The organism is Vibrio sp. YYF0003, assembly GCF_036350715.1.
GTDB lineage: Bacteria > Pseudomonadota > Gammaproteobacteria > Enterobacterales > Vibrionaceae > Vibrio > Vibrio natriegens.
Genome location: NZ_JAZDWA010000002.1, coordinates 287890 through 345560, shown reverse-complemented (window position 1 = coordinate 345560; position 57671 = coordinate 287890). Strand labels below are relative to the sequence as shown.

The window sequence follows — 57671 nt, the reverse complement described above, 5'->3', positions numbered from 1 at the left end:
GTTCGTGTTCCTGCGAGTTATTGCGGCCTTTTCGGCTTACGCCCAACATTGGGTCAGTTGTCATTAGAAAGCAGTTTCACACTGGCTGAAAGCTTCGATACCGCAGGTGTGTTCAGCCGAGACTTATCAACGCTGGAAAACGTGTATGCATGTCTTGGCCCTGAAACTCAGCCTCAAACTGTCGCGAAAACCCTGATTTTGGATCAAAGCTTGTCAAAAACTCTGGGAAATGAACGCCTAGAGGAACTAAAACAGTGGGCTGACAGTGCAAATATTCAGCTTGAATACAACAATGCTCTGCAAGACGCAGGCTATTACCTTGGCGAATTAAGCGCATTATTCCGAACCATCCAAGGTTACGAAATTATTGACCGCCACAGCGCGTGGCTTGATGAGTGGCAACATACGCTGGCACCAGCAATACAAGAACGAGTTGTATGGGCGCGTACCATTTCGGCTCAAGATTATCGTGAAGGGAAAGAACAACAAGCGAAGTTTACCAGCTGGCTAGCTAAGCAACTTGCGGACAAGGATACGTTGTGGGTATTACCGACCACCCCAGGAAAATCACCTAAGCTCACGACTCCAGATGCAGACTTAGCGGAATATCGCTCTGATCTTATGGGGCTAACCAGTCTCGCGGGTTTAAGTGGATTCCCTCAACTTCATATCCCAATGAATAACGTAACAAATGGACCTTGTGGTGTGTCGTTACTTGGGTCAGCTAACAGCGAATACGATCTGATTGCGACAGCGTCGTCTTTAATCAAAGGAGAGTCTTAATGGTGTTTCAAACCGCATTTACCGCCCCGCATCACAAAGCAACGGAAGTGGGAAAACAAATCTTAGAAAAAGGCGGAACGGCTGCTGAAGCGATGGTCGCGGCTGCGTCTATGATTGCGGTGCAATACCCTCATATGAACAGCATTGGCGGTGACGGATTTTGGCTAATCAGTAGGCCGGGAGAAGCACCAGTTGCCATAGATGCATGCGGAGCCGCGGCATTATCCATCGATCCTGACCACTACCGTGCATTGGGCACCGAACTGCCTGAAAAAGGTGGCGAAGCGTCTATTACCATGGCTGGCACAGTCGCCGGTTGGCAAAAAGCGCTGGAAATCGACGGTGGTAAACTGCCTTTAAGCACTCTGTTACAACCTTCTATTGACGCTGCAAGAAACGGCATTGAAGTTACACAAAGTCTTGTCGATGCGAGTGTAAAAACCTTTGAGCGCTTAAAAGATGAAGCCGAATTCAGCCGTTTGTTCCTTGATAACGGTGAAACGTTAAAACTTGGTGCAACAGTGGTCAACCCGGCGCTGGCAAAAACACTGGAAAGATTGGCCGAGGTAGGGTTGGATGACTTTTACCGAGGTGAGATTGCAGAATTGGCAGCAAAAGAGCTTCAAGAGGCGGGAAGTCCGCTAACGATTGAAGATTTTCATCAGCATCAGGCATTGGTTACGACCCCGTTAAACGTTGAGACCTCAAAAGGCCAGCTTTATAACCTGGGTGCGCCGACGCAGGGATTGGCATCGTTATTAATTTTAGCGATATACGATCGCTTAGCATCGCAAGCAAACTCAGAGCTAGATCATATTCATTTACTCGTCGAAGCGACGAAGCAAGCATTTATTATCCGCGACAAAGTCGTTACCGATGAGCGCTATTTAAGCAAGCCACTGCAGGAATACTTAGATGCAAGTGTGGTGGCAGAGTGCGCACAGCGTATCTCATTAACCCAAGCTAAGCCATGGCCTTATCAGGCAAAACCGGGCGACACCATCTGGATGGGCGCAACCGACCAATACGGCACAATGGTGAGTTTTATTCAGAGTGTTTACTGGGAGTTTGGCTCAGGTGTTGTACTTCCTTCAACCGGAATTATGTGGAACGTCAGAGGCAAAAGCTTCTCGCTAGATAGCGAACATCACAATGCTTTAGTACCTGGCAAAAAGCCGTTCCACACACTGAACCCAGCTTATGCTGAGCTTAAAGATGGCCGACGCATCGTGTACGGAACGATGGGCGGAGAAGGGCAACCGCAAACTCAGGCTTGTTTATTCAGCCGACACATTTATCAAAACATGTCTCTGCAACAAGCCGTGTCGATGCCTCGATGGCTGTTGGGCAGAACATGGGGTGATGCGACAAACAATTTACGACTTGAAGAAGACTTGTACAGCGAATACGGGCAAACATTAACGCAGATGGGCCACCAAGTGACTCAGGTTGAAAACTTGAGTGAGCTGATGGGACACGCGGGAGCAATAACCCTAGATCAGCAAGGACAGGCAGACGCAACGAGTGACCCTCGCAGCGATGGCGATATATTTTTAGGAGAGAGATAATGACAACTCAAACGCTATTTGAAACTTTGAACCCACCACAACGTTTGTTGATGGGTCCTGGCCCAATTAATGCCTATCCACGTGTGCACCAAGCCATTTCACAGGCTTTAATCGGTCAATATGATCCGGTTATGACGGGCTACATGACGCAAGTTCAGTCGCTGTATCGCGGTGTATTCGAAACACAAAATCAGCAAACCATGCTGGTTGACGGTACGGCTCGTTCAGGTATCGAAGCAGTACTTGTCTCAGTGATTAAGCCAGGCGATAAAGTACTTATCCCAATTATTGGTCGTTTTGGCCACCTGTTGAGTGAAATCGCGAATCGCGTTGGCGCAACAGTTAAAACCATTGATGTTGAATGGGGCGAAGTGTGTCCACCTGAACTGGTTGAAAAGGCAATCAAAGAGTTTCAGCCAAAACTACTGGCAACGGTACAAGGTGACACTTCAACAACCATGAATCAACCACTGGCAGAGTTCGGTGAAATCTGTAAACGTCATGGTGTGCTGTTCTACTGTGATGCAACCGCATCGATTGCTGGGAATGAACTTAAAGTCGATGAGTGGAATCTAGATGCGGTTTCAGCTGGCCTACAAAAATGTCTTGGCGGCCCTTCTGGTAGTTCTCCAATTACGCTGAGCGATCAATGTGCCGAACTGATCAATCGTCGTAAACACGTCGAAGCAGGTATTCGTGCTGATCACCACACGGCGGGTGAAGAAGAGATCATTCGTTCGAACTACTTCGATTTGTCGATGATCATGGATTACTGGGGACCAGAGCGTCTTAACCACCACACCGAAGCAACCAGTATGCTTTACGCAGCACGTGAATGCGCACGTATCTACCTTGAAGAAGGCGCGGATAACGTGATTGCTCGCCACAAACAAGCGGGTGATGCGATGGCATGCGGCCTAAGAGCAATGGGCTTAGAGCTGTTTGGCAACCAGAAGTACAAAATGAACAACGTTGTGGGTGTCTACATTCCTAAAGAAGTGGATGGCAATAAAGTACGTCAGGAGCTGCTTAATAGCTTTGGTATTGAGATTGGCACGTCATTTGGTCCATTGGACGGCAAAATCTGGCGCATCGGCACTATGGGCTACAACGCACGTCAAGAAGCGGTATTAACCACGCTTGCAGCGCTGGAAGCCATCCTTATCCGTAATAAAGCCAAAATCATTCCGGGACAAGCAGTCATTGCTGCGATGGAAAAATATGTTTAATGCCATTAAGAGGGTGAATCAAGGATGAGTAAATTGGATGCCCAACGCATTATGGAACGTGCTGACCACTTGGCTACGTTTACCTCGATGCAAGATGGATTAAAACGTACCTACTTATCGCCGGAACATAAGCAGGCGCACCATCAACTCGGCGAATGGATGCAACAAGCCGGTCTTGAAACGTGGCAGGACAGTGTTGGGAACCAATGGGGTAGGAAGGTATCTTCCAACCCTACCATGCCAACGCTAATTATCGGCTCTCACAGTGATACGGTTGCGGATGCGGGTAAATATGACGGAAACCTGGGGATACTAGTTGGTATTTCCTCGTTGGAGCAGCTCAAGGATGTTGAGTTGCCATTTCATGTCGATGTTGTCGCGTTTGCCGATGAAGAGGGCACCCGCTTCAACAGCACATTGATTGGTTCGAGCGCAGTTGCGGGTGTATTTGACCAAAACTGGCTGTCCCTGAAAGACAACGATGGCGTGACAATGTCACAGGCTATGGTCGAATTTGGCCTGTCTCCGGAAGAGGTAGGGAAAGATAGCCGTTCGTCAGATGACGTGATGGCTTATCTGGAAGTGCACATTGAACAAGGCCCCGTGCTTGAAGCTCAAAATCAGCCAGTTGGTGTTGTGACGGGTATTGCCGGCGCAAAACGTTTTCAGTTTCAGGTGAAAGGCTTAGCTGGACACGCAGGTACAGTTCCGATGGGCATGCGCATGGATGCGTTGTGCGCTGTAGCTGAGATGATTTCGACGATAGAAAACTATGCGACCGAACAGAGCAAAACTGAAAACAAAGTTGTAGCGACAGTCGGTAAGTGTGATGTTTCTCCAGGTTCAGTCAACGTTATTCCCGGTGAGGTTAACTTTACTGTGGATATCCGCAGCTTGAATCAGGAGCAACTGGAGCGCTCGTGTGACGACTTGCTAACGGCACTTAACGCGATTGCAAAGCGTCGTGAAGTCAGTTTCTCCAATCGATTGCTCTATCAGGCGAGCGCGGTACCTTGTAATGACGCTTTGCAAAGTCAGTGGGGCGAGATTGTTTCTCGAGTAACCGAATCTGAACCGGTATTCCTACCAAGTGGCGCTGGGCATGATGCGCTTGCGATGATCCATCTAACTGAAGTTGCAATGCTATTTGTTCGCTGTGATAAAGGCATTAGTCATAATCCGTTGGAAAGTGTTCAAGAGGATGACGTGGCAGTTGCTTTGCAGTGTTTAACACAAATGATTCTAGCCCAGCAGGAGCGCAAAACGGATGGAAACTAAACAACCACTGACGCATTCCGTTGTGCTGGGAATCGCAGGAAACTCGCCGGGTTATCTGGCACAGACCGGAGAGATCTCTGCGTTCAGCGAGCAACAAAAAAAGGAACATCAGGAAGCACAGCGCCCACGAGCGCTGTTTCCTATGTTTGTTCGTGAGCTTAGCGACTCTTATCTCGGGCAGATGCCTTTCAGCTCATCTAAATTGGTGCTGCCTGAAGAGCAAGATGCCAAGGTTCAGATGGAGCCTGAGGTTGCGATTAAATGCAGCGTTACCTATACAGAGCAAGGCAAGATTGCCGCGCTTACTCCTTTTGCGCTGACGTTAATCAATGATGCAACCTACCGCAATAAAACGGTATCTAAGCTAGCTGAGAAGAAAAACTGGGGCGCATTTAGTAAGGGTATTGCCGAACTTGATCTTCCTGTCGACTCATTTTCTGAGCAGACACCGCTTGATCATCTCAGATTGTGCGGTTTTCATAGCCGGAATGGGCAATGGCACTTGTGTAGCCAAGACGTGTCGGTAACAGAATACAATGTCTTCTATCAATCGTTAACCGACTGGTTAGTAGAGACAATTAACCACCAAGCCGATGACGGTGCTATGCATAATACGCACAGCTTGTTCATTGAGGCGAATCAACCAAGTGAAATTACTATTGCGATTGGCGCACCGTGTTACACATCTTATGGAGAACACCATCAGTTGCTTGATGGTGACCGGGTATTTGTTTGTGTATACGATGACAGAGAGCACCAGTTAAGTGATATTGAGGCCATGATAGACTGTCCACAAGAACAGTGGGTAACCGCTTCGAGTATGATGTGGTTAGAGCAAACGGTTTATAAAATAAAATAATTAGCAAGGTAACAAAGAACGATGAAAACACAACGAGATCTTGCCAGTGCATTCTTCCGCATAGGCTTGTTTGGATTTGGTGGCGGCCCCACGATGATCCCTTTGGTTCATAAAGAAGTGGTCGACAACTATAAATGGATGAGTGACGACGAGTTTGCCAACGTACTTGCAATCGGCAACACGCTACCTGGCCCAATTGCGACTAAAATGGCGGGTTATATTGGCTATAAAGTAGGTGGGAAGATCGGATGTATCAATGCAGTGATCATGACAATTATTCCGCTGATTATCGTCATGATTGCGGGATTAGGCTTATTGAATGAATACCGTGATAAGCCTTGGGTTGCCGGTATGGCTCAAGGGGTATTGCCAGTAGTTTCCTGGATGATGGCCAAGCTTACCTATGACTTCTTACTGAAGGGCTACAAATCACTTGGCGCAATTGCGACGGGTATTGGTATTGCGCTTTCTATTTTGTTTATCGTGGTATTGGGTGTACACCCGGGTCTGGTTGTCGCAGCAGTACTTCTTGCCGTATTGGTGAAACCTGACCCAAAGCCTAGTACGGCTGAGCAAAGTCTAAAACCAGAAAATAAAAAGGGATAAGCATGCAACTTTATATCGATATCTTCTTAGCATTTTTTATTCCTAACATCGTCGGTTATGGCGGTGGTCCTGCAATCATTCCTCTAATCGAGGCACAAGTTGTTGGCCAGTATGGTTGGATGAATGCCAGCCAGTTCGCCGAAGTACTAGCATTAGGCAACGCGCTACCAAGTCCGATTGCGACGAAAATGGCGGGTTACATCGGTTATGAAGTCGGTGGAACGCTTGGTGCGTTTATCGCCGTGTTCGCGACGGTTGCGCCTACCATCATCATCATGGTGCTTGCGATGAGTGTGCTGTACAAATACCGTAACTCGCCAAAAGTAAAAGCGTTAGGCGCGTGGGTTCTACCAATCATTTTCACGTTGATGCTATTGCTGAGCTACAAACTGATCATGTCTGGTGGCGAAGCGGGTTGGGGACATTTTGCCTTCCTATTTGTCGTCGCGGGTCTGTGTCTGGAAAAATTCAAAGTGCACCCAACTTATGTAATTTGCGCAAGTTTAGCCTACGGCGCATTCTTGCTGTAGTTTCCACTTTTTTAAACAGACGGTGTAAGTCTTTAACTGGGCCGATACAAAATGTATCGGCCTCTTTTTTTAAGCTTTAGCCCTGGAGTTTTTCGCGTTGTTATTATTTTTAACGCATCCTTAATTCTTATCTTCATAACTCACTTCATCAGCAATCAGACCAGCTTTTTCACGACTTCTACTCCTTTCTAACAAAATCGATACCTCCCTTTGCTTTACAACTTTTCACAACTATCTGTCGCCTCACTGTTACAGAGGTGTAACTTTGCCGTTTAAAAAATCGAGATTTGCATCACTAAATATTGGCGAAATCTGCTCAATTTAGCTGTGCTCACAGCCCAATTTATCGAGGTGTAATTATATAAAAACAAGTTAAAACAACTATGTGCACTATGTGCACCTAAAGTTGAGTTGCGGTTGTGGATATAACCGCTCTGGATGTACGTTTCAGTAACAAAATAAAAACATTTATACAGCCTGACTCCTTCAGAACGCGAATGAGTAGGCCTTTCCCTAGCGATCTACGTGATCAAATAGGGTTCCCATAACTTGAACGTACCTGGAGAATTCAAAGTGACAGTATCCACTTCCCCGAAAACGGTCTCGACTGCCCATTATGATTCAGAAGTCATGATTATTGGGGCTGGTCCAGTCGGTTTAATGATTGCAAACTATCTCGGCGCCCAAGGCATTAACGTCACTGTGATTGAACAACTGCCGACGCTAATCGATTACCCTCGCGCTATTGGTATTGATGACGAGAGTTTAAGAACGTTTCAGGCTGTAGGGTTAGCTTCAGAAGTTGTGCCTTACACAACGCCATATCATGCCATGCGCTTCCTAACCCCTAAAGGCCGTTGTTTCGCAGATATTCAACCGAATACTAACGAGTTTGGTTGGTCGAGAAGAAACGCTTTTATTCAGCCAAAGGCCGATCGAGCGCTATATGATGGATTAGACCGCTTCTCGAATGTCAAAGTGCTGTTCTCACGTGAACTGGTTAACTTTGGCCAAGATAACGAACAAACCTGGGCTAACTTCACTAACGAAAAGGGTGAAGAAGAGCGAATTTCAGCAAAATACATGATTGCGTGTGATGGCGGCAATAGCTTTGTCCGTCGTAATTTGAACATCTCGTTTGATGGTGAAACCGCACCAAATCAATGGATCGTCATGGATCTGGAAAACGATCCAATTGGTACCCCTAACATTTACTTATGTTGCGACGCTGAACGCCCATATGTATCAGCGGCTCTACCACAAGGTATTCGTCGATTTGAGTTTATGGTCATGCCGGGTGAAACCGAAGAGGAACTCAGCAAGCCAGAAAATATGGATCGTCTGTTGAGTAAAGTGCTGCCATCAACGGAAAACATCAAATTTATCCGTCAGCGTGTTTATACCCACAATGCCCGTCTTGCTGGTAAGTTCCGCGAAGGTCGAATCCTGCTTGCAGGCGATGCGGCGCATATTATGCCAGTTTGGCAAGGACAGGGTTACAACTCAGGTATGCGTGATGCGAATAATCTGGCGTGGAAACTCTCTTTAGTGGTTAAAGGGCTGGCGGATCCAAGCCTGTTAGACACGTATCAACAAGAACGTCGTGACCATGCGAAAGCGATGATCGATCTGTCTGTTTTAGCCGGTAAGGTACTGGCACCACCTAAAAAATGGCAAGCAACGTTGCGTGACGGCGTATCTTGGCTGTTGAACTATGTACCTCCTGTTAAGCGTTACTTTGTTGAAATGCGCTTTAAACCAATGCCTAAGTATCATCAAGGCGTTCTTGTTGAACCTAAGCCTGCACTCAAAGACTCTCCGGTGGGCAAACTGTTTATTCAGCCTATGGTGCGAGTGGGTAATGAGATCAGCAAGCTTGATGATGTTATCGGTCAAAACTTCGCAATAATCGCATGGGGCACCGATCCTATGCAGGGGTTGAGTGAAGCAGAAATTCAGCATTGGCAGCAACTCGGTACCAAGTTTATTCAAGTGGTTCCGTCAGTACAGCTTAAGTCACAGATTCAGACGCATCCAGATGTGCTGTGTGTTGGTGATGAAACCCACGCACTAAAAGATTGGTTTGGTCGTTACCCAGCATCAGTAGCCATTATCCGACCTGACCGATTCGTTGCAAGTATCGCTATTCCACAGTCGATCAACACCATTTGCCAACAAGTACGTAAGGCACTGAGCGCCACAACTAAGCACGGCGACGCGGCTCCTAAACTTGATACCAATGACAAGAAGGTAGCTTGATATGAGTAAAGCCTATTTGCACTGCTTGTCGCATACACCATTAGTCGGTCATTTTGATCCCCCTCAGGAGGTTATCAATGAAGTTAACCGCGTTATCGCTGGCGCCAAACAGCGCATTGATGAATTTGACCCAGAGTTGGTGATCCTGTTTTCACCTGATCATTACAACGGATTTTTCTACGATGTTATGCCGTCGTTTTGTATCGGAATGGCCGCTCATGCGATTGGTGATTTTGGCACTTTAGCTGGCCCGTTAAACGTCCCTCAAGAGCTTGCTGAAGGGTGCGCACAATACGTGCTGGCTAAAGGGGTGGACGCAGCGGTTTCTTACAACATGCAAGTAGACCACGGTTTTGCTCAACCTCTCGAGTTTCTGTTAGGCAGTCTGGATCGCGTTCCGGTTATCCCGGTGTTTATCAACGGTGTTGCGCCCCCAATGCCCGGTTTTCAGCGAGCTCGCTTACTGGGTGAAGCCATCGGTGAATACGCCAAGAGCGTAAACAAGCGCGTGTTATTTCTGGCTTCCGGCGGTTTATCACACCAGCCGCCAGTACCTGAGCTAGCCACTGCCAACGAGCATATCGCAGACCGATTAAAAGGCAGCGGTCGATGCCTTCCTGAAGATGAACGTATCGCTCGCACCCAAAGAGTGATCAACGCTGCGGTTGAATTTACCTATGACCAAAACACGTTACATCCACTAAATCCGGAATGGGATCGCGCCTTTATGCACGATCTGGCCAACGGGCAAATAAGCAAGCTGGATGCAATGAACAATCAGGACCTGTCAGATATTGCCGGAAAGTCCACTCATGAAGTGAAAACCTGGGTGGCGGCATGCGCGGCGCTATCTGCTTACGGACCTTACAAAACTGAAGGTTGCTATTACCGCGAGATACCAGAGTGGATCGCCGGATTTGGATCTATGAGTGCAACCACGACAAAGAACACAAAAACTAAAGCTGTAAACGAGGAGTATAGGAATGTCTAAACTAATTTTTACTGAACAAGAGACAAGCAAATTTGTTCAAATTGAGGAAGGAGACCTCAACCTCAAACTGCATTACAACGATTGCGGTGAAGGGAGTGAAGTCGTAGTGATGCTACACGGTTCAGGACCGGGTGCTACGGGCTGGGCTAACTTTAACCGTAATATTGAGCCTTTAGTCAATGCTGGTTATCGCGTCATCCTTCTTGACTGTCCGGGTTGGGGAAAGAGTGACTCAATAGTCTCTACTCAATCTCGTTCCGACCTAAACGCAACCGCATTAAAAGGTGTGTTAGACGCGTTGGATATTGAGCGAGCGCATTTAATCGGCAACTCCATGGGTGGGCACTCGGCTGTCGCATTCACTCTTTCCTACCCAGAACGCGTAGGTAAATTGATTCTGATGGGTGGCGGCACTGGCGGTGCGAGCTTGTTCACACCAATGCCGGCAGAAGGTATTAAGCGCCTAAATCAACTTTACCGCGAGCCAACTATCGAAAACCTAAAAGCGATGATGGATATCTTCGTCTTCGATACCAGCGATCTTACCGAAGAGTTGTTCCAGACTCGTTTGAATAACATTCTTGCTCGTCAGGATCACCTCGACAATTTTGTTAAAAGTCTGGAAGCCAATCCAAAACAATTCCCGGATTTCTCTGCGAGATTAGGCGAGATCAAAGCCGATACATTGGTCATTTGGGGTCGCCAAGACCGCTTTGTTCCGTTTGATACCAGCTTACGTTTGATGGCTGGCATTCCACAGGCTCAACTGCACGTTTTCAACCAGTGCGGTCACTGGGTGCAGTGGGAACATGCTGACACATTCAACCGTTTGGTTGTCGACTTCATTCAGCATTAAGGAGTTAGCCATGTCTGACAAGATAGAACAACTGGCAGAGAGACTGCGTGAAGCGGAACTGCATAACCTGCCAATCTCACCACTGCGTGATGAGATCGAAGGCGCCGGTGTACAGCAAGCTTACGCTATCCAACGTATGAATGTATCGGTGGCGGTTGAGCAAGGTCGTCGCATCGTTGGGCGTAAAATCGGTCTGACTAACCCTAAAGTTCAGGCGCAGTTAGGGGTTGATCAACCTGACTTCGGCACGCTCTTCTCTGATATGTGTGTTGGCGACAATGAAGTAGTGCCCTATGAAGCGGTCATGCAGCCGAAAATTGAAGCGGAAATCGCACTGATTTTGGCGAAAGACTTACCGCAAAGTGACCCGACTATAGGCGAAGTAATGGATGCGATTGGCTGGGTTGTACCCGCTTTAGAAATCGTAGGTAGCCGCATTCGTGACTGGGATATTAAGTTTGTTGATACCGTGGCGGACAACGCATCCAGTGGTTTATATGTACTTGGCGGACCTGCTCGAACCGTTGACGGCTTAGATTTCCGTGGCGCAACCATGACGATGTCACGCAACAACGAAGTCGTATCCCAAGGTGACGGTTCGGAGTGTCTTGGCAACCCATTAAATGCAGCAGTTTGGCTGGCTCGCACCATGAGCGCATTCGGCGAGCCATTGCGTGCTGGTGATGTGGTATTGACAGGTGCGCTAGGCCCGATGGCAGCGGTGCAGCCGGGTGACCGTTTCGATGCCGAAATTACAGGAGTTGGTCGTGTGTCAGTCTCCTTTACAGAACAAGAGGAGAGTGAAAAATGAAAACCACGAAGGTAGCGATTATTGGCTCAGGCAATATCGGCACTGACTTAATGATAAAAGTGCTGCGCAATAGCCAACATTTGACCATGAGTGTCATGGTTGGGATTGACCCTGAATCGGATGGCTTGGCCAGAGCACGTCGAATGGGGGTTACCACCACTCATGAAGGTGTGGAAGGTTTGATTAAATTGCCAGAGTTTAATGACATCGATATCGTTTTTGATGCGACTTCGGCTAACGCGCACATCAGTAATGATGCTCTTCTGCGTGAGGCAAAACCAGGCATTAAGCTGATTGACTTAACTCCGGCAGCGATTGGTCCTTATTGCGTTCCAGTCGTGAATCTGGAGCAAAACCTTGCGAAGAATAACGTCAATATGGTCACTTGTGGCGGGCAGGCAACCATTCCTGTTGTTGCGGCGGTAGCGCAAGTAGCCACCGTGCATTATGCAGAGATTATTGCGTCGATCAGCAGTAAATCGGCAGGACCAGGTACGCGCGCGAATATCGACGAGTTTACCGAAACCACTTCTAAAGCCATTGAAACAGTAGGCGGCGCGAAGAAAGGTAAGGCGATCATCATTCTGAATCCGGCAGAGCCACCTCTGATGATGCGTGACACTGTCCACGTACTTTGTGACAGCAAAGATGAAGACAAAGTCCGCGCATCAATCGAAGAAATGGTCAGCGCGGTTCAAAGCTACGTACCGGGTTATCGTCTAAAACAAGCGGTTCAGTTTGAATCGATTGGCGAAGACAAGCCAGTTACGCTTCCGGGTTACGGTGAGTTCAGTGGGCTCAAAGTGTCTGCTTTTATTGAAGTCGAAGGGGCTGCCCATTATCTCCCTGCTTATGCTGGCAACCTCGATATTATGACTTGTGCGGCTATGGCGACCGCAGAACGTATCGCTCAATCTTGTCTGAACCAATAAGGAAGACCCTCATGAATGAACAAAAACTGTATATCTCAGATGTGACATTGCGTGATGGTTGCCATGCGGTTCGTCACCAGTACTCCATTGAGCAAGTTAAGTCGATAGCGCGTGCGCTTGATAATGCCAAAGTTGACTCAATCGAAGTTGCTCACGGTGACGGCTTACAAGGTTCTAGTTTCAACTATGGCTTTGGCGCTCACACCGATCTGGAGTGGATTGAGGCGGTTGCTGAAGAATTAAGCTATGCCAAAGTTGCTACCTTGCTATTGCCGGGAATTGGTAGTGTTCACGATCTTGAAAACGCTTATAACGCAGGTGCGCGAATCGTACGTGTCGCGACTCACTGTACCGAAGCGGATGTATCCCGTCAGCACATTGAGCATGCACGTAAGCTAGGTATGGATACGGTTGGCTTTTTAATGATGAGCCACATGACAACGCCACAGAACTTAGCACTGGAAGCGAAAAAAATGGAAAGCTACGGCGCTACCTGTATTTACGTGGTGGACTCGGGTGGTGCGATGACCATGCAGGACATTCGTAATCGTTTCCGCGCTCTGAAAGAAGTGTTGGACCCGCAAACTGAAACGGGTATTCACGCTCATCACAATTTGAGCTTGGGTGTCGCCAACAGTTTGGTGGCGGTTGAAGAAGGCTGTAACCGTATCGATGCGAGTTTGTCGGGCATGGGCGCGGGGGCAGGTAACGCACCACTGGAGGCCTTTATTGCTGCGGCAGACAAACTTGGCTGGAATCATGGCACCGATTTATACGCATTGATGGACGCTGCAGATGACATTGTGCGACCACTGCAAGAGCGCCCGGTTCGTGTAGACCGTGAAACGCTTGCACTTGGCTATGCCGGTGTTTACTCGAGTTTCTTACGTCATGCTGAGCGTGCAGCAGAACGTTACGGTTTAAATACCGTAGATATTCTGGTTGAGCTTGGTAAGCGACGCATGGTCGGTGGTCAAGAGGATATGATCGTCGATGTTGCGCTTGATTTGCTGAAAAACCGATAGTCGTTCTCTGTGTAAAAACACTCATTAAATAATAAATATTAAGAGCCGGTATCCCACGCCGATACTGGCCATCCCTACATGGAGTGAGGAATATGTCTAATCCAATACGTGAAGCAGAGTTGAAACAGAAAAAGCGTGAAAGCCGCCGAGCGGTCATTTCAAGTTATCTTGGCTCAACCGTTGAATACTATGACTTTCTGTTATACGGAAGTGCAGCAAGTCTGGTGTTTCCTGCATTATTCTTTAGCGACTTAGACCCAGGTCTGGGAATCATTCTGTCGTTTCTTACCTTAGCAACCGGTTATATTGCGAGGCCAATAGGCGGCCTGCTTTTTGGCCACTTCGGCGACAAATATGGCCGAAAACAGATCTTATTTATTACCCTGATGGTAATGGGAATCGTGTCGATATTGATCGGTTTGCTACCGACTTACCAAACTATTGGTATCGCAGCGCCAATCGCGCTTCTTCTATTGAGAATTTTGCAGGGTCTGGCCGTTGGTGGGGAATGGGCTGGTGCAACCCTGATGGCAATGGAACACTCAGGCAAAAAGTCCAAAGGCTTAGGCGCAAGTATCGCAGTGTCAGGCGGGCCTTCAGGCGCTGTACTTGCGACTCTGGTTTTGGGCGGATTTTCGTTAATGCCAGAAGAGCAGTTTATGAGCTGGGGCTGGCGTATACCGTTCCTATTGTCGGCATTGCTGGTGGTGATTGGCTTGTATCTACGTCACAGGGTCACAGAATCGCCTGACTTTGAACAGGCGAAAGCCAAAGAAGCACAAAAATCTGAATCCGCCAGCGTGCCAATTGTTGAGCTGTTTCGTAGTTCATCTAAAGAGATTGGCTTAGGCACCTTATCTGGCATCGCTCCACTTTTCATTCAATCCCTATTAGCGACCTTTGCTCTTACTTATGCGGTGTCCATTGGTCACAGTCGCAGCGATGCATTATTAATGCTGACAATTGCTAATACGCTGCATATATTCACCATTCCTCTGATGGCCGCTATTTCCGACCGATATGGTCGTCGTCCAGTTATGCTGACTGGTGTCGTACTGGGTATGATTTTGATTTGGCCAATGTTCGAATTAATCAGTCACGAAAATCCGTGGATGATGTTATTGGGCTTTATCATCGGTAACCCGATCATCCAGGCAGTCATGTATGGACCAATGGGCGCTTTTATCAGTGAGAAGTTTACTACTCGTACTCGTTACACCGGGTTGTCGCTAACGTATCAATTAACTTCACTGATCGGTGCTGGCTTTACGCCAATTATCGCTCAGGCCTTACTTGAGCAGGCCGGTGGAGGGACGAACACTCACTATATTGCGATGTTGTTCTGTGTGTTGTGTGCAGTAACGGGTATTGGTGTTTACTTGTCCAAAGAAACCGCTGCCGTTAAACAAGAGACAGTATCGCTTCATGCAAAGGCGAAACAAGCGATATAAACCATCTCTCAGTCATTTGAGTAATAAAAAACCAGTCTTGCGACTGGTTTTTATACCAATCACAGTAAGTAAGTGTTCAGAAATAGCGTAGGGAAAATGCTTGAGAACAAGGCGAAATTTTTTGATAAGTAGTTATTCTACAATCAAAAATTTTAACGCCGTTATCGAGTGTTTTAACAAGCTAGAATGATCAGTTATTTACTACGATTGGTATTATTACTGTACAGGATAACCAAAGCGGATAGTATTTTCTGAAACACCTGATTCAATTTGCTTAGCAACATCTTGTAAATCAGCCAAATAGTTTTCTGCGGCTTTATCTAAAGACATGGCTTTAGCAATGTAAACCAGGTTCAGACAGCCAAGTAAGCGGTCCTCGTCATGGATTGGAACGGCGATAGCCGCGATTTTATTCTCTTGCTGCCAGCTCTGGTTATTTTCGCCATAACCTTTTTCTCTGATGTGTTGCAGTATCTTGTCTAATTCTTGTGGTTCTCTGGCCAGCTGATACTCGGGTTCATCTCGCTCAGCGAGAATGGTCAGGATATTGCTCCGTTCGTTTTGCGGACAAAAGGCGAGATAGGTCAGTCCACATGCAGTTTGTAAGATAGGTAAACGGCGTCCTACCATCGCGCGGTGAAATGATAAACGGCTGTAACGGTGGGTCGTTTCGCGGACTACCATCGCATCGACATCCAAAGTAGTGATGTCGGTAGGCCAGACCACTTTTTCTAACAAACCTCCAAGTAACGGAGCGGCTACAGCAGAGATCCATTGTTCATCTCGAAACCCTTCACTTAACTCTCGCACTTTCATGGTCAAGCGAAAGCTATTGTCAGAATCACTGTAACGTACATAACCCTCACTTTTGAGGGTTTCAAGTATACGTTTGACCGTTGTCCGGTGAATACCACTTAACTCTGATAACTGACGCACACTCGCACCACCATCAAGGCGATTAAGTATATTGAGTAAATACAGCCCACGGGTTAAACCCTGTACAGTTTTGTAATTCGATGATTGATCTTGGCTCATGGAAGAACGCAGCTTGTTTGACGTTGCGGAATAGAATAAACGATTTCACTGGATAATACGTTGCGCTGCGTGGTGTTAATTCCTCTACGCGTTACTTATTCTCCAAACTTGAGCATTTAAGCTCAAACATTTCGGAAGACTCCAGCAAGGTAATAACGGTATGGGCTTCCCAGACTTTAATGGTATCTAAATCAACATGGAGGTTTCTTTCCCATATACTTGCGATGGCTAACCTATCGTGTTTACCTGTGCAGAATGTAATACCAACTCCACCATAACTTGAATGGGTTTTGACTTCAGCTATCTGTAAAGGATGGGTGTGACTTGTGAGTACGGTTGCCATGCAGGATTCCCTGAAAGAGTTACTCAACGATACCTGATACCAGAGTAAAGTAATAAATCAGGAAGTCATTGGCGGATATCAAGTTTAAGAAATACGAATTGTGTTGTTAACCATGGTCTTAAACACAATTTAATTATTGCATTGGCTCAGGTTAGTATGGGCTCTAAAACTGTATAAAGGATTAATCGTTATGTCGAAACAAGTGGTGATTTTGCTTCACGGTGTCGGAAGCAATGGTAAAGATTTAAGTGCGCTGGGTGATTTCTGGAAGCCTGTACTGCCGGATACCGTATTTTTGTCTCCTGACGCGCCGTTTCATTTTGACCAGGGTGCTGAAGGGTTTCAATGGTTTAGCCTGATTGGAGTGACGAATGAAAATCGCCCGCAACGAATTTATCAAGCCAGAGAAAGTTTTGATGAGACGATTAGCCAGATTTTCTCAGAGCAAGGCATTGATCCGGACAGAGACAAGATTGTGTTTGTTGGCTTTTCGCAGGGATCGATTATGTCTTTAGATGCGTTAGTGCGTAGTCGCTATCCGCTGGTGGGAGTTGTCGCGTTCTCAGGGCGTCTATCTTCTCCTCAACCTTATGAAAAAAATTGCGAGATACCCGTGTTTCTTGTGCACGGAAAAAGTGATCCTGTTATTCCATGGTCAGAAAGTGAAAAAGCGAAAGAGCAATTGACGGACTTAGGTTTTACCGTGGAAGCTCGTTATGAAGATCATACACAACATACGATTTCCCCAGAGGGGGCGATGGCTGCCGCGGAATTTATTAAGAAGTGTTTTAGCTAATAACCCGTCAATTCCCGGATAACGTAAGCACTTTTACTGCTTTAGTAAAAGTGCTTAAGGGTAGGATAGTCAGACTGACTTAAGCCCGCTCCAATATTCTGATTGATACGCTTGCTGCTGAGGTGCGGTTATCGACGTCGAGCTTCTTATAAATCTGTTCGAGATGCTTGTTCACTGTTCGAGGACTCATTTCTAAAATTTGGGCAATCTCCCAGTTTGTCTTACCAAATGAAAGCCAGTAGAGCACTTGTGATTCTCTTTTGGTTAAACCTAAATGGGTTTGAAGATCTTTCTCTGAACCGTTCTGCTTGGGCGTCGAAATACGCACTAGCGAGTGAATACGGTTGTAATCGCCCGCGTAACTGGCTTCTAGCGGAGGAGAAAACTGTTTTAAGGTGAGTGGGGTATCTGCCGGGGACTGCATCAACCAAATGGCGATATCTTGTTGGATTTTTTGCCATGTTTTAGAAAAGTCGTCACCCAGTGAAGAAAGTAACTCCTGAGCATGAGGTGTCGCCCATTCCAGATTACCGTTACTGGAGACGCAAAAAATATATTGCCCCGCGTAATCTAAAGCCGCTTGTGCCGACTTTGCCAGACGGGCAGATTGGCTATGGACTTTGATTCGGGCGAGTACCTCATCAGGAACGACGGGTTTGGTGATGTAATCGGTGCCGCCGGATTCAAACCCACGCATGACATGTTTCGAGTCATTTAAGCCAGTCATAAAGATAATGGGTGTTGAAGGCAAAAGCTCTTTGAGTCGAACACAGGTATCAAACCCGTCCATCTCAGGCATGATGGCATCAAGCAAGATCACGTCGGGCTGCACTTTCTCTACAATAGTGAGAGCCTGAACGCCATTGAGCGCGACGAGTACCGTAAGCCCAGCCTGATTCAACGTGGCGTTTAACATGCTGAGAGATTCAGGTGAGTCATCCACGACCAACACTGTGATGTTATTGCTTGTTATAATGCTCATTAATCATTCCATTTATTTGCAAGATAATATTGTTGAAGTTACATTCCTGCAGGTGTTGTTTCAGCTTCTCAACCCAATCGCTATTTCCAGCTAAACCCTGTTCGATTTTATCTAGTTCGCCGCTCACTCCAGACAAAAAACCAATTTCTGCGTATTCACGTAGCTTAACCAATTGCTCATAAGCCGGGATCGTTTGGTGCGGCACGTGAACGATCTCGGTTTTGAGGTCTGATGCTTGATTACTGGTTTCATCATAAAGCCAATCAATGTCGAGTAAGCGATTGAGCTTGGCAAGCAACATAGGCACAGAAACGGGCTTGGTTAAATAGTCATTATGGTAGCGTTGGAGTTGGTTATTGGTTTCCAGTTCTTGAATGTTAGCGGATAACATCAGGATGGGTTGGCGGAAGTCTTCCTTGCGCAATTGGATCGCCAGTTGCCAGCCATTTACTTGTGGCATAAAAATATCCAGCATAAACAGATCGACATGATGCTGTTTTACTAGCTTGAGAGCTTGTGGCGCATTCTCTGCCAACAAAACATTAAAGCCCAGAGGTGTCAGAATTCGAGACATCAATTGACGTTGATCTTCGATATCGTCAACGATCATGATCGTTTTTCGGTCCCCGTTGTAGCCAATCACGGCATCGCTTAAAAGCTCCGGTTCAGGACGCCCATCTTTTACTTCAGGGAGCATCAGCTTTAATACGAATGCACTGCCGTAGTCGACTTTACTGGTGCAGGAAATTTCGCCGCCCATGATCTCCGCTAAAGCATTCGAAATGGTTAACCCCAGTCCGGAGCCATGAATCGCTTCGGTCTTTTGGTTTTTAATTCGTTCGAATGGTTTAAATATCAGCCCCAAATCTTGTTCGGATAAACCAATGCCTGTGTCTTGCACCGTAAAATGCACCACCTGATTGCGATAGCTCACTTTAAAAATGATGGTACCTGTTTCGGTATATTTGATCGCGTTGCCTAGCAAATTGATGAGTATCTGGCGTAAGCGTTGTTTGTCTGTTGCAACGAACGTCGGTAAGTAACCGGAGGTTTCAAATTCAAACTCCAGCCCTTTACGTTTTGCTTGCATGGAAAACATATCGACGAGCTGTTCCAGCAGTGCGATGAGGCTAAATTCATCTCGGTGTAGTTCTAAGCGTCCCGCTTCAATTTTTGAAATCTCTAACAAGCCTTCGATCATGTCAGACAGGTGTTTGCCATTGCGTTTTAAAACCTCAGCATACTGTCTCGTTTGTTTGTCCAGCTTGTTGTCCGAACTCAATAATTGCGCATAGCCAAGCAGAATGTTTAACGGAGTTCGCAGCTCGTGACTCAGGCTCGCGAGGTATCGGCTTTTGGCGTTATTCGCTGTTTCTGCTGAACGCTTCGCTTGCTGCAATGCCTGAGAAGTTTTGTGGTGCGCGTTCACCTCTTTAGTCAGCAGCGCGGTATGCGATTTTAACTCTTTGACTGCCGTTCGGTTACTCGTACGAGCTAGAACGAACAACCAACTGATGATGCCAATTGGGATAAGCAGAAGAGCAAACGCATTAATTAATCCATTTGAAATGGAATCCATGTGCACTTGTTCTAGTTGGGGGATTTGAGAATATGCCAGTGCCAGAATACTTCCCATCGCTAAGCTTACTGTCAGCATCACAATGACGAAGTGCGCAATGGTGGATGAAAGCCGATTAACCCAGGTTGAGGAAAAGTAGGGCGACAGTATCTGTTTTAATTGTGCGCTAAAGGTTGCATCAGGACGGCAGTTATCATGACAGCGGACATCCAACGAGCAACATAGTGAACAGATATGACCCCCATACGCCGGGCATAGTGCCATATCTTCATGCTCAAAGGTGTGTTCACAGACTGAGCATTGGTGCTCCTCATCTCCGCTGGTTACGATGACATCATTGCGGACCAAGTAATAACGGCTTTTGGTAAGCAATGCGATGATGGGTACGGTCAGAAACGGCAACGCAAAAGCGATGTATGAGGCAAAGGCTCTGGCTACTTCTCCGTAAAAATCCAGATGTGCTGTAATGCCAATAGCGGAGGCTATCAGCATGGAACCCACACCGACTGGATTAATGTCGTAGAGTTTAGAACGCTTGAATTCGATGGTTTTTGGACTCAACCCCAAAGGTTTGTTAATGACCAAATCTGCGACAATGGACCCTATCCAGGCCAGTACCAGCACGGAGTAGACTTGTAAGGTCTGTTCGATAAGCTGATACACGCCAAGCTCCATCAGAAGTAGGGCGATCAATACGTTGAACACCATCCAAACCACCCGGCCGGGATGGTGGTGAGTTAGACGAGAAAAGAAGTTTGACCAAGCTAGTGAGCCAGCGTAGGCATTTGCCACATTGATTTTTAACTGGGAAATGATCACAAACAGGCCCGCAGCCAGTAAAGCCAGTTGCGTGTTGTCCGAGGTATAACTGAACACAGTAAAATACATGTGTGCAGGATCGCCGGCAAGATTCGGCAGCACGCCGTGACTGATGGCTAACCAGGCTAAAAAGCTGCCTAACACGAGCTTCATTGATCCAAAAATCATCCAACCGGGGCCGCCTAACAACATGGCGCTCCACCATTTTAATTTACCGCAACGCTCTTTAGCGGGAAGGAAGCGTAGAAAATCGACTTGCTCGCCGATTTGAGCCACAACCGCAAGCAATACTGCTGAAGCAGAGCCAAAAAGTAGCCAGTTGAAGTCAGAGCCGACATCGTTTACGCCTGTGTAACTTAGCCATTCATCAATCTTGGCGTCTTCATGAGTAAAAACGTAGATCAACGGTATGATTTGTAGCATCAGCCAAATAGGTTGAGACCACATTTGAAAGCGCCCGATATTGGTAATCCCAAGTACGACAAGGGGAATAACGAGGACGGAGCTGATCACGTAAGCGATAGCCAAAGGTATATCAAACAACAGTTCGATAGCCATCGACATGATCGCTGCTTCCAAAGCAAAGAAGATGAACGTGAATGAGGCGTAAATGAGCGAGGCGATGGTAGAGCCGATATAGCCGAAACCCGCCCCTCGGCTAAGTAGATCAATATCGACACCGTGCTTCGCGGCGTAATAACAGATGGGTATACCAGAAAAAATGACGACCAAAGCAACGGCGAGAATCGCCCAAAGTGAATTGGTGACACCGTAATTGAGTGTGATCGTTCCACCAAGTGCTTCGAGCACCAAAAACGAAACGATACCGAGTGCGGTATTCGCGATCCAACTGGCCGACCATTTTCGTGCACGCTTAGCAGTAAAGCGCAACGCGAAATCTTCGAGTAGCTCGTTACCGACTAATTTATTGTATTTGCGTCGGGTTACGGTGACTTTTTGTATAGAGATAACTCTTCATCCTTGAGAATTAACAGTGTCGTTTGAGTACAAGTACTTTTCAATTTGGTGGCTCAAACTATCAAATGCACGTCCTGTGCACCTTGTACGCGCGCAATTATAGCTCTCATTTATTTTTCCACCTATGCGTAATTATACGTAGTTTTTATGCACGAACCGCGCATATTCAAACTTTCCATTCTGGTCAATACTCAAACTCGTTCATTTAGTCAGCAGGATTTATCCAAAGGATAAGTAACATCGCGACGTGAATTAGTATTTGTTATCAACAAATTATTGAAAGGAAGAAGACAAATGAAACGGAATTTCTTGGCGACTTCGGTATTAGCGGCATCATTACTGAGTGGATACGCAATGGCAGAAGACACCATCAAGGTCGGTGTACTTCACTCTCTATCGGGCACCATGGCAATCAGTGAAACAACACTCAAAGATACGATGTTGATGCTGATTGATGAACAAAATAAAAAAGGTGGCTTACTAGGTAAAAAACTTGAAGCGGTGGTTGTGGACCCAGCTTCTGACTGGCCTTTGTTTGCGGAAAAAGCGCGTGAATTAATCTCCAAAGACAAAGTTGATGCAGTGTTTGGTTGCTGGACGTCAGTATCTCGTAAGTCTGTGCTTCCTGTTTTTGAAGAGCTCGATAGCCTATTGTTCTACCCAGTTCAGTACGAGGGAGAGGAGTCTTCTAAAAACGTATTCTACACAGGGGCTGCGCCAAACCAACAAGCTATTCCAGCAGTCGACTATCTTCTTGACCAAGGCGTAGAGCGTTGGGTTTTAGCTGGAACAGATTACGTTTACCCACGCACTACCAACAAAATTCTTGAAGCATACTTAAAAGAAAAAGGCGTGGCTGAAGCCGATATCATGATCAATTACACACCATTTGGTCATTCTGATTGGCAGTCAATCGTTTCAGATATTAAAAAATTCGGTTCTACAGGTAAGAAAACAGCAGTGGTTTCTACCATCAACGGTGACGCTAACGTACCGTTCTATAAAGAGCTAGGTAACCAAGGTATCTCAGCAGATGACATTCCAGTAGTGGCATTCTCTGTGGGTGAAGAAGAGTTGTCCGGTATGGATACCTCTGCTTTGGTTGGCCATTTGGCGGCATGGAACTACTTCATGAGCGTTGAATCCGACGTGAATGACGAGTTCATCGAAAAATGGCACAAGTTCATCAAGAACGATGAGCGCGTAACCAACGACCCAATGGAAGCGCATTACATTGGTTTCAACATGTGGGTTGAGGCAGTTAAGAAAGCAGGCACAACCGATCCAGCTGTTGTTGGTGATGCGCTTGTCGGCGTGACCGTTCCTAATTTGACTGGCGGTTACTCCGCAATGATGCCTAACCATCACATCACTAAACCCGTTCTTATCGGCGAAATCCAAGACGATGGCCAGTTTGAAACCGTATGGAAAACGTCGGGATTAGTGGCTGGTGATGCATGGTCAGATTTCCTACCGGGTTCAAAAGACCTTATCTCGGATTGGCGTCAACCGTTATCTTGCGGTAACTACAACACCAAAACTGGCAAATGTTCTGGTCAAAACTTCTAAGTTGACCATCACGCTCTCTTAGCAGAGTTCAATCGTTAAACGTTAGTGACAGTGCCTTTAACTCATACGTGGCACTGTCACTTATTCGAGTCTTTTGTTTATTTTTCCGTTCACTCGAGAAGAATATTCGTTTAACCAGAGGTTTGCCTACGATGTTTTACGCATCCATTTTCCAGCGACTAACTCAATGTTGCCATGGGATATTTTCCTCGGCTTCGCATGTTACCGTTGTTCTTTTTAGCCTATTTATATCTGCTCAAACTCTAGCCTCAACGACAGGGTTAGAGAGTGAGCTACAACGTCTTGCGACACGCGACTATGATCAAATCAGCCAGGCTGTTATCAACATTGGAGAGAGTGGCGACGAGCGTTCAATTCAAGTTCTCGAACTCCTATTCAGCGGTGATATCTATCTTGATAAAGAGTCCAAGCAATTAGTCAAAATTGTCGAGAAAAAGGGCAGTCAGTATTTAGTCACCCCTCTTTTTGCCGAAGCGTCGGCAGAGCCACTGCTCGTCAAACGCCGTTCCGTTAAAAAAATCGGGATTAACAACCAGATTCGCGGCGAAATTAAAGCCCAGTTGGCAGCGCTGAATATTCGACATTCCGATCCCGGTACGCGTATCAATGCGGTCACACAGTTAATGGGTGACCTGAATGAACAAACTTATACCTTGTTAGAGAAAGCGCGTGTTAGTGAAGCGGATACAGATGTTCAACAAGTGTTGGATACAGCATTAGCCATTTATCAGTTAGAACACTCAAGCGATCAAGCGGTACAAGAAAAAGCGATAGCGACGTTAGGCGATAGCTATCAGCCAACCGCACGCAATGCACTTACCCAATTTTTAGCGACAGAACCAAATGAGGAACTGACCAATGCGACAAACAAAGCGCTCGGTTTGATAGAGCAGCGCGTCAGTTTGGCACATTTTGGTGAAACCTTATTTTTTGGTCTGAGCTTAGGTTCCGTTCTGGTGCTTGCCGCTATTGGTCTGGCGATTACGTTTGGTGTTATGGGCGTGATTAACATGGCGCATGGTGAACTGATCATGCTTGGCGCTTACACCACATACGTGATTCAAACGTTGATGCCGAATCATATTGGCTGGTCAATCATAGTTTCGATACCTGTGGCATTTTTGGTTTCTGGAGCAGTAGGCATATTGATCGAACGTGGTGTGATTCGCTTCTTATACGGGCGACCGTTAGAAACTTTGTTGGCGACGTTTGGTATCAGTCTGGTTTTGCAACAGACCGTACGTACGATTTTCTCTCCACTGAACCGTTCGGTATCAACACCGGACTGGATGCAAGGTGTGATTGAAATTAACCCGCTGCTAAGTCTGACCCTGAACCGCTTTTACATCATCATCTTCTGTTTGATCGTCTTTGCTCTGTTGTTTGCAGTATTACGTTACACCCGTTTAGGCATTGAAGTTCGCGCCGTTTCGCAAAATCGCAGTATGGCGAGAGCAATGGGCGTGAAATCGGAATGGGTTGACGCAATGACCTTTGGTCTCGGTTCTGGTATTGCAGGCATTGCTGGTGTCGCGCTTAGTCAGCTCACCAACGTGGGACCAAATTTAGGTCAGGCGTACATTATCGACTCATTTATGGTTGTGGTGTTTGGTGGTGTCGGCAACTTGTGGGGAACTCTCGTCGCTGGTATGTCGCTTGGTATCGCAAACAAAGTGATGGAGCCATGGGCTGGTGCCGTTCTGGCTAAAATCCTGGTGCTGGTATTTATCATTCTATTTATTCAGAAGAAACCCCGAGGCTTGTTCCCTCAGAAGGGTCGCTCGGCGGAGGGTTAATCATGGATCATCAATCAAAATTGTTCGATCGTTCTACACTGATGTTTTTGATTGTATTGGGTGCGGCGCTTTGCTTAATTCCAGCGCTGAACCTGTTCTTTGCAGAAGGATCTGCACTTCATATTTCTACTTACACCGTTACATTAATGGGTAAGTATCTGACCTATGCGCTGCTGGCAGTCGCAGTGGATTTGGTTTGGGGTTATTTGGGTATTCTGAGCTTAGGTCACGCCGCCTTTTTTGCGCTGGGTGGCTATGCTATGGGTATGTATCTGATGCGTCAGATTGGTGATCGCGGCGTGTATGGCAACCCAGAACTGCCGGACTTTATGGTATTCCTTAACTGGCAGGAGTTACCTTGGTTCTGGCATGGTTTTGACCAGTTCTGGTTTGCAATGTTGATGGTGGTGTTAGCGCCTGGAATACTCGCCTTCGTGTTTGGCTGGTTTGCTTTTCGCTCGCGTGTAACGGGTGTTTACCTATCCATTATCACTCAGGCTCTGACGTATGCATTACTGCTGGCGTTCTTCCGCAATGAGATGGGCTTTGGCGGTAACAATGGCTTAACTGACTTTAAAGATATCCTTGGCTTTGACCTGCAATCGGATTCGACGCGCTTGACGCTGTTTGCGTTGTCTGGCATCGCTCTTGGATTAGGGTACATGGCTTGTCGATTCATTGTGGTTAGCCGCTTAGGTCGAGTTGCCATGGCCGTTCGTGATGCTGAAGCTCGGACTCGTTTCACCGGCTACAAAGTGGAATACGTCAAGTTAGCTATCTTCACTTTTTCTGCGGTACTCGCTGGCATTGCAGGTGCGTTGTATGTCCCTCAGGTGGGCATCATCAACCCTTCAGAATTTTCTCCGCTTAACTCAATTGAACTTGTCGTGTGGGTGGCACTGGGTGGACGTGCAACATTGTACGGTGCGGTGGTTGGTGCCTTAGCTGTCAATTACGCCAAAACCTACTTAACCGCGGCGCTTCCGGAAGTGTGGCTGTTTAGCTTAGGCGCAATGTTCGTTCTGGTCACGCTATTCCTGCCTAAGGGAGTAACCGGCTTAATCAAACGTAAAGAGGTGCATTCATGAGCATTCTAAGCCTTGCTAAAGAGCTGACGGACCGCGAACACGTTTATGAGTTTATGAAGCCGCAAGTTAACCCGATGCTTAAAGTCGGTCATGGTTGCTTGTTGTATCTCGAAGGTATCAGCGTGTCGTTTGATGGTTTCAAAGCAATCAACGACCTCAATCTCTACATTAAAGAAGGAGAATTGCGCTGCATCATTGGCCCTAATGGCGCAGGTAAAACCACCATGATGGACATCATCACTGGCAAGACCCGTCCAGATACAGGTACCGCGTGGTTTGGTCAAAACATTAACTTGTTGCAAATGAGTGAGCCTGAAATTGCACAAGCGGGCATCGGCCGTAAATTCCAGAAGCCGACGGTGTTTGAATCTCAATCGGTATTTCACAACTTAGAGCTGGCGATGGCTGGGGCAAAAACGGTGTTTTCTACGCTGTTTGCCACACTAACGCCAAGCCAGGTGGATCATATCGATCACGTACTCAAGCAAATAGGTCTGTACGAGCAGCGTGCTTTATTGGCTGGTGCATTATCTCATGGTCAAAAGCAGTGGCTGGAAATCGGCATGCTGCTGATGCAAAACCCGAAACTGTTGCTGGTTGATGAGCCTGTTGCGGGGATGACCCACCAAGAGATGGACAGAACAGGCGAACTTCTAACGTCATTAGCGGGTGAGCGAACGATTGTGCTGGTTGAACACGATATGGATTTTGTCCGCTCAATAGCGCGTGATGTAACGGTTTTACACCAAGGCAGTGTATTGGCTGAAGGCACGATGGACCAAGTTCAAAGCAACCGTAAGGTCGTGGAAGTCTACCTTGGAGAAGAAGCATGATTGAGATTAAAGGATTAAACCAGTTCTATGGACAGAGCCACACGTTGTGGGATCTCGACATGCAGATACCAGAAGGCAAATGTACCGTTCTGATGGGGCGCAATGGCGTAGGTAAAACAACGTTGCTGCAATGCATCATGGGCTTGTTACCAACCAAGAGTGGCGAGATTAACTTCTTGGGACAAAACATCACCAAAATGGCCGCAGAGAAACGTGCGCCAATCGGGATAGGTTATGTTCCTCAGGGACGCCAGATATTTCCGTTGCTGACGGTAGAAGAGAATTTACGTATCGGTCTACCAATGCGCAAAGATGGCGCCAGACAGGTTCCGGAATTCATCTACGAGCTGTTCCCAGTTTTAAAAGAGATGTTGCATCGCCGGGGTGGCGATTTATCTGGCGGACAACAGCAACAGCTTGCGATTGGTCGAGCCTTGGTAATTGACCCCAAGCTTCTGATTTTGGATGAGCCGACTGAAGGCATTCAACCCAATGTCGTCGCTGAAATTGGCGACATTATCCGCCGTCTGAATAAAGAGATTGGCCTGACGGTGTTACTCGTCGAACAGAAACTGCCGTTTGCGCGTAAAGTCGCTGACAACTTCTGCATTATTGATCGTGGTCGTCAGGTGGCGATGGGAGAAATGGAAGCGCTCGATGATACGTTAGTTAAGAAATACCTGACGGTGTAAGCGGATGAACAGTGTATTTAACATGTCGACCCAAACGCAGCGCCATTGGCCAGCTTATCTCTCCCTCGGCTTTAGTAAGTCCGATGACAAAACGCAGATGAAGCGCATGGAGTTTCAAGGTCCATTGCGCGTGCAGCGACCGTTTTACCCTGAATTGGATGTCTGCCACGTTTATCTGCTTCATCCGCCAGGTGGGTTGGTGTCGGGTGACGATTTGAGTATTCAGATTCATTGCCAAAACGATAGTCATGCGCTGATCACCACACCGTCTGCTGGCAAAATTTATAAGGCTGACAGTAAAAACATCGAGCAAAAACAGCATGTCGATATCGAAGTTGATAATGCTGCGTGTGAATGGCTACCCATGGAAACCATCGTCTTCAACGGGGCACACGGTAAATTGACCACCAACGTCAATCTCTACGGTGACGCGAAGTTTATCGGTATCGATGTTTTTTGTTTAGGTCGCCCGAAAAGCCACTTTCCGTTCATACAGGGAAGTGTTGAGCAGCGTTTATCCATCTATCAAGACGGTACGCCTCTGTTACTTGAACGCCAATATCTAGCCGCAGACGATCCGCTTTTGACCGCTATCAGTGGTTTCAACAGCAATTTAGTCTCTGGCACCTTAACGGTTGTCGGATTGAGTGACGGTCAAAGCATGGTTGAAACACTACGTGAACACTTTTGTGCGGATACGCTGGGCACTTTGAGCATCACTTATCGACTCAATGTTTTATTAGTTCGTTACCTTGGTGATTGCAGTGAAGAGGCTCAGCAGCAACTGCGAGCGTGCTGGCAACTTATTCGTCCAGAGCTGCTTCGGCGTCCGGCATGCCCACCGAGAATTTGGAATACGTAGTTTAAATTAAGTCCATTAACTAAACGAAGCCTGCTAAGTACAGCGGCATTAAAAGTCACAATGTAACGTTTAGGGACGTAACGCATAGGTTAGAGGGTTTACAAATGGAATTATCTCCAAGAGACAAGGACAAGTTATTGCTGTTTACCGCGGCGTTAGTGGCAGAGCGTCGACTCGCTCGCGGCGTAAAACTCAATTATCCAGAAGCGTCTGCTTATATTTCCGCAGCAATCATGGAGGGCGCTCGTGACGGCAAAACGGTCGCCCAGCTTATGAGTGATGGACGCACACTGCTCACCAAAGATGACGTGATGGAAGGTATTCCAGAGCTGTTAGAGGAAGTGCAGGTAGAAGCGACGTTTCCGGATGGCACGAAGCTGGTCACTGTTCATAACCCGATTCAATAGGAGCAACCATGAAGCCTGGTGAATACATTTTAAGTGACGTGCCAATCGAGCTGAATAAAGGACGTCGTACTGAGCAATTGGCAGTAATTAATCATGGTGATCGCCCGATCCAAGTTGGCAGTCATTACCACTTTTTTGAGACCAATCCGGCATTAGATTTTGACCGCGAGAAAGCCAAAGGAATGCGACTCAACATTGCGGCTGGTACCGCAGTACGATTCGAGCCGGGGCAGACTCGCAACATAGAATTGGTCGAGATTGACGGAACGAAAACCATCTATGGCTTCCGCGGTGAAGTCATGGGAAAGGTCTAATACAGATTTAGCCAGCTTTAGTGAGATGCTAAGCATTGAAGGTTAAGGAGAACTAAACAATGGCAGAAATTTCTCGTCGCGCCTACGCCGATATGTATGGCCCGACTGTAGGCGACAAAGTCCGTCTGGCCGACACTGAGCTATTTATTCAAGTTGAGCAGGATTACACCGTATACGGTGATGAAGTGAAATTTGGTGGCGGTAAAGTCATTCGTGATGGCATGGGACAAGGCCAGTTATGTCGTGATCAAGTGATGGACTGCGTGATCACCAATGCGTTAATTCTTGATTACTGGGGCATCGTAAAAGCGGATATTGGCATTAAAGATGGCAACATTGCCGCGATCGGAAAAGCAGGTAACAAAGACATTCAGCCTGATGTCACGATTAACATCGGCGCAAGCACCGAAGTGATTGCCGGCGAAGGTCATATCGTCACGGCAGGTGCTATCGACGCTCACATCCATTTTATTTGCCCTCAGCAAATTGAGGAAGCCTTAATGGCAGGTACCACGACCATGATTGGTGGCGGTACTGGCCCAGCAACGGGAACGAACGCTACGACGTGTACACCCGGAGCCTGGAACATGGCGCAAATGCTGCGCAGTACGGACCAAATGCCGATGAACTTTGGCTTTTTAGGCAAAGGGAACGCAAGTTTGCCGGAGCCGTTGGCAGAGCAAATTGAAGCCGGTGCTTGCGGACTAAAACTGCACGAAGACTGGGGAACAACACCTGCATCGATCGACAACTGTTTGACCGTTGCTGAAAAATACGATGTGCAAGTCGCCATTCATACAGACACGCTGAATGAATCCGGTTTTGTCGAAGACACACTTGCAGCGTTTAAAGGACGTACGATTCACACTTACCACACTGAAGGTGCGGGTGGCGGTCACGCTCCTGACATTATTGTTGCCTGTGGTCAGCCAAACGTACTGCCATCATCAACCAACCCAACACGTCCTTACACGGTGAATACCGTCGATGAACATTTGGATATGTTGATGGTGTGCCATCACCTTGATCCAAACATTCCGGAAGATGTCGCGTTTGCAGATTCTCGTATTCGCAAAGAAACCATTGCAGCAGAAGATATTCTCCATGATTTAGGGGCGTTCTCCATGATTGCTTCGGATTCACAGGCGATGGGACGAGTGGGTGAAGTGATTACCCGTACGTGGCAAACCGCGCACAAAATGAAAGTGCAACGCGGCTACCTTGAACCAGACAAAGAGATTCAGGCGGATAACTTCCGCGCGAAACGCTATATCGCAAAATACACGATTAACCCTGCAATCGCGCATGGTGTTGATCATACGGTCGGCTCTCTTGAAGTGGGTAAGCTAGCGGATATCGTTCTTTGGAAACCAGCTTTCTTTGGTATTAAGCCAGCGTTAATCATTAAAGGTGGCTTTATTGCTGCAGCACCAATGGGCGATGCGAATGCGTCAATCCCGACGCCTCAACCTGTTCACTATCGCCGTATGTTTGGCGGTTTTGGTAGCGCAGCTTCTGCAACGTCCGTCACCTTCACCAGCAAAGTCGCCAGTGAGAATGGGCTGAAAGACAAACTGGGCTTACAGCGAGAGTTGATAGCCTGCAAGAATTGCCGGACTGTCACCAAGAACGACATGATTCTAAACGACTATATGCCAACGGTGACGGTAGACCCACAAACTTATGAAGTTCGAGCGGATGGCGAATTATTAACGTGCGACCCAGCGACAGAGTTGCCTCTCGCGCAGCGTTACACCCTGTTCTAATCGCTCAGTTTAAAGAAGGAATTTTATTATGTACCGAGTAATTAGTCGCTCCGATCATCACCATGGTGAAATTGATGACTCGATTGTATTGGCTTATGAAGTGCGTCAACGCGGGCGTTTTCGAGCATCTAGCAAAACGGGCATGGATGTAGGCGTATTTCTACCACGAGGTGATGTTCTTCAAGATGGTGACTGTCTTTTCACTGAATGCGGAAAGGTATTTCTGGTCGAAGCTCAGGAGGAAGAGATCGTCACGGCTTCAGCAAAAGACTGGCTAACTTTTTCCAAAGCCTGCTACCACATGGGAAATCGCCATGTACCAATGGAAATCGGTGAACTTTGGCTGCGTTTTCAACCTGACCACGTATTGGAGGAGATGGTCGAACTATTTGGGCTGGAGTGCAACCATCATCAAGCGATGTTTAACCCTGAGTCAGGTGCGTATCACGGCAGTGGGCATAGTCACGGTCATTCACATGGTGAACCTAATCACAGCCATGGGGAGCATAGCCACTAATGAACGTTCAGTCATTACTCTCTCTGTTGCACCTTAGCAGTCCGAGTCTGCCTATTGGTGCATTCGCTTACAGCCAAGGTTTGGAAACGGCGGTAGACCTGGAGTGGGTGAGCGATGAGGCGACGCTACAAACCTGGCTTGAACCGATTCTTAATCATGCCCAGGCCAATTTGGAAGTACCACTTTTAGTTCGATGTTATCAAGCGTGGCAAGCAAACGACATGGCAGCTCTGGAGCATTGGCAGGCGGTGTTACTGGCAAACCGGGAAACGTCGGAGCTGGTAATGGAAGAGCAAAAACTTGGGCAAACCTTTTATCGTTTATTAACGAGCTTAGAAGTGGAATTACCGCCACAGGCAAAAACAATGACTTATCTGCCGTTATTTGCCAAAGCTTGTCAGCACTTTGGTGTATCACTGGAGCAAGCTGCGACGGGGTGGCTTTGGTCGTGGCTGGAGAATCAAATTACCGTGGCATGTAAAACGGTGCCGTTGGGGCAGACGTCAGCCCAACGCGTTCTCATCGCATTAATGCCACAAATTGAAGAAGCAATTACCACAGGGTTTGCGGTAGAAGACGAAGCAATAGGGCTGACTTTACCGAACTTTGCGATGGCCTGTGCATGGCATGAAACCCAATATTCAAGATTATTTAGGAGTTAAGGATGAGTACACAATGTTTACGAGTTGGTGTGGGTGGCCCGGTTGGCTCAGGCAAAACGGCGCTGCTGCGTCAGTTATGTTTAGCAATGCGCCAACATTACGATTTAGCCGTTGTCACTAACGACATTTACACCAAAGAAGACGCGGAATTTTTACTGCGTAATGAAGCGTTAGAATCCGACCGTATTCTGGGCGTGGAGACAGGCGGTTGTCCACATACGGCTATTCGCGAAGACGCGTCTATGAATTTGGCAGCGATCGATGAGCTGCAAGATCGTCATCCCGGCTTAGAGTTCGTGTTAGTCGAAAGTGGCGGAGATAACCTGAGTGCGACCTTCAGCCCTGAGTTATCTGATTTAACGCTTTATGTTATTGACGTGTGCGCGGGAGATAAAATCCCTCGTAAAGGTGGACCGGGTATCACTAAATCTGACTTATTGATCATCAATAAGACCGACCTTGCACCGATGGTTAATGCATCGTTAGACGTTATGGACCGTGACGCGAAAAAGATGCGTGGCGAAAAGCCATTTGTATTTACTAACCTGATTCGTGGTGATGGATTACAGGAAGTGATCAATTTTATTGTTGAGCGCGGCATGCTGGAGAAGCGTGACGTAAAAGTTGAAGTAACGGAAGCATGAGGAATAGTGATATGAAAGGACTAACAAAAGGATTTGCAGCAAGTTTGGCTTTAGTCAGTGCAAGCAGTTTTGCCCATACGGGCCACGCAATGCAGGCCAGCTTTTCTCAAGGTTTTTTGCACCCATTGACCGGCTGGGATCATTTATCTGCAATGGCATTGATCGGATTGTTTCTTTCAAGCTTTGCACTACGCAGAGCAAGCCAAATTTCAGCATTGATAATGGCAGCAATTATTGGCGGGTATGCGATTGGTCTTGAGTGGGCTGTGGCTAATTCAGTAGAAGCTTTAGTCGCTAGTTCATTAATCGGTTTACCGCTTGCGCTTATCGCTCTTAAAAAGGGTGGTGCGAAGAGTGTGATTGCTGCCGCTGCGATACTTCTTTTCAGTTTATCTCATGGATTGGTGCAAGGCGCTGAGGCTCAGGGATCATTTACTCAATTTGGTTTGGGTGTAATGCTGGCGAGCGCACTGGTAATTGGTGCTACTTATACGGTTTCTAGACAAGTCGTGGCGATAAAGGCGCGTTTTGCCCGTCAATAAAAGACTTTGTTGTAGCGGTTGTCACATCGCCTTTCCAAACCAAAGCGAAAACATGCCGGCGAATGTCGGCATGTTTATTTTCAGAGACCAAGGGGATGAGGTTGTAGTGACTTATAACGAAAATTATTATTTATGACACGTATTTAGTGAGGTCGAACACATCTCAAAGATGTTTTCGAATGTGAATACAAGTTCATTGATCTAACACCAAATCTTTTTCCCTTAACAGTGCGCATAATTCCAAATCGGAGTCGTGATTAGCTGCGTTTGTTTCGGATAAGCATCATCAACAAAGCCAATATTCGAAACAGCAAAACGTCCGTTTATTAGTGAAACTCCTACATCTTTACACCATCTCAGGAAGAGAAGTAGCACTATGCGTCCTTATCTTAAATACATCATCCCAACGATAATTCCGTTAATCATCTGGCTGATGCCTTTGTCTGCGTTTCCATTTGATGGCATCACCATTATTCAACAGCGCGTTATCGCGATTTTCTTACTGGCGGCGTTGTGTTGGGTTTTCGAGCCTATCCCAATTTACGCAACTTCGGTGGTGATTATTGTTCTGGAACTACTGCTGATTTCCAATAAGGGAATCGTGTTGTTTAGGGCACAAGAAGGGCAGGCGCATTTTGGCGAGTTGTTGCAATACAATGAGATCATGGCGACCTTTGCCAGCCCAATTATTATGCTGTTCTTGGGCGGTTTCTTTCTGGCGATGGCGGCGACTAAGTACCGTTTGGACGTGAACTTAGCGCGTGTACTTTTGAAGCCGTTTGGACAAAATCCCAAGTACGTTATGTTGGGGTTGATGCTGATTACCGCCATTTTCTCCATGTTCATGTCTAACACGGCAACTACCGCGATGATGTTATCTATCCTGACTCCCGTCATTGCTGTATTCGGCCCGAAAGACCCGGGTAGAATCGCATTTGCTTTGTGTATTCCAGTTGCGGCAAACATCGGCGGTATCGGGACACCTATCGGGACGCCACCGAACGCGATTGCACTTAAATATTTAGTCGGGGAGAACCTGATTACTTTTGGTGAATGGATGGTATTTGGTGTGCCGTTTGTCGTGATTATGATGGCTCTAGCTTGGGTACTTATCGGGGCAATGTATAAAGCCGAACAAACCACAATCGACTTGAATATTAAGAGCAAATTCCTGAAGACGCCAAAAGCGATGATTGTGTACATTACATTTGCGGGTACGATTATTCTTTGGTTAATGGGTTCAGCACACGGCATGAACTCATACACAGTCGCTTTGATTCCTGTCGCGGTTTTTTCCTTAACTGGCATCATCAACAAAGAAGATTTAAAGAAAATTTCCTGGGACGTACTTTGGCTGGTTTCTGGTGGTATTGCCCTTGGGTTAGCCCTTGATAAAACCGGCTTGGCTAAATTAGTCGTGAACAGCATTCCATTCGACCAATATTCACCTTATGTGGTGTTGTTTGGTGCCGCTTTCCTTTGTTTAGCCATGGCCAACTTTATGTCGCATACGGCAACCGCTAACTTGTTGATGCCAATTATGGCTGCTCTAGGTACATCGATGGCATCACTAACACCATTAGGTGGTGAAGTAACGTTGATTCTGGTAGTGACGTTTGCTGCTTCTCTGGGTATGTCTCTGCCAATCAGTACGCCACCAAATGCGCTTGCTCATGCTACCGGGCATGTACAAAGTAACCAAATGGCTCGGATTGGCGTGGTACTTGGTGTTGTGGGTGTACTGCTAAGCTTTGTTATGGTTTGGATACTGCATTCTGTAGGGCATATCGGTTAAGTCATGTATGAAAGCAAATTAGATGCGTTGGTAGAACGCTACTTCGATAATAACGACCGACGAATTAATGTGTCGGCAGGGTCGGTATTGATTGAACAAGCTGGCTATAACGATCGTCTATATTTCGTGATTTCGGGTGAATTGGCGGGCTACTACTCAGAAGATGACAAAAAGCCCATTAAAGTTTTTTCCGCCTCCGAGGGGACATTTATCGGGGTGCATAGCTTTTTTTCTGGTACGTGGACGGCGTCGTCAACCGTGGTTGCTCAAACAGCCGCAGAGCTAGCTTGGATAGAGCGCAGTACGCCAGCGGTGCAAGAATCACAATTCGGTCCTCTGACAACGCAATTTATGCCGGTAATGGTCAACGAGTTATCTCGCCGTCAGCACCGTGCAATGGAAGAGGCACTTGCAAAAGAAAAGGCCCTGCAAAAGCTTCATACTGCAGAGCAGATGACAACGCTGGGGCAATTGGCTGCGGGTATTGCACATGAACTTAACAACGCCATTGGGGTAGTGAGCAGTAAGTCCGAACGGTTACAAACTGTGATTATGGAGCTGTTAGAGGAAGTGCATCCGGAGGCGAGTCAGTTTTTTGATTTTGGCTTGCTTCAGGGGCAAAAAGTCTCGTCTAGTGAGGCACGCAAACGAGGCAAGCATTTTGAAAAGTATTATGGCCTCCCGAGAGACTTAGCGAGGGATTTGGCTCGAGCGGTACCAGAAGGTTACCTCTCAGAGCATTGGTTGAAGCGTCCTGAGGAAGCCATCAGGTACTGGCAGATGGGGAGAGATCTTCATGACTTGCGTCTGGCTTCCAAGCATACGGTGGGCATTGTTCGCTCTGTTAAGCAATTGGGTCGCACCGATATCGATCTGGATGAGGCTTTGAATATCAATGATTCGATTAACCGAGCGGTTGCATTGTTACAAAGTGATTTAAGACGAGTACAAGTTCGTTTTAGTCCTGCGGAACTTCCTTTGTTTGTTGGCTCACAGACCGAACTCGTCCAGATTTGGGTGAATATCTTAAAAAATGCTTGTGATGCGCTCATTAGCGTAGATTCGCCAGTCATCGAGATTCAAACTCGAGCCAGCAAAGGAAAAATTCTTGTCACTATCACTAATAATGGCCCTGAGATAGATGAAGCGACGCGTAGAAAGATATTTCGGCCGAACTTCACTACCAAGAAAGGTGGACTGTCATTTGGACTGGGCTTGGGCTTGTCGATAGTTAAACGCATCGTAGCAGGCTATGGCGGTTCGATTGTTGTAAAGAGTAACAGCGACAAAACTATTTTTAGAATCAAATTACCGGTAGAGGGTGAACATGGAGAAGCTTAATTTAATTTGCGTTGATGACCAACGAGAGGTGTTAAGCGCAGTTTTACTTGATCTAGAACCATTATCTCAGTGGATAAACATAGAAGATTGTGAGTCCGCAGATGAAGTTCTGGAACTGATAGATGAACTTGATGCAGAGGGTGAAATGATTGCTTTGATCATCTCTGATCACGTCATGCCAGGAAAAACTGGCGTTGAGCTTTTGGCTGAAATTTCAAAAGACAGTCGTTTTACTCATACTAGAAAAGTCCTTTTAACCGGGCAGGCAACGCACACAGATACCATTAATGCGATTAATACCGCAGGCATTGACCGTTACTTCGAGAAGCCGTGGCAGGCCAGCCAGTTGGTAGAGTGTGTGAGGAATCTGGTGACCACATACATCTTTGATATGGGGCTGGATTATACTCAATACCATGAACACCTTGATCAAAGCGTTGTCTTTGAAAGACTTAGATAACGAATATCTCTGTCATTTTTTACGGCTACGAGTTCAAAATCGTAGCCGTTTTATTTCCCACGCCTCGAAATAGAAATCTATCATCTCTAAGTCTTTTAATTTCTGTTATGGAAATATGTCATACTGTTCCTACGCTAAAAACGTAGCGAATAATACATTCAGATATAATCAGCAATTTTAATTATTTGCCTTACGGCTTGACGATATCACACAAGGCTTCTTCGCTGCTTATGGCGTGAAAGAGGCACGTTTATGTATTATTTAATCACCTTTCATTCTTGTTGTGTGTAACTTAATTAACTTTATGAAATAACTGCTGATTTTTACAAGGTCGTTGTTTAGAAGAAACTAATCAAGATTGGCGGCTTGAATTGTACAATTAAATGCTAATTTAGCTATATCTTATTTCTTTTTTGGAAATAGTGCGTGCGGGTTTTTTCATTAGTTGCAAATCGTTGGCTAGAGTAAACTCTGTGTGTGGTTCGACAGAATAACAAAACAACAACGTTGTTTGGCTTAAAAAGGAGTGAACCCACTGCGTTTACCGTAGTAGAGATAGACCAGTACAATCTAAATTAAAAATGGCTGGCTACTCTATATAAGCGGTGGGCGATTTGATGATGTTAAGACGTTTACCTGCGTAGTGACGACATCCGGTGGGGAATCTTCCTCGATTCTCAAGACAAAAATCCCATCTTTACATCTTCAGCTTGTTCAAAATGTTAATAGTCAATATTCACAAGCGCTAAGCACTTTACATGCATCAAGTAGTTGCTGTTGTAACCAGCGTAAGGCGGGATCATTTAAACTCGCTTTGTTCCAGACTAAACTATACGACACTTGCCCAAAATCAAACGGCAGAGGCTGCTCAACCAAACCTTTTGTTTGCAGTGCGATTCTTGCCCAACGTTTAGAGCAGGTGAATAAGTAATCTGTATGATGGCACATTACCGCTGCGGAGCCGAAATCAGCGACGCGCATGGCAAGGTTTCGTTTCTGGTGCCTTTGTTGCAAATTTTGCTCAAAGTATGGCCGAGAAAGGTCTTTATCATGAATACCTACATGCCGAGCGGACAGATATCCTTCAATCGTCAGTGGTTGCTTGGCCAGCGGATTAGATTTGCCCATCAAACAGATCAGCTCATCTTTTAATATGGTTTGCCAAACGAGATCTTTGTTATGAGTCGGTGGCTGACTAAGGTCATGGGGCAGCAACAAGAAGTCAATCTGACCTCTGATCAACGCATCAAAACTCATCTCGTCTTTAGAATGGACGTTTAAATAAGCATGGTTACCAAGCTGTTGTGACAAGTGGACCAAGACTGGAGCAAACAGCTCCATTGAGCTTTCACGCATCGCAATGGAGAAATCGCCCTGATAGTACGCCGGACTGAATGAGCCCTGGTGCAATAAGCCGTTCATGCTAGACAAGATGCCGTGAATAGAAGGACCGATATTTATTGCAAATGGGGTTGGTACTAAACGGGTACCATCACGATAGAAAAGTTCGTCTTTTAGAGTTTCACGAAGCTGGCTTAGTGTTTTACTGACACTCGAAGGTGTAACACAAAGTCGCTCTGCAGCTTGAGTGACACTGTGTGTTGTCAGCAACATGTGTAACACGGTGAGGTGTTTCAAACTGATTCTAGAAAGAGTGATATAGTCCATAAGTGAGTTTAGGTCTTTGTTTTATTCGAGAATAACAGCAATTTTGTAATTTATCATGTTATGAAGATAAGATTTTATGGTATTTATCACTATCGTAATTCGATTATGATGAGGGTTGTTCGTCCCATCTCGTCCAGTTTGAGCGTTGTTACCGAGAAAATGTGGATAGGCGGTTTGCAAACAATCCTATTAGTAAAGCAGAGGGTTTCTGTTTTCGTAAGGTTTAATAGGGAACACAGAGCGGAAATGAGAAGGACGACCTATAAAACTAAATAGTTGTCGTATCGACAAAATATCACATTTGTCGTTGTTGGTTGAATTACATATAAGACGCATCCAACCACACGATTGAATAGATTAAATGAACGAACTGATCGATGCTATTGCGACTCATGGATATTATATTTGGGACGATTTTCTTTCAGAAGAAGAGGTTGCTCACTTAAGAGCGTGTATCCCTGACAATTGGAAAAAGGCGCGCATTGGTCGTAATGAAGATGTTACACGCATAGAATCCATTCGCAGTGACAAAATTCAATGGCTAAAACCTGATATGGGCGAGCCGATAGCATCTTACCTAAATAAGATGGAAGACATTCGCGAAGCGGTTAATCGTCATCTATACCTCGGTCTGTTTGAATATGAATCTCACTTTGCGAAATACGAGCAAGGCGATTTTTATAAAAAACATCTCGATAGTTTCAAAGGAAATGAAAATCGTCGTTTGACCACCGTGTTTTACATGAATGAAGCCTGGAGTGAAGAAGACGCTGGCGAGCTGGTCGTTTATGACCTTAAAGACAACGTAATCGCTAAGATACCACCGCGTGGAGGGCGTCTTCTTGTTTTCTTGTCAGAACAATTTCCACATGAAGTGTTACCGACTAATGCAGAGCGATTTAGTATCGCAGGTTGGTTCCGTATCAATGGCGTCAGAGATAATTTGTTAGATATCGCAAGCTAACTGACACGATTTAATCCCTTTTTATTAAAATCAGGTGAGGCGTAATCTTTACGTCTCGCCATCATCCTATAACAGAACATTTTCAACCATGTTCTGAATCCTCTGTTTTCACTCCCAACCATCCATAACAAACCTACCAGAAATCATATAATTAAGTTTTGCCCTGATAGTCGTGATGAGTCTCACCCGATCGTCATGAATTTTTTTGGCTGATTTCTATGTGTAAATATAAGTATACATTAATGGATTTTAATTCTTACACTTTGCTTGATCTTATCGTGAATATCCTACAATATCGGGCTCATAACAAAATATGGTGTCATGTAGGGTCATTATTACCCGATCTGGTGCTGCTAATATTCAATGTGATGTAAAGAATAATATACAATGAGTCGTTCTAAAGTGTTTGGTAGCACCCTAATTATTGCAGGGACTACAATTGGTGCCGGTATGCTGGCGCTTCCTCTTGCCTCTGCTGGTATCGGTTTTTCTACTTCCCTCGTTATTATGTTGGGTCTTTGGGCTTTAATGGCATTTACCGCCTTATTGATGCTCGAGCTTCATCAGTATGCTGAAAGCAGTGCAACACTCCATACTCTGGCGAAACAAATACTGGGCCAGAAGGGTAAATGGGTTGCCAGCTTTGCAATGCTATTTTTGTTTTACTCTTTGTGTGCGGCATACATCGCTGGTGGCGGTGCACAGTTTGGCGAACGCCTAACCCAATGGTTTGATCTTGATATTTCAGGCTCGACTTCAACCATCATTTTCACATTGATAGTGACGTTGGTTGTGACTGTTGGCACCGGTACCGTAGATAAAGTGAACCGTGTTTTGTTTGCCCTCAAACTTCTTACTATGGTTGCGGTTCTGTCATTTTTAGCGCCAAATGTGACGCAATCTTACCTGCTAAGCATGCCAATAGGACAAGGTCTTATTGTGGCGGCAATTCCTGTGATTTTTACGTCTTTTGGTTTCCACGGCAGTATTCCGGCTATTGTGAACTATTTAGACGGAGACACTGCTTCATTGCGTAAAGCCGTGATCGTGGGCTCTACTATTCCTCTGGTGATTTACATCTTCTGGCAAGTCGTGACGTTAGGCGTGGTCAGTCAGGATACATTGATTGAAAATGGCGGATTAAGTGCTCTTATTGGACAGTTATCACTGACGGTTCACCAATCAAATTTGGGTAACATTGTTGGTGTGTTTGCAGACTTGGCTCTATTAACCTCTTTCCTTGGCGTGAGTCTTGGCTTGTTCGAGTTCTTGGGCGATACGATCAAAGGAAGCAGTGAGAAGCCAAACCGTTTGATTGCTGCGTTAATCACGTTCACTCCACCATTAGGCTTTGCGCTGTTTTATCCGCAAGGTTTCATTATGGCATTAGGCTATGCGGCTATCGCTCTGGCTATTCTAGCGATATTTTTACCGCTGGTTATGGTTATTAAAGTCCGTCGCTCTGACGATTTTGCCGGAGAATACCGCGTAGCTGGCGGGCAGGGTGCGTTAGTGATCACAGGTATCGCAGGTACGGGAATCGTCGCTGCACAGATATTGATTACGCTTGGAGTGTTGCCAGCTTTAGGTTGATTATTCTGTCTAAAACTAAACATTTTTAAAGCCAATGGGTATGACTCATTGGCTTTTTTAATCTGGATCAGGTGAGTTGGATATATCCGCTAAAAAAGTTGGCGGATGTTCGGTTTTGTTTTGTACACTTATATTGTGGTATATCAAAAATTTGAGTTGAAAAAATTTGCTCTGATAATTTACGCAATAAACTGATAAAAAGGGCTTTTTCGCTCAATACCTAGTTTGACTGGGAGAGTGGAAGTATGACACACCGTAGTTTTTATCCGTTTGCAAAACCGCTTAATGAGCAATTGCAAGCGTTGAAAAATAGGATGCAGGCACATATGCCATGCATTGACAGGGTGTCGTTCGCAAAATATCACCCCAGACAAGATATGCTCATATCTTTCGCTGACACTGAGTTTGATAACTGGGATTTAGCGCATTATGAAGCCCCACTTCGTAAACTCCCCAACTTGTATGCCGCGGCTCAAAACGGAACACCTCGTATCGTTGATGATCTCAACGACATTAACCACAGCGATCGCGTTAAAGTCCTGCTTAACTACGGGTATCGATCTTCTGCCGCAATTCCTTGCTACGAAAACAAAGTATTTACCGGCTTTGTCTTTTTGAATTCCGTTAAACCCAATTCATTTAAGTTAGAAACGCTGGATGTGCTCAAACCTTATTTTGATATGGTCGAATTTGCCGTGGAGTCGGAAGATCATGTTGTGAATGAGATCGAAAGGCTGTCTGAGCGTAAGCTATGTTCGATGCCTGGCTATTGTCCAGAGTGCTATGCCCACACTAAGAGAATGCGCCTTTACGCTCACTTGCTTGGTGTTCACCTTGCGGAACGACATAAGTTGACGGATGAAATGGTTGAACAGATTGGTATTTTCGCACAGTTCCATGCTGTGAGTGATATTCAATTGCCAATTGATATTGCTTGTCATCGTAGTCATTTTAGCAAAGAGCAAGAGTCCATCATCATCCAGCATATTGAGCAATGTATCGAGTCGGCAGATGACACCGTTGCCCGCATTGGTAACCCCGTTCATCCAAGTGTTGTGCTATTCATGCAGATGGTGACTTATCAGTATGAAAATTTAAACGGGTCAGGCTACCCGCATGGATTGGAAGAAAAGGATATTCCAATCGCCGCTCAAATTGTTGCAGTTGCGAACTCCTTTGACGTACTGACCACGCACCACCCAAACCGTCAGGCATGGTCTATTCCGTATGCGTTAATTGAGTTAGAGAAATGGGTAAGTGATGGTTTATTGTCTGGTGAGTGTGTCAACGTCTTGCGGGATAACCAAGTTTATCTAAAACAAATTATCCATAAATATCCAGAACACTGCTCTGTCGAATAGTGGTAAACAATGAAGGAGATGAAAATTTGACTAGGAGGATTTTATAAACAATACTGTATGTATGTACAGTGTTGTGGTTTAGATTAAGTTTGGAGGTGAAGTATGTTGTGGGAAACCCTAGAAAGAGTAAACCGCTTACGCCAACAAGCACTTGCGAATTCTGAGTTTGTTCAGTCGGCCAAAGAGCATGAACAGGCTTTGCATGAGCAAGAGTATCATTACCAACCAAAAAACGCGCGTTCAGCCAAAGACAGACAAGGTAAAAAATCGCTGGCTGATATATACAAAGAAGTAGAGTTTAGCGCGGATTCTCGTCATTAATCCTTTTCATCGCTGCTGCGGCTTACACATAATAAATGCCGCAGCGCAATTGCTTTTGCATTAACTGGATGCGCTTAGAAATCCGCTTTGCGTACGTAGTGCGGGTTTTTGTATTTCTTTGCTGGACCAAATGCAGAAACCACCAGTTTGTTCCACAGTGCTTTATCAAACTCATCTTTAGGGATAGAAGGGTAGAGGGTCTCTTCTTCTTCTCTGGAGAAGTTCATGTACTGCTTTTTCTTAATCTGGTTGTACTTCTTCGCTATCTGATTGTGCTTTCTTACCCACTCTAACTTGTAGTCACGAAGCACTTGTTCACCTTTGTCTTCGCTCATACGAGAAAGGAAAAGCCTTTTATAAGAAACTTTTCTGTCCAGCATGGTTCTCATGACAGTCTGAATATATTTGCCATGATGTGTTACGGTGATGTCATTTTCGTCAATAGGAGTAATACACCAGCCTTTTGGGAGAAAGTCTGGTTTCTTAAATTGTTTGTTACGTTCCATTAAAGCTTGGTGCAAAACCAAATCTGAGGTTCCGCGGAACGTTTTTTGCCATTTACCAATGCGAATTTGAATCGAGCCTGGTAAACGATAGATATTAGTAAACTTATCTTTATCCATGGACTTCAGTCATGAGATTAATATGCAATATTGAAATGTGATAACCAGCCGATCGAGAAATAGAAAATAGACTGGCTGAATTTAATTGCGATTTTACAACGACATCGCGTTAATTAGCGAGGGGTTATGTCAATTATCGGTGAGGAAATAGAAAATTATTGTCGTTTGTTGCGAAATGTAACGCTAAATTACGTCAAAATGCAGAAGTTGAATATTAAGGTGTGATTACTGCACCAAAATAGTACGCCCGTAAACTGGTTACGGGCGCATACTCTAAACCGCTTCTTCCAATTGATTTGCTTCCTCTTCCTCAATTTCTTGTAAATGTCTGCTAGCTTGTTGCAATTGATACATTTGTGCATAGCGGCCATTTTGTGCAAGAAGTGATTTGTGCGTACCTTTTTCAACTAAATCACCATGATGAAGAACCACAATCTGATCGGCATCCAAGATCGTAGACAAACGGTGAGCGATCACAATCAAAGTCATATTCTGACGTAATACCGCTAAACTCTTTTGAATTAAAGCCTCAGTGCCTGAGTCAATGTTTGCCGTTGCTTCATCCAGAATGAGAATTTTTGGTTTCGCCACTAATACCCTTGCCAAAGCAAGCAGTTGCTTCTGACCTGCGGAAAGGTTAGTTTCCCCCTGACCTAACTGAGTATCCAGCCCGTTAGGATAACGACGGATCTGCTCCGATAAACCTACCTTATCTAATGCATCCCATATTTCAGTGTCTTCAACGGGGCGACCCAGAGAAACGTTCTCCCTAACTGAATCGGGAAGAATGTGCGGGTCTTGCTGAACCATTGCCACGTCTTTACGCAGCACATGCTTGGCTAGCGTATTGAGCGGACGGCCATCAATTAGCAATTCGCCAATCTCTGTTGGATAAAATCCCATTAGCAGCGAGGCTAGGGTACTTTTTCCGCTTCCTGTATGACCAACTAAGGCAATAAAGTCTTGATGATCAGCTTTAATACAGATGTCTTTTAATACGTCTTGCTTTCCATCGTAGCTAAACGTCAGGTTTTTAATCTCGATAGAGCCCGTTTTGAGAACGGCCTTATCATCGCCGTACGTCTGTTCTTTTGCATCTATAAGCTCAAACACTCGCTCACTCGATACTAGTGCCTGTTGCAATAGAGCCAGTTGTTGAGTCATTTCAATCAGCGGCTCAGTAACGCGGCCCAGGTAACTGATGAACGCATAAAGCACACCGACACCAATCACCTCGACGCCATTGAAACCAAAGATAGCGACCAGACTCATCAAAGCAAGACCGGCTAACAGATCCATTAATGGACGTAATAGATAGCCGTTTAAACGAATAACCCGTTTAGAAGCGACTAGGTGCTCTTCGGTTAACTCGTTAAACTGTTTATTAAAACGCTCTTCTTGTTGCATTAACTGAACAACGCTCATCCCTTGGATTGACTCACTTAAGTTGGCGTTAATGTCAGTGAGCAAGTCACGCATTCTGCGGTAGCTTTCTGTACTGAGTTGCTTAAACAGATACATAAAACCAATCACGATTGGAAGTAGCACCAAAACAACCAGTGTGAGCTGCCAGCTCATAAAGAACATAACCCCCAGCATTACGAGGATCATCACGGCATTTTTTACCACCGTCGCAATCAAGAGCTCATAGAATTGCTGGAGAGATTCGGTATCGTTAGTAATTCGCGAGACCAACTTTCCTGCGGGTGTGTAATCGAAGGCAGAAAGCGGCTGTTTGATCACGCCAGCGAACACTTGCTTACGAATCGTTTTAATGGTGTTGGTTGCGACCATACTGAACTGCAATGACTGCAAGTATTGAAAAGTCGCTGAAATCACCTGTAGTGCAATGTAGCCTGCAGCCAACGTGATCAAGACTCCTTGTGAGTAATCCCCTTTGGCAATGTGTTCATCAATAAAATATTGAATCAACCAAGGCCCACCTGCGCTGGCTAATGCGGCGATAAACAGCAGACCTAGACCTTTGAGCATCGGTTTTGGCTGGGACAATGGGTAAGACAACAACCGCCTAAATGTACTTGTCTGTTTCATCTACTCCTCCTCCATTGCCTGTTCTAGTTTCTGGTACTGAAGCATTTCCGCGTACCATCCTTGGTTTTGCTCTAATAGATGATGACGACCACGCTCGGTAATATGACCGTGATTGAGGACGATAATCTCATCAGCCGATTTGAGTGCTGTTAAACGATGAGCAATCACGATTAAGGCTTGATCACGATAATGTGTTTCAAGGTTCTTCAGAATTTGGTGCTCAGTACGTCCATCGACAGCAGACAATGCATCATCCAGAACAAGGACCTGAGCATTGAGTAACATGGCTCGAGCAATCGCAATACGTTGTTTTTGGCCACCAGAAAGCGTGATGCCTTTTTCGCCCACTTCGGTGTTGTATCCGTCTGGAAACTTCTCAATGTCATCGTGAATACAGGCCAGTTTTGCTGCTCGGTACACTTCTTCTTTAGACGCATTTGGATTACCCAATGCGATATTGTCAAAGATCGATTTTGAGAACAGGAATGGGCTTTGATTAACCACAGCAAAGCGATTTCGCCATTGCGGAAGTTGAGCGTCTTTAATTGATACATCACCAAATTTAATTGTGCCGTTTTCCAAATCATGCTGACGGAAAAGTAGCGTCAATAATGTTGATTTGCCGCTTCCAACCGGGCCAGCAATACCTAACATTTTTCCTGGTTCTAACGTCACATTAATATCCGCCAGGGCTGGCGGTAAATCCGTTGACCAGTGAAACGTATCGATATTGATTTGCAAGGGCAGAGGCTTATCTTGCAGCAGAGTGTCGCCACTGACAATTTCAGGTTGCTCATCAAAGATCTCTTGCAGACGATTCCATGCCGCCGAGCCACGTTCCAAGATGTTGAATAGGAAAGCAAACGCCAACATTGGCCAAATCATAAGGCCTAGATACATAGTGAAAGCGGTTAAGTCACCAAGAGAGATTTCACCCTTATCGACGAGGTACGCACCAGCAGCGACGCTGAGTAAAAAGGAGAGGCCAATCGTCAGTTGGATAGCTGGGTCAAAACGCGCATCCACACGCGCAACTGCGATATTCTTCGCGCCTGTGTCGTCCACTACATCTTCGAAACGTTGTTGCTCTTGCTTCTCTAAGCCGAACGCACGCAGCATACGAACACCGTTCAATGACTCTTGAGTCATATCTGACATTGTAGAAAAAGCTTCTTGCGCTATGCGGAAACGTTGGTGAAGGATACGAACAATATAGAAAATGACGATGGCAAGAAACGGCATAGGCAAAAGCGCCATAGCCGTTAATTTCCAGCTAACTTGAGTCACCATCACGATAAGAACGGCAATACCTGTAATTAACGAATCTGCGGCGGTAAGCACACCTTCGCCAGCAGTCATTACAATGTTTCTGACATCATTGGTACCGCGAGCCATTAAGTCGCCAGTTTTGTAACGTTCAAAAAAGCGCGGTGGTTGAGTTGAAAGGTGGCGATAAAGCTTGTTACGAAGGATGGTTCCTAACTCCCAACTCGCGCCAAACAGCCATATACGCCACAATATTCTGCATACGTAGATCGTAACGAATATTGCGCTAAGACCTAACAACCACATAATTAACGTGCTTGTTTCTAAAGTGTTATCGACGACACCATCAACAATCACGCCTACCGCTTTTGGCGGTATCAGTTGGAGGACAGAGATCAGTGCCAATAGTAAAATAGAGCCAACGTAGTGTTTCCATTTCTGTTTGAAATACCAACGTAGCTGCCAGAAAATTCTCATTCCGCCTCCCAACTTAACTGATTGAAATTATTATGGAACCATTATTGGGCGAAATGAAAAGTTTACAAGCACAAATATTGAGCAAACATAAATACGATATTTTGTATTGATTTTGAATATATGCTCTATCGAATTTCTTACTTTATTACTGCAACCCGCCAATGTAACAAAATTATGTGAAATTCATGTTAATAGGGTGGTTTTGGTGGTTCAGAGCGAATTGGTAACTTAAAGCGTTAAAACATAACTTTAACTGAGTTTAATCAACGCTTTAAGCCGGAATAAACTTGTGTTTTGAGAGAAAATCTCGGCGTTAACCTAAGCTCAGAATAAGCTAACCGATCAAGCTTAGGTTAAAAAAGATAAGCACAGTCGTTACCAATTAGATGCGATTATCACCCGTGCTAAATGCGATGATTTGGCTGATTTCCGTTAAGCTTCTTCCACTCTCTTTTTGCCACTGTATAAAGGCTTTATTGGCTGCGTCCAGGGATTTCTTGGTGTCTTTACCACCTTCAATGATCTTGCAGTTGCGCAGGTAAGCCTCCACATCGTTCGAGATGATAAATGTGTCTGCACCCATCTGGCGTAAGGTATATGGCCCGGTATTTCCGCCCAAGCGTTTGCCGTGTTTTTTTAAATAAGCCCAAAGTTCAGTGATGTTCTCTTGAGGCCAATCTGCCACCATTTTACCGAATGAGCCGTATTCAATGCTCGCTTCATGAATCATGCGAGCGTTAGCGGGAATCGACATCACTTTTGTCAGGTGGCGAATGATACGTTCGTCTGTCGCTTTTGTTTCCCACTGTTCGTCAGAAAGCATAAGTAATGACTCGATTTTGAAACCAAAAAAGACCTCTTCAAAGTTTGGCCATTTTTTTCGTACCACACTCCATGAAATGCCACTTTGAAATACTTTCATTGAAAATGCAGCTAACCAACGGTCATCAGGAATAGCGGCTAACTCTGTTTTACTTAACGGGTGAGTAAGCAGGGCTTCAAGTTGGTCTTTACCGCCTTTACGTTCGGCGGCGCGTTGGTAAATCGCGTCAAATTTTTCAATGGTCATAAAAGAAGTTAGCCTTAGTAGATGTCGATGTTTGCCAAACATACTACGCTTAAGTTGCTGAATCGTAAATTGATGGAGTGTCACAAATGAAGAAGGTCACATTAACGTTTGTTGGAGAAGGTTCGGAGCGCATCGCAGAGAAATTTTATACTTGGTTAGCTGATGGCGGATTAGAAGACAGCTTGATTGAGACACTTTCGGATCGTGAAGTCTCAGTGGTCGGCATCAGTGACATGGATAACGAAACGCGTGATGTAGTGATTACGACAGAGTTGAATTAACCCGTTGTTTGTAGAGAAATCAGATAAAACAAAGCCCTTCAACGAAGGGCTTTGTGCATTTTTTTAGCATTTCTATGGAGAAAAAGCTTAGTGATGAACCAGCGTTAAACCACTTGGGAGTGCATCACCGAAGACACGCTTCGATTCACTATCAGAAAGTTCTTTCACTTCTTCAACCAAAGAGACCCAAGACTCAGGCACTTTACTTTGTTTCAGCTTCGCCAGAACCTGCTCGCGATAGTCATCTGAGATGTCGAACAGGCGGTCTCCTGTTTTACGACAAATCATGACAGCCGCAAACGCGATCATTGGTTCTTTTTGCCAGTTTTGATCTAACAGTTTTGGAAGCCACTGTTCTGCTTGCTCACGAGGAATAACACTGTGCTGGCTGCCGTATAGCGGAGTACGAGATGCAAGTCGGCCCATTGCCCACCAGTGTGCTTGTTGGAATTGATTATGGTTAATGGCTTTACTCAGGAACCACGTTGCCAAAAGCACTTTATCTTCGACTTCCAGATTTTCCAACGACGCTGACAGGCGAACCATTGACTCGTAGCCCATGTCTTGCGCAGCTTTGGCGGATTGTGGATTCTTCATTGCGCCTGGGTGCAGATATTTCGCAATGTCAGCCAAAATCGTTTCTTGCTGTTCCTGGTTTAAGCCACCAGCAATACGACGCCAGAATACCCACCAGTCTGTCCATCCTTGATGGTTTTTAAACTGAATGTTTTGTTGGTAAAGTCCCCAAATTTGTTCGATACGCCAAGAATCGGTTGGATCACCAAACCCCGGGCGCAATGCAAAGCCCGCAAGTCGAAGCCAGTTCTTTTCATGTTGCTCTGAACGACGGCGGCGTTTTCTGCCCTGAGCAAATGCATCGAATAACTGACGAAGCGTTGTAAAGTCCCATTCATCACGCTTACCCAGTTTCTTCTCAAGATCTTTCGCTAAAGTTTTGATCTCTTTGCTGTCGGCACTTTTCTTATTACCACTGTAAAGACGAGCCACCAGCTCCTTACACTCATTCAACTTTGGATGAAGTTGTACATCTTCGTTGTCGTCTGCTTGTTTGTTACGTACTTCAAACTCTAGCGCCCAACGTTTAGTGTCGTCTTCTGCGCTGACACATTCCATTTTGAGTGTGCCCACTTCCGTTAACTGGCAAGCGAGTTGTACCTCGACACGCTCTTTCTGGTTTGCGTGTAGCTCAGCACCTTCGCCTTCTAATGTGGTGATGTACGGCGGAAGTGGAACAAATAAGTCAGGATCAACGTCAACCATCACACCATTTTGAATCGCGGTGTTGTTGGTCAGCGTATCGTGGGTTGAAGTCAGAAGATTAAATCGAACCGGCTCGCCAAGTGTTAGCGAGAATCGACGACCACTTAAGCGAATCTCATGACCTTCTTCCGTCCCTTTTGCTAGCAAACAAAGGGCTTTGCCCATTTTGTTTTTCTCTTGCAGGTGCAGGAAGTAAGAACGAGCGGCACCACCACCGATTTTTAGCTGGGCTCCACGTCGTGCTTTACCAAAGGCAACGGCGCCAAGTGCGACAGACCAATCAGGATGCGGGTTATCCAAAACCGTGACAGGAGCGCCGCGCCAGTCAGAGAGCAGGGTAGTGACACGCTCTGTGACAAGGTCACTGTTAAACACACCACCATTGAGTAGTAAACCGACCGGAATTGCGTTTTGTTTTTCGTCTTCGATGCCAAGTGCAGATCGCGACACTTGCTGATGCTGAGTTAGGAACTCGGCTACGTGTTTACTTACTGCAGGATCTGCGACGTACGGCAACCCAAACTCGACAACGGCACTGCGTCGTTTGTCGGGTACTTCATTAAATTCAGAAAGCGGGAAGAAGCCATCTAGGGCAATTTGGTGTACTTCTTGTTTACTCAGCGCAATGCTCTTGGTACCACCAAGTAGTTTTGAGCCGCTACCCAGCATGGTGATTTTAACTTCTTCAGGGGCGTTTGAAGAAAGCAGGTTTTCTTTCGCTTTTCGGGTTTGCTGAATCAGCTTTGTTAGGCTTGCAGCTGTCAGCTTTTTGTTCTGATTGAAGCGGCTTTCTGCGAGGTGCGCTAGTGCCAAGTCGAGGTTGTCACCGCCCAGCATGAGGTGTTCGCCAACGCCTATACGGTCAAGGGCCAGCTCACTCTCGCTGTCATTACTTTGTTTGAACTTAGCCTCAATCAAGCTTAAGTCGGTAGTACCACCACCCACGTCACAGACAAGGATCAGCGGTAGGTCTTTGAGTTCGTCGGCCGCCGTTTGTTGATGGCGTGCATACCAGTCGTAACATACCGCTTGTGGCTCTTCGAGTAGGACAATTTTCTTCAATCCGGCTAGATCGGCTGCTTCAAGGGTGAGTTTACGTGCTGTTTCATCGAACGATGCAGGGACCGTAACCACGACGTCTTGGTCTTCCAGCTTGTTACTCGGATGACGATAGTTCCATGCCTGACGGATGTGATTTAGGTAACTTGCGCTGGCAATTACGGGTGAGACTTTATCAACGTCTTGTGCGCCAGCCCAAGGAAGAATGTCTGAGCTACGGTCGACCGCTTGATGGGAGAGCCAGCTTTTCGCGCTCGAAACCTGACGTCCTTCAACTTTCGCGCCTAATTCACGTGCCCATTCACCGACGATGACATTTTTAATGTCGCCAGAAACAGGCTGATTTTCCCAAGGCAGGGTTAAATCAGACGGGGAAATTTGTCCCTGAGCCGGGTGGTAGCGGAAAGAGGGTAGCAGCGGTTTACGAACCACTTCACCAGGACCTATTAACTGGTCGATATCAAATAGGGATACTTCGGATTGTTCAAGGTTGTCGGTGATTTCACAATAGGCGACCACAGTATTTGTCGTGCCAAGGTCAATACCAACTAGAAAACGAGGAGATGCCATACAAACCTTCGTGTATTTAAAAACGGCACCCGATTGGATGCCGTTTGATTTCTATTTATTCTTCTTCGTTTGAGTCACTTTTTGCGTCTTCACGCACATCGAACTCAACGTGCCATTTTTGACCGTTATCGGCGGCAATTGCTTCCAGGTAAAGCGTACCAAGTTCTGTCACGCGAGATGCCAGAGTGACTGGAACCACTTCGCCTTCACGACGACCTTCGGATACTGGTAGCGTGACTTGAATTTCTGGTAACTCTTCAAGCTCTTCTGGTGTCCAGTGATCAAGATGAGTACCTGCTAGGTCATCACGACGTACTGTCGAACCAAAGAACTGAAAGTTTACAGGTTGGCCAATAACCAAACCAAACTCTTGGCTTGGTACGTCAACACTTGAGCCTTCTTCCATACCAAATGGTGCCACACATAGGGCTTCCATTGGAGGTGCCATTCCAGGAATCGCTGGCATTGCGCTTTCGATACCTACGTAGTAAGCCGAAGCGATACCACCGCGAATACGAACGCCCTGACCACGACGAACTGAGCCGTAGTAAGCCGCACCACTTGCTACCGCAAGATCGAGATCAACGCCAGTCAGACGTTTCGCCATTTCTGCATCTGCTTCAAGCAACCATTCGTTAATGGTGTCTTCTAAGCGAGAGGCTAATAGCGTTGATTTCAGTACACCACCGTTAAACAGAATCGCGGTTGGTTTGATGAAATCTGCTGATTGAGCAGCTTCAGCGCCTGGCATACCCGGCATGTTCGCAAATGGGTTGTAGTCTTGAGCTGGTGCAGACTCACCACCACCTTGAGCGTTTGCTTGCTTAGACAAGAAGGCAGCAATGTGACGCGTGATACCTGCATCCTGAGCATAAGGCAGACCCATCTGCGTCAGTGCACCACGGTTACGCTGAACAGGGTGATCAGTAATCGCAACTTGTGGGAAGAAACCATCAACCAGCGTTTGCTGTACTTCTTCCTGCGTCAGTTCTGTCTTTAGCGTTGCGCCAAGCAGTTTAGAGCCACGGCTAGGAACAACGATTGGCACAGATTGCAGCTCGCTGTCGTTCAGAAGCGCTTCTTTGGCATCGCGGCAAGCGTGTGTCATTGCCTGTACTTGCCACGGTTGTAGATCTTTACCTTCTTGCGCAAGCTTCATTTTCAAGCGGTACGCAAGGGCAAGGTCCATGTTGTCACCGCCAAGTAGGATATGTTCACCTACTGCGATACGGCTAAGACTCAGGTTACCGTCGTCTTCGGTTACTTCCACCAAAGATAGGTCGGTTGTACCACCACCGATATCAACGACCAGAACGATGTCGCCGACTTCAACTTCGTCACGCCATTTGTCGTTACTGTTGTCGATCCAGTTGTAAAGCGCAGCCTGAGGCTCTTCTAGTAGTGTCAGATGCACAAAACCAACGTTGCGCGCAGCTTCTGCCGTCAGGTCACGTGCCGCTGGGTCGAACGATGCAGGAACGGTAATTGTCACATCTTGCTCAGCAAGCTTGTGATTAGGGTGAGTGTGGTTCCAGGCGTCTTTTAGATGCTCAAGGTACAACTCGGTTGCACGAAGAGGGGATACTTTTTCGACTTCTTCAGGGCTACCTGCAGGCAGGAACGCATCACGACGGTTTACGCCGCCGTGACAAAGCCAAGATTTAGCACTGGCAATCAAGCGAATTGGCGTTTTTGAACCCAGGTTACGCGCAATCGCACCAACTAGAGCTTTAGGCTCACTAGACCACGGCAGTACGCGTGATTGAGGATTCATTTCGTGTTCGTGAGGTTGGTACAGGAACGAGCCAAGTTGGCTGCGAGTTTCTACTGTGCCAGGTGCCGTCAATTGTGGAATCGGCATAACTTCTACACGAGCATCTTCATCGTGAGTATCGACAAAAGACATCACACAGTGTGTCGTACCTAAGTCGATACCAACGCTAAATTTAGGAGACTGTTGCTCTGGCGTCTCTTGGATGTTTTCTTCTTGAGAAATGTTTTCTTGGTTCATGTGTTCCATTACAGCTCAACCTCAGCTGGAGCGATGACTGATGCATCGTAATTTTCAGCCAGTTTAGGCAAGTTCATTGATGTAGCCTTCCAGCCCTTGTGAACCAGTGTTCCGTGGAATGGCGCACTGCCTGTAACATTGCCAGTCAGGCGAATTTCTTGTGGGTTAAAGTTTTCTTCAACCGTAATGCGGGTTTCTTCGTCTTCGTTACGTACGTGTGCAAGCGTTACGTAATCGCTTAATACTTTTTTACCACCAGTGTGGATAACGCGAGCAGCTGCGCCAACTTCTTCATCTGAGAATGAAGTTAAGTCTTCTTGTAGGAAGTCAATTAGGCGAGCTTCTTGCTGCATAATAGAAAGCAGCTGCATTGCAGAGTCAGTAGAAGCAGTTGCCAGCTTTGATTCAACTTCAACAACCTTTTCAACCACTTTTTCTACTTCAACGACTTTTTCAACTTCTACGATCTTCTCGACAGGTTTTTCAACCTCGACGATTTTCTCAACCGGCTTTTCTACTACTTTCTCAATCACTTTCGATTTACGTGATACAGCAACCAGCAAAAGCAATACGCTCGAAGCAGCAAGACCAGCGTGAAGCATATCGAACGTTTGAGGAATTAGGTTCAAATCAATGTTCATGACGTTTTTTCTCTTTCTATTGATTCATTGGTGCATAGGCTCAATGTGTTTATTAAATTGATCGTCTTTGCGATCTTGCACCAAGTTTAGACACTAAAATGATGTCGGATGTTAGCATATTCAAGGCTTAACGCTGTAATAATTCGTAAATTTACCGCACGATTAGCGCGAAAAACCAACGATTGGAACACGCTTTAAAGGCCATGGCATGCCAGAAGTACGATATTTCCGCAATTAATGACACCTTGCCTCGGTTTTCACCGACGTTATACATCGTGTTCACACAGCAGTATAAGAACCTAAATTTGTCGAATCACTTTATAAAATAGCGTTAACCCAGTGCAATCGGTGATTAAATCGGCAAGCGCATTCGAGTTTTACCTGCCATTGAGGTAGAATCTCTCGCTTTAAAATCTATGTTAGGAATCAAGACAAACTATGAACCATAACCGTATCGTCTGCTTCGATTTAGAAATGTGTTGCTGGAACGAGAATGGCGTTGGCCGTACTGGCGAGATCATCGAAGTCGGGTTGGCTGAAATAGATTTGTCCAAAGGTGAGATCGTTAAACGTGCACAGTACTATGTTAAGCCTGAACAAGATGAAGTCTCGTTGTTCTGCGCCGAGCTAACGGGGATTACACCACGTAAAATCGAGAAACAAGGTCGACCACTTGAAGAAGTGTTGAAGTCTATGGTTAAGAACTTCGGCGGCCGCAACAAAATTTACGCCTCATGGGGGCGAGATGACACGATTTTACTTGATGAGTGCAAACAAAAGGGCATCGAAGCGCCATTTACTGAGTTCATTAACCTAGCGACACTTTACCGTATTCAAAACCGTCTCAAAGAAAAGCGCATTGGTCATCGCGCTGCCCAAGAAGCGAAAGGGATTGAATGGGAAGGCCGCCAACATTCTGGTTATGTTGATGCGTATAACCTAGCCAAACTCGCACTGACTATGCTTTAGTTGTGGGTTTGTAATGAATCTTTAATCCAACTTGTGTTTTTCTGTCATGGAGTTTGTCTAATCTCGACCTTGTCAAACAAATTCAAATCTTGACCAGTCTTAATAACAACACGTTGGCTTCTATAAAATAAAAACGCGCTGAACTTCAGCGCGTTTTTTTATTGGGTGACGAGTAGGTGGTGACACTACTGCGATTGCAGTTTGGCGCGAATAAAGTCTTTGTGGTCAACATAGAGCAATTCTGCCGTCTTACGGATGACTGCATCTTCAAGCGGGTCAATTTGCCCGTCAGAATACGCCACTTCCCACATACTCTTTATCAAGCTGTAACGTGTTTCTTGAGTTAACTCTCTTAGTTGAGAAGTGAAGTCATACAATGACGCGGACTCTTTTGTTGTTTGTGCCGCTTTTTCCAGTAATTGTGTCGCCTCTGCAGCGCTCAGCGAAAGCAACTTCATTAAAAGAGAATGTTTTGTTTCTAGCTCTTTTTCATCCACTTGGTGGTCAGCGCCGGACACTTCACAAAGTAAGCATGCAATCGCCATGTTAGGAGACACGGTATGAGTCTGTGCCAGATCCTCGCCATCGAGAAGCTGTTTAAATAGAGATGTAAGAGAATTGAACATAGTAAACACCAAACTGACAACTATCTTTTAAACATGGTTATATGTGACTTAAATCTCAAGGGGTGAAACCTGAAATTACGAATTCTTTACATTTAGAATACGACGCTATCAATCAAGGTGATCAATTTTCTATTCTCGTCGGTGGAAAATGAACTTCTTGGTTATCTGCGGTAAGTATACTGATTTGACTAGGCTTACCGTCATCATCGAGATGTAATTCTCCGATCGCACTGTGGTTAACCAAACGATAAAAGTTATGACTACTTGGCGCACGCTTATAAATTTTGAGTCGCTTACGCTTGGTGAACCAGTTTAGTGGCGAGCGGGGGCTGTAAAGCATTCTATCCAGCGCATCACAAATAGTGAGTAGTCTTGTCGGAAATTGATTCTTAATACCGCTACAGGTGATTTGATAGATGTTCGGGCTGCTTTTTCGAAAGCGTAATTTGATGTCGTAAGCAAAAGAGTAATGGACATCCCCCGACAAAATCACAAAGTTAGTCGGTGTTTTAGTATGAGTGAAAATACTAACGAGCGTGTTCGCACTGCCGGGATGCGCCATCCAGTTTTCGGCATCCACCAATAATGGCTTACCAAACATGGTAAACACGCGTTGCAGCGATTCTATAAATTTCACACCGAACATCGGCGCTGCAGATACGATGATCACTTTATCTTCGTGAACCAGTTCTTGATGAAACTCAATTAACGCTTCCCAGTCCATCAAGCCAGACGGCTTATTCATTTTAGATTCTGACCGCCAGCGACGAGTTCGGGTATCCAAAACCACGACTTTGGGGGAGGTCGGAATCGTGTAATGCCAGTTCTCGAAGCGATAGAGGTACTGAATCAGGTCATCTTGAGCTTTGGCAGTGCGTTGCTCAAGAAAATCTTTTATGTGAACCATAAACGCGTGATCGAACTTTTCCGGTGCATTGCCCCAGCCCTGACAAAACCAATAGGCGATCAGGCTATTTCCGATTATTCGCTTTGCAAAAAGGTTGGTGTATGCCGCTTGTTCCCAGCCGATGGTTAAGTTCCAGTCGTCCGTCACATCGTGATCATCAAATATCATGTAAGTCGGAAGGTGCGCAAGAAGGCGCTGTACGCGATCTAATCCGCTGACAAACTTATCTATTTGCGTTTTTTCCTCACGCCATTTTTGTTGCCAGTCGGGCGCGAGCGTGTTGCCACCGACAAGGAATTGATTCTCCAGTAATCGGTCACGTTTGATGAGTTGCCAAAGCGTCGGCGACCAAACCAAGAGGTACATGGCAAAACATTCGGCAAAACTGATCAGGTGATTTTCACACTCTTTAGAGCTGAAAATAGGGGTGCCACGGTGAGGAAAAAACTGACTGAGCAGGCTGCCGTCATCGACGTAATGCGGCAGCAACTGGTCGCGGCCATAAAAACACGCAGCGTGTTGATAAAGCGCTTTGGAGTCGGTGATTGGTGCTTGTTGAAATTGCTCGTCCGGCAAGCCTAATAGCGTGATCACTTGCTCAATCGCATCTAAGGTTGGTCCAGCTACATGATCAACATAAACCTGATCACCGCTCATGATGAGCATGTCTGGGCGAGATTCTACGCTTTGCTGAGCCACCTTTGCATCGGCTGCAACTAAAGCATCGTCACTAAAATGCTGTGGGTTGCGGCAAGAACCATGAAGGACATAATCGGCTTTTTCACTGATTAAAAATTCAATGCCCTTATGCATATGGTTATCGTGCTCATAACACAAGTGAGGCAGCAGCTCTGTTAGCAGACCGTCTTGCGTGTGGAGCTGATATCGAAGTGGCTGATGAGTAGGTAAGTCA

The 57671-nt window shown here is 46.0% G+C and carries 51 protein-coding genes (2 of these 51 only partly in view); 37 read left to right on the top strand and 14 right to left on the bottom strand.

What is annotated here, in order from left to right; translation table 11 throughout:
* From V1U08_RS08055 to V1U08_RS07990, 14 genes are all read left to right on the top strand, one after another.
* Window positions 1-783: the 3' portion of an amidase gene (locus V1U08_RS08055; RefSeq protein ID WP_330470369.1), read on the top strand. 399 nt of this gene lie to the left of the window's left edge; 783 of the gene's 1182 nt are visible here — the last part of the coding sequence; the start codon falls outside the window, past its left edge; the stop codon is at window positions 781-783.
* A 2-nt stretch (window positions 784-785) separates the two neighbouring features.
* The gene (locus tag V1U08_RS08050) at window positions 786-2351 is read left to right on the top strand and encodes a gamma-glutamyltransferase family protein (protein ID WP_330470551.1); all 1566 of its coding nucleotides are present in this window, start codon (window positions 786-788) and stop codon (window positions 2349-2351) included.
* Window positions 2351-3580, top strand: a complete 1230-nt coding sequence (locus V1U08_RS08045) for a pyridoxal-phosphate-dependent aminotransferase family protein (RefSeq protein ID WP_020333207.1) — start codon at window positions 2351-2353, stop codon at window positions 3578-3580. The genes V1U08_RS08050 and V1U08_RS08045 overlap by 1 nt, the downstream gene beginning before the upstream one ends.
* A gap of 24 nt (window positions 3581-3604) precedes the next feature.
* Entirely contained in the window at window positions 3605-4858 is a 1254-nt protein-coding gene (locus V1U08_RS08040) for an allantoate amidohydrolase (protein WP_330470368.1), read from the top strand.
* Window positions 4848-5717, top strand: a complete 870-nt coding sequence (locus tag V1U08_RS08035; protein ID WP_243976940.1) for a DUF5718 family protein — start codon at window positions 4848-4850, stop codon at window positions 5715-5717. The genes V1U08_RS08040 and V1U08_RS08035 overlap by 11 nt, the downstream gene beginning before the upstream one ends.
* Before the next feature lie 21 nt (window positions 5718-5738).
* Window positions 5739-6323 carry a chromate transporter gene (locus V1U08_RS08030; protein ID WP_118118442.1) on the top strand — a complete coding sequence of 195 codons (585 nt, stop codon included), beginning with the start codon at window positions 5739-5741 and terminating at the stop codon, window positions 6321-6323.
* 2 nt (window positions 6324-6325) lie between these two features.
* Window positions 6326-6853: a chromate transporter gene (locus tag V1U08_RS08025; RefSeq protein ID WP_014231723.1), complete on the top strand. Its 528-nt coding sequence runs from the start codon at window positions 6326-6328 to the stop codon at window positions 6851-6853.
* Window positions 6854-7426: 573 nt separating this feature from the next.
* Complete coding sequence (locus V1U08_RS08020; protein WP_330470367.1) at window positions 7427-9112, top strand: bifunctional 3-(3-hydroxy-phenyl)propionate/3-hydroxycinnamic acid hydroxylase; 1686 nt, start codon at window positions 7427-7429, stop codon at window positions 9110-9112.
* Between the two features lies 1 nt (window position 9113).
* Window positions 9114-10103, top strand: a complete 990-nt coding sequence (locus V1U08_RS08015; protein ID WP_330470366.1) for a 3-carboxyethylcatechol 2,3-dioxygenase — start codon at window positions 9114-9116, stop codon at window positions 10101-10103.
* A complete protein-coding gene (locus tag V1U08_RS08010) occupies window positions 10096-10959 on the top strand; it encodes an alpha/beta fold hydrolase (protein WP_065296787.1) in 864 nt (287 codons plus the stop codon). Before V1U08_RS08015 ends, V1U08_RS08010 begins: the two co-directional genes overlap by 8 nt.
* Window positions 10960-10969: 10 nt before the next feature.
* Window positions 10970-11770, top strand: coding sequence for a 2-keto-4-pentenoate hydratase (gene mhpD, locus V1U08_RS08005; protein ID WP_330470365.1), 801 nt, complete (start codon window positions 10970-10972; stop codon window positions 11768-11770).
* Window positions 11767-12702 carry an acetaldehyde dehydrogenase (acetylating) gene (locus tag V1U08_RS08000; protein ID WP_330470364.1) on the top strand — a complete coding sequence of 312 codons (936 nt, stop codon included), beginning with the start codon at window positions 11767-11769 and terminating at the stop codon, window positions 12700-12702. Before mhpD ends, V1U08_RS08000 begins: the two co-directional genes overlap by 4 nt.
* A gap of 11 nt (window positions 12703-12713) precedes the next feature.
* Window positions 12714-13727 (top strand): 4-hydroxy-2-oxovalerate aldolase, encoded by a 1014-nt coding sequence (gene dmpG / locus V1U08_RS07995; protein WP_330470363.1) that lies wholly within the window; start codon window positions 12714-12716, stop codon window positions 13725-13727.
* Between the two features lie 92 nt (window positions 13728-13819).
* Window positions 13820-15178 (top strand): MFS transporter, encoded by a 1359-nt coding sequence (locus tag V1U08_RS07990; protein WP_239947986.1) that lies wholly within the window; start codon window positions 13820-13822, stop codon window positions 15176-15178.
* Between the two features lie 216 nt (window positions 15179-15394).
* On the opposite strand, the gene V1U08_RS07985 is transcribed toward V1U08_RS07990, so the two are convergent.
* Together V1U08_RS07985 and V1U08_RS07980 are read right to left on the bottom strand one after the other, a co-directional pair.
* Window positions 15395-16213: a DNA-binding transcriptional regulator gene (locus V1U08_RS07985; RefSeq protein WP_020333219.1), complete on the bottom strand. Its 819-nt coding sequence runs from the start codon at window positions 16211-16213 to the stop codon at window positions 15395-15397.
* Window positions 16214-16304: 91 nt separating this feature from the next.
* Window positions 16305-16556, bottom strand: a complete 252-nt coding sequence (locus V1U08_RS07980) for a protein phosphatase (protein WP_330470362.1) — start codon at window positions 16554-16556, stop codon at window positions 16305-16307.
* Window positions 16557-16746: 190 nt separating this feature from the next.
* Between V1U08_RS07980 and V1U08_RS07975 the strand changes: the two genes are divergently transcribed.
* Window positions 16747-17352, top strand: a complete 606-nt coding sequence (locus V1U08_RS07975) for an alpha/beta hydrolase (RefSeq protein ID WP_330470361.1) — start codon at window positions 16747-16749, stop codon at window positions 17350-17352.
* Between the two features lie 79 nt (window positions 17353-17431).
* Here V1U08_RS07975 and V1U08_RS07970 read toward each other — a convergent pair whose 3' ends face one another.
* Together V1U08_RS07970 and V1U08_RS07965 are read right to left on the bottom strand one after the other, a co-directional pair.
* Complete coding sequence (locus tag V1U08_RS07970; RefSeq protein WP_330470360.1) at window positions 17432-18334, bottom strand: response regulator; 903 nt, start codon at window positions 18332-18334, stop codon at window positions 17432-17434.
* Entirely contained in the window at window positions 18312-21623 is a 3312-nt protein-coding gene (locus tag V1U08_RS07965; RefSeq protein ID WP_330470359.1) for a hybrid sensor histidine kinase/response regulator, read from the bottom strand. Before V1U08_RS07965 ends, V1U08_RS07970 begins: the two co-directional genes overlap by 23 nt.
* Before the next feature lie 381 nt (window positions 21624-22004).
* On the opposite strand from V1U08_RS07965, the gene urtA reads away from it, so the two are divergent.
* From urtA to V1U08_RS07885, 16 genes are all read left to right on the top strand, one after another.
* Window positions 22005-23279, top strand: coding sequence for an urea ABC transporter substrate-binding protein (gene urtA / locus V1U08_RS07960; protein ID WP_014231736.1), 1275 nt, complete (start codon window positions 22005-22007; stop codon window positions 23277-23279).
* Between the two features lie 152 nt (window positions 23280-23431).
* The gene (gene urtB / locus V1U08_RS07955) at window positions 23432-25096 is read left to right on the top strand and encodes an urea ABC transporter permease subunit UrtB (protein WP_330470358.1); all 1665 of its coding nucleotides are present in this window, start codon (window positions 23432-23434) and stop codon (window positions 25094-25096) included.
* A 2-nt stretch (window positions 25097-25098) separates the two neighbouring features.
* Window positions 25099-26184, top strand: coding sequence for an urea ABC transporter permease subunit UrtC (gene urtC / locus V1U08_RS07950; RefSeq protein ID WP_014231738.1), 1086 nt, complete (start codon window positions 25099-25101; stop codon window positions 26182-26184).
* Window positions 26185-26237: 53 nt separating this feature from the next.
* Window positions 26238-27017, top strand: coding sequence for an urea ABC transporter ATP-binding protein UrtD (gene urtD / locus V1U08_RS07945; protein ID WP_372378671.1), 780 nt, complete (start codon window positions 26238-26240; stop codon window positions 27015-27017).
* Window positions 27014-27709 carry an urea ABC transporter ATP-binding subunit UrtE gene (urtE, locus tag V1U08_RS07940; RefSeq protein ID WP_014231740.1) on the top strand — a complete coding sequence of 232 codons (696 nt, stop codon included), beginning with the start codon at window positions 27014-27016 and terminating at the stop codon, window positions 27707-27709. Before urtD ends, urtE begins: the two co-directional genes overlap by 4 nt.
* 4 nt (window positions 27710-27713) lie before the next feature.
* Window positions 27714-28571 (top strand): urease accessory protein UreD, encoded by an 858-nt coding sequence (locus tag V1U08_RS07935; protein ID WP_330470357.1) that lies wholly within the window; start codon window positions 27714-27716, stop codon window positions 28569-28571.
* Between the two features lie 104 nt (window positions 28572-28675).
* Complete coding sequence (ureA, locus tag V1U08_RS07930; protein WP_014231742.1) at window positions 28676-28978, top strand: urease subunit gamma; 303 nt, start codon at window positions 28676-28678, stop codon at window positions 28976-28978.
* 8 nt (window positions 28979-28986) lie between these two features.
* Window positions 28987-29292, top strand: a complete 306-nt coding sequence (locus V1U08_RS07925; protein ID WP_014231743.1) for an urease subunit beta — start codon at window positions 28987-28989, stop codon at window positions 29290-29292.
* A gap of 59 nt (window positions 29293-29351) precedes the next feature.
* Complete coding sequence (gene ureC / locus V1U08_RS07920) at window positions 29352-31058, top strand: urease subunit alpha (protein ID WP_330470356.1); 1707 nt, start codon at window positions 29352-29354, stop codon at window positions 31056-31058.
* A gap of 28 nt (window positions 31059-31086) precedes the next feature.
* Complete coding sequence (gene ureE / locus V1U08_RS07915; protein ID WP_330470355.1) at window positions 31087-31575, top strand: urease accessory protein UreE; 489 nt, start codon at window positions 31087-31089, stop codon at window positions 31573-31575.
* Window positions 31575-32237: an urease accessory protein UreF gene (locus V1U08_RS07910; protein WP_243977007.1), complete on the top strand. Its 663-nt coding sequence runs from the start codon at window positions 31575-31577 to the stop codon at window positions 32235-32237. Before ureE ends, V1U08_RS07910 begins: the two co-directional genes overlap by 1 nt.
* 2 nt (window positions 32238-32239) lie before the next feature.
* Window positions 32240-32881, top strand: a complete 642-nt coding sequence (ureG, locus tag V1U08_RS07905) for an urease accessory protein UreG (RefSeq protein ID WP_014231747.1) — start codon at window positions 32240-32242, stop codon at window positions 32879-32881.
* Between the two features lie 11 nt (window positions 32882-32892).
* A complete protein-coding gene (locus tag V1U08_RS07900) occupies window positions 32893-33423 on the top strand; it encodes a HupE/UreJ family protein (protein WP_330470354.1) in 531 nt (176 codons plus the stop codon).
* A 376-nt stretch (window positions 33424-33799) separates the two neighbouring features.
* Entirely contained in the window at window positions 33800-35218 is a 1419-nt protein-coding gene (locus V1U08_RS07895; RefSeq protein ID WP_014231749.1) for an SLC13 family permease, read from the top strand.
* 3 nt (window positions 35219-35221) lie between these two features.
* Window positions 35222-36559 (top strand): ATP-binding protein, encoded by a 1338-nt coding sequence (locus V1U08_RS07890; RefSeq protein WP_014231750.1) that lies wholly within the window; start codon window positions 35222-35224, stop codon window positions 36557-36559.
* The gene (locus V1U08_RS07885) at window positions 36546-37019 is read left to right on the top strand and encodes a response regulator (protein ID WP_330470353.1); all 474 of its coding nucleotides are present in this window, start codon (window positions 36546-36548) and stop codon (window positions 37017-37019) included. The genes V1U08_RS07890 and V1U08_RS07885 overlap by 14 nt, the downstream gene beginning before the upstream one ends.
* A gap of 729 nt (window positions 37020-37748) precedes the next feature.
* Here the strand turns inward: V1U08_RS07885 and V1U08_RS07880 are convergent.
* On the bottom strand, window positions 37749-38687 hold the full coding sequence (locus V1U08_RS07880; protein WP_330470352.1) for a LysR family transcriptional regulator: 939 nt from the start codon (window positions 38685-38687) through the stop codon (window positions 37749-37751).
* 361 nt (window positions 38688-39048) lie between these two features.
* Here V1U08_RS07880 and V1U08_RS07875 point away from each other — a divergent pair, with 361 nt between their 5' ends.
* The 4 genes from V1U08_RS07875 (at window position 39049) to V1U08_RS07860 (ending at window position 42926) form a co-directional block, all read left to right on the top strand.
* Entirely contained in the window at window positions 39049-39651 is a 603-nt protein-coding gene (locus V1U08_RS07875; RefSeq protein ID WP_014231753.1) for a 2OG-Fe(II) oxygenase, read from the top strand.
* A 387-nt stretch (window positions 39652-40038) separates the two neighbouring features.
* Window positions 40039-41244, top strand: coding sequence for an aromatic amino acid transport family protein (locus tag V1U08_RS07870; RefSeq protein WP_118118479.1), 1206 nt, complete (start codon window positions 40039-40041; stop codon window positions 41242-41244).
* 245 nt (window positions 41245-41489) lie between these two features.
* Complete coding sequence (locus tag V1U08_RS07865; RefSeq protein WP_330470351.1) at window positions 41490-42605, top strand: HD domain-containing phosphohydrolase; 1116 nt, start codon at window positions 41490-41492, stop codon at window positions 42603-42605.
* 102 nt (window positions 42606-42707) lie between these two features.
* Window positions 42708-42926, top strand: a complete 219-nt coding sequence (locus V1U08_RS07860; protein ID WP_014231756.1) for a hypothetical protein — start codon at window positions 42708-42710, stop codon at window positions 42924-42926.
* 74 nt (window positions 42927-43000) lie between these two features.
* On the opposite strand, the gene V1U08_RS07855 is transcribed toward V1U08_RS07860, so the two are convergent.
* From V1U08_RS07855 to V1U08_RS07840, 4 genes are all read right to left on the bottom strand, one after another.
* Complete coding sequence (locus tag V1U08_RS07855) at window positions 43001-43549, bottom strand: MSHA operon transcriptional regulator (RefSeq protein ID WP_330470350.1); 549 nt, start codon at window positions 43547-43549, stop codon at window positions 43001-43003.
* A gap of 273 nt (window positions 43550-43822) precedes the next feature.
* Window positions 43823-45601: an ABC transporter transmembrane domain-containing protein gene (locus V1U08_RS07850; protein WP_330470349.1), complete on the bottom strand. Its 1779-nt coding sequence runs from the start codon at window positions 45599-45601 to the stop codon at window positions 43823-43825.
* A complete protein-coding gene (locus V1U08_RS07845) occupies window positions 45602-47344 on the bottom strand; it encodes an ABC transporter transmembrane domain-containing protein (RefSeq protein ID WP_330470348.1) in 1743 nt (580 codons plus the stop codon). It abuts the gene before it with no gap.
* Window positions 47345-47726: 382 nt separating this feature from the next.
* Entirely contained in the window at window positions 47727-48413 is a 687-nt protein-coding gene (locus tag V1U08_RS07840) for a DNA-3-methyladenine glycosylase I (RefSeq protein ID WP_330470347.1), read from the bottom strand.
* Between the two features lie 86 nt (window positions 48414-48499).
* On the opposite strand from V1U08_RS07840, the gene V1U08_RS07835 reads away from it, so the two are divergent.
* A complete protein-coding gene (locus V1U08_RS07835) occupies window positions 48500-48694 on the top strand; it encodes a hypothetical protein (RefSeq protein WP_014231767.1) in 195 nt (64 codons plus the stop codon).
* Between the two features lie 87 nt (window positions 48695-48781).
* On the opposite strand, the gene V1U08_RS07830 is transcribed toward V1U08_RS07835, so the two are convergent.
* The 3 genes from V1U08_RS07830 to V1U08_RS07820 are packed head-to-tail and all read right to left on the bottom strand — an operon-like array spanning window position 48782 to window position 54256.
* Window positions 48782-51604 (bottom strand): Hsp70 family protein, encoded by a 2823-nt coding sequence (locus V1U08_RS07830; RefSeq protein WP_330470346.1) that lies wholly within the window; start codon window positions 51602-51604, stop codon window positions 48782-48784.
* A 55-nt stretch (window positions 51605-51659) separates the two neighbouring features.
* On the bottom strand, window positions 51660-53624 hold the full coding sequence (locus tag V1U08_RS07825) for an Hsp70 family protein (RefSeq protein WP_330470345.1): 1965 nt from the start codon (window positions 53622-53624) through the stop codon (window positions 51660-51662).
* Window positions 53624-54256 (bottom strand): DUF2760 domain-containing protein, encoded by a 633-nt coding sequence (locus V1U08_RS07820; protein ID WP_014231770.1) that lies wholly within the window; start codon window positions 54254-54256, stop codon window positions 53624-53626. The genes V1U08_RS07825 and V1U08_RS07820 overlap by 1 nt, the downstream gene beginning before the upstream one ends.
* Window positions 54257-54694: 438 nt before the next feature.
* Between V1U08_RS07820 and V1U08_RS07815 the strand changes: the two genes are divergently transcribed.
* Window positions 54695-55225, top strand: coding sequence for a 3'-5' exonuclease (locus V1U08_RS07815; RefSeq protein ID WP_014231771.1), 531 nt, complete (start codon window positions 54695-54697; stop codon window positions 55223-55225).
* 185 nt (window positions 55226-55410) lie between these two features.
* Here the strand turns inward: V1U08_RS07815 and V1U08_RS07810 are convergent, their stop codons facing one another.
* Window positions 55411-55851, bottom strand: a complete 441-nt coding sequence (locus V1U08_RS07810; protein WP_330470344.1) for a tellurite resistance TerB family protein — start codon at window positions 55849-55851, stop codon at window positions 55411-55413.
* Window positions 55852-55972: 121 nt separating this feature from the next.
* A protein-coding gene (locus V1U08_RS07805) for an alkaline phosphatase D family protein (RefSeq protein ID WP_330470343.1) crosses the window boundary here: on the bottom strand, window positions 55973-57671 show its 3' portion. Its footprint extends 242 nt past the window's final position; only the last 1699 of its 1941 coding nucleotides appear in the window; its start codon lies off the right edge, out of view; the stop codon is at window positions 55973-55975.

Bases quoted from the DNA above. Each gene is read 5' to 3' on its own strand.
- urtD (WP_372378671.1), top strand. From the start codon at position 26,238: ATGAAGCCGCAAGTTAACCCGATGCTTAAAGTCGGTCATGGTTGCTTG.
- dmpG (WP_330470363.1), top strand. From the start codon at position 12,714: ATGAATGAACAAAAACTGTATATCTCAGATGTGACATTGCGTGATGGT.
- V1U08_RS08025 (WP_014231723.1), top strand. From the start codon at position 6,326: ATGCAACTTTATATCGATATCTTCTTAGCATTTTTTATTCCTAACATC.
- V1U08_RS07880 (WP_330470352.1), bottom strand. From the start codon at position 38,687: ATGGACTATATCACTCTTTCTAGAATCAGTTTGAAACACCTCACCGTG.
- urtC (WP_014231738.1), top strand. From the start codon at position 25,099: ATGGATCATCAATCAAAATTGTTCGATCGTTCTACACTGATGTTTTTG.
- ureC (WP_330470356.1), top strand. From the start codon at position 29,352: ATGGCAGAAATTTCTCGTCGCGCCTACGCCGATATGTATGGCCCGACT.
- mhpD (WP_330470365.1), top strand. From the start codon at position 10,970: ATGTCTGACAAGATAGAACAACTGGCAGAGAGACTGCGTGAAGCGGAA.
- V1U08_RS07990 (WP_239947986.1), top strand. From the start codon at position 13,820: ATGTCTAATCCAATACGTGAAGCAGAGTTGAAACAGAAAAAGCGTGAA.
- ureE (WP_330470355.1), top strand. From the start codon at position 31,087: ATGTACCGAGTAATTAGTCGCTCCGATCATCACCATGGTGAAATTGAT.
- V1U08_RS07890 (WP_014231750.1), top strand. From the start codon at position 35,222: ATGTATGAAAGCAAATTAGATGCGTTGGTAGAACGCTACTTCGATAAT.
- V1U08_RS07870 (WP_118118479.1), top strand. From the start codon at position 40,039: ATGAGTCGTTCTAAAGTGTTTGGTAGCACCCTAATTATTGCAGGGACT.
- urtB (WP_330470358.1), top strand. From the start codon at position 23,432: ATGTTTTACGCATCCATTTTCCAGCGACTAACTCAATGTTGCCATGGG.
- V1U08_RS08045 (WP_020333207.1), top strand. From the start codon at position 2,351: ATGACAACTCAAACGCTATTTGAAACTTTGAACCCACCACAACGTTTG.
- V1U08_RS07820 (WP_014231770.1), bottom strand. From the start codon at position 54,256: ATGAACATTGATTTGAACCTAATTCCTCAAACGTTCGATATGCTTCAC.
- V1U08_RS07865 (WP_330470351.1), top strand. From the start codon at position 41,490: ATGACACACCGTAGTTTTTATCCGTTTGCAAAACCGCTTAATGAGCAA.
- V1U08_RS08015 (WP_330470366.1), top strand. From the start codon at position 9,114: ATGAGTAAAGCCTATTTGCACTGCTTGTCGCATACACCATTAGTCGGT.
- V1U08_RS07835 (WP_014231767.1), top strand. From the start codon at position 48,500: ATGAAGAAGGTCACATTAACGTTTGTTGGAGAAGGTTCGGAGCGCATC.
- V1U08_RS08040 (WP_330470368.1), top strand. From the start codon at position 3,605: ATGAGTAAATTGGATGCCCAACGCATTATGGAACGTGCTGACCACTTG.
- V1U08_RS07985 (WP_020333219.1), bottom strand. From the start codon at position 16,213: ATGAGCCAAGATCAATCATCGAATTACAAAACTGTACAGGGTTTAACC.
- V1U08_RS07830 (WP_330470346.1), bottom strand. From the start codon at position 51,604: ATGGCATCTCCTCGTTTTCTAGTTGGTATTGACCTTGGCACGACAAAT.
- V1U08_RS07850 (WP_330470349.1), bottom strand. From the start codon at position 45,601: ATGAAACAGACAAGTACATTTAGGCGGTTGTTGTCTTACCCATTGTCC.
- V1U08_RS07855 (WP_330470350.1), bottom strand. From the start codon at position 43,549: ATGGATAAAGATAAGTTTACTAATATCTATCGTTTACCAGGCTCGATT.
- V1U08_RS07910 (WP_243977007.1), top strand. From the start codon at position 31,575: ATGAACGTTCAGTCATTACTCTCTCTGTTGCACCTTAGCAGTCCGAGT.
- V1U08_RS07840 (WP_330470347.1), bottom strand. From the start codon at position 48,413: ATGACCATTGAAAAATTTGACGCGATTTACCAACGCGCCGCCGAACGT.
- ureG (WP_014231747.1), top strand. From the start codon at position 32,240: ATGAGTACACAATGTTTACGAGTTGGTGTGGGTGGCCCGGTTGGCTCA.
- V1U08_RS07980 (WP_330470362.1), bottom strand. From the start codon at position 16,556: ATGGCAACCGTACTCACAAGTCACACCCATCCTTTACAGATAGCTGAA.
- V1U08_RS08035 (WP_243976940.1), top strand. From the start codon at position 4,848: ATGGAAACTAAACAACCACTGACGCATTCCGTTGTGCTGGGAATCGCA.
- V1U08_RS07825 (WP_330470345.1), bottom strand. From the start codon at position 53,624: ATGGAACACATGAACCAAGAAAACATTTCTCAAGAAGAAAACATCCAA.
- urtE (WP_014231740.1), top strand. From the start codon at position 27,014: ATGATTGAGATTAAAGGATTAAACCAGTTCTATGGACAGAGCCACACG.
- V1U08_RS07970 (WP_330470360.1), bottom strand. From the start codon at position 18,334: ATGAGCATTATAACAAGCAATAACATCACAGTGTTGGTCGTGGATGAC.
- V1U08_RS07925 (WP_014231743.1), top strand. From the start codon at position 28,987: ATGAAGCCTGGTGAATACATTTTAAGTGACGTGCCAATCGAGCTGAAT.
- V1U08_RS08000 (WP_330470364.1), top strand. From the start codon at position 11,767: ATGAAAACCACGAAGGTAGCGATTATTGGCTCAGGCAATATCGGCACT.
- V1U08_RS08010 (WP_065296787.1), top strand. From the start codon at position 10,096: ATGTCTAAACTAATTTTTACTGAACAAGAGACAAGCAAATTTGTTCAA.
- V1U08_RS07935 (WP_330470357.1), top strand. From the start codon at position 27,714: ATGAACAGTGTATTTAACATGTCGACCCAAACGCAGCGCCATTGGCCA.
- V1U08_RS07885 (WP_330470353.1), top strand. From the start codon at position 36,546: ATGGAGAAGCTTAATTTAATTTGCGTTGATGACCAACGAGAGGTGTTA.
- V1U08_RS07975 (WP_330470361.1), top strand. From the start codon at position 16,747: ATGTCGAAACAAGTGGTGATTTTGCTTCACGGTGTCGGAAGCAATGGT.
- V1U08_RS07875 (WP_014231753.1), top strand. From the start codon at position 39,049: ATGAACGAACTGATCGATGCTATTGCGACTCATGGATATTATATTTGG.
- V1U08_RS07900 (WP_330470354.1), top strand. From the start codon at position 32,893: ATGAAAGGACTAACAAAAGGATTTGCAGCAAGTTTGGCTTTAGTCAGT.
- V1U08_RS07895 (WP_014231749.1), top strand. From the start codon at position 33,800: ATGCGTCCTTATCTTAAATACATCATCCCAACGATAATTCCGTTAATC.
- V1U08_RS07845 (WP_330470348.1), bottom strand. From the start codon at position 47,344: ATGAGAATTTTCTGGCAGCTACGTTGGTATTTCAAACAGAAATGGAAA.
- V1U08_RS07815 (WP_014231771.1), top strand. From the start codon at position 54,695: ATGAACCATAACCGTATCGTCTGCTTCGATTTAGAAATGTGTTGCTGG.
- V1U08_RS08030 (WP_118118442.1), top strand. From the start codon at position 5,739: ATGAAAACACAACGAGATCTTGCCAGTGCATTCTTCCGCATAGGCTTG.
- V1U08_RS07810 (WP_330470344.1), bottom strand. From the start codon at position 55,851: ATGTTCAATTCTCTTACATCTCTATTTAAACAGCTTCTCGATGGCGAG.
- ureA (WP_014231742.1), top strand. From the start codon at position 28,676: ATGGAATTATCTCCAAGAGACAAGGACAAGTTATTGCTGTTTACCGCG.
- V1U08_RS07860 (WP_014231756.1), top strand. From the start codon at position 42,708: ATGTTGTGGGAAACCCTAGAAAGAGTAAACCGCTTACGCCAACAAGCA.
- urtA (WP_014231736.1), top strand. From the start codon at position 22,005: ATGAAACGGAATTTCTTGGCGACTTCGGTATTAGCGGCATCATTACTG.